At 70.9% G+C, this 56,431-nt stretch carries 51 protein-coding genes, 1 tRNA gene, 1 pseudogene and 1 riboswitch (2 of these 54 only partly in view); of the genes and pseudogenes, 30 read left to right on the top strand and 23 right to left on the bottom strand.

Annotated elements, in window-relative coordinates; genetic code table 11:
- The 3 genes in view from ACH4UM_RS03570 to ACH4UM_RS03580 are tightly spaced (at most 17 nt apart) and all read left to right on the top strand, a layout consistent with a single transcriptional unit that may run on beyond the window.
- A protein-coding gene (locus tag ACH4UM_RS03570; RefSeq protein WP_398173066.1) for a TerD family protein crosses the window boundary here: on the top strand, positions 1-1,557 show its 3' portion. 156 nt of this gene lie to the left of the window's left edge; 1,557 of the gene's 1,713 nt are visible here — the last part of the coding sequence; its start codon lies off the left edge, out of view; its stop codon occupies positions 1,555-1,557.
- Between the two features lie 12 nt (positions 1,558-1,569).
- Positions 1,570-2,250 carry an AIM24 family protein gene (locus tag ACH4UM_RS03575; RefSeq protein WP_398173068.1) on the top strand — a complete coding sequence of 227 codons (681 nt, stop codon included), beginning with the start codon at positions 1,570-1,572 and terminating at the stop codon, positions 2,248-2,250.
- A gap of 17 nt (positions 2,251-2,267) precedes the next feature.
- Positions 2,268-3,023, top strand: coding sequence for an AIM24 family protein (locus ACH4UM_RS03580; RefSeq protein ID WP_398173070.1), 756 nt, complete (start codon positions 2,268-2,270; stop codon positions 3,021-3,023).
- A 55-nt stretch (positions 3,024-3,078) separates the two neighbouring features.
- Here the strand turns inward: ACH4UM_RS03580 and ACH4UM_RS03585 are convergent, their stop codons facing one another.
- Both ACH4UM_RS03585 and ACH4UM_RS03590 read right to left on the bottom strand, forming a co-directional pair.
- Complete coding sequence (locus tag ACH4UM_RS03585) at positions 3,079-3,600, bottom strand: NUDIX hydrolase (protein WP_398173072.1); 522 nt, start codon at positions 3,598-3,600, stop codon at positions 3,079-3,081.
- Positions 3,597-5,036 (bottom strand): zinc-dependent metalloprotease, encoded by a 1,440-nt coding sequence (locus ACH4UM_RS03590; protein WP_398173074.1) that lies wholly within the window; start codon positions 5,034-5,036, stop codon positions 3,597-3,599. The genes ACH4UM_RS03585 and ACH4UM_RS03590 overlap by 4 nt, the downstream gene beginning before the upstream one ends.
- A gap of 192 nt (positions 5,037-5,228) precedes the next feature.
- Here ACH4UM_RS03590 and ACH4UM_RS03595 point away from each other — a divergent pair, with 192 nt between their 5' ends.
- The 4 genes from ACH4UM_RS03595 to ACH4UM_RS03610 all read left to right on the top strand — a co-directional run bounded on the left by ACH4UM_RS03595 (position 5,229) and on the right by ACH4UM_RS03610 (position 8,545).
- The gene (locus tag ACH4UM_RS03595; protein ID WP_398173076.1) at positions 5,229-6,341 is read left to right on the top strand and encodes an SDR family oxidoreductase; all 1,113 of its coding nucleotides are present in this window, start codon (positions 5,229-5,231) and stop codon (positions 6,339-6,341) included.
- Between the two features lie 118 nt (positions 6,342-6,459).
- On the top strand, positions 6,460-6,918 hold the full coding sequence (locus ACH4UM_RS03600) for a molybdenum cofactor biosynthesis protein MoaE (RefSeq protein ID WP_398173078.1): 459 nt from the start codon (positions 6,460-6,462) through the stop codon (positions 6,916-6,918).
- Between the two features lie 280 nt (positions 6,919-7,198).
- Positions 7,199-7,396: a hypothetical protein gene (locus ACH4UM_RS03605; protein ID WP_398173626.1), complete on the top strand. Its 198-nt coding sequence runs from the start codon at positions 7,199-7,201 to the stop codon at positions 7,394-7,396.
- 51 nt (positions 7,397-7,447) lie between these two features.
- Positions 7,448-8,545 (top strand): PDZ domain-containing protein, encoded by a 1,098-nt coding sequence (locus ACH4UM_RS03610; protein WP_398173080.1) that lies wholly within the window; start codon positions 7,448-7,450, stop codon positions 8,543-8,545.
- 83 nt (positions 8,546-8,628) lie between these two features.
- On the opposite strand, the gene ACH4UM_RS03615 is transcribed toward ACH4UM_RS03610, so the two are convergent.
- Complete coding sequence (locus tag ACH4UM_RS03615) at positions 8,629-9,171, bottom strand: PPA1309 family protein (protein ID WP_398173081.1); 543 nt, start codon at positions 9,169-9,171, stop codon at positions 8,629-8,631.
- A 176-nt stretch (positions 9,172-9,347) separates the two neighbouring features.
- On the opposite strand from ACH4UM_RS03615, the gene ACH4UM_RS03620 reads away from it, so the two are divergent.
- From ACH4UM_RS03620 to ACH4UM_RS03630, 3 genes are all read left to right on the top strand, one after another.
- Positions 9,348-12,248, top strand: a complete 2,901-nt coding sequence (locus tag ACH4UM_RS03620; protein ID WP_398173604.1) for a UPF0182 family protein — start codon at positions 9,348-9,350, stop codon at positions 12,246-12,248.
- 211 nt (positions 12,249-12,459) lie between these two features.
- Positions 12,460-14,445, top strand: a complete 1,986-nt coding sequence (locus ACH4UM_RS03625; RefSeq protein WP_398173082.1) for a tetratricopeptide repeat protein — start codon at positions 12,460-12,462, stop codon at positions 14,443-14,445.
- 77 nt (positions 14,446-14,522) lie between these two features.
- Positions 14,523-14,596: transfer RNA gene (locus ACH4UM_RS03630), tRNA-Met, on the top strand.
- Positions 14,597-14,821: 225 nt separating this feature from the next.
- Here the strand turns inward: ACH4UM_RS03630 and ACH4UM_RS03635 are convergent.
- Positions 14,822-15,238 (bottom strand): Fur family transcriptional regulator, encoded by a 417-nt coding sequence (locus ACH4UM_RS03635; protein WP_398173083.1) that lies wholly within the window; start codon positions 15,236-15,238, stop codon positions 14,822-14,824.
- Positions 15,239-15,381: 143 nt separating this feature from the next.
- Here ACH4UM_RS03635 and ACH4UM_RS03640 point away from each other — a divergent pair, with 143 nt between their 5' ends.
- Positions 15,382-16,833, top strand: coding sequence for a catalase (locus ACH4UM_RS03640; RefSeq protein WP_398173085.1), 1,452 nt, complete (start codon positions 15,382-15,384; stop codon positions 16,831-16,833).
- 135 nt (positions 16,834-16,968) lie between these two features.
- Here ACH4UM_RS03640 and ACH4UM_RS03645 read toward each other — a convergent pair whose 3' ends face one another.
- Together ACH4UM_RS03645 and hisN are read right to left on the bottom strand one after the other, a co-directional pair.
- A complete protein-coding gene (locus ACH4UM_RS03645) occupies positions 16,969-17,370 on the bottom strand; it encodes a cyclic nucleotide-binding/CBS domain-containing protein (RefSeq protein ID WP_398173087.1) in 402 nt (133 codons plus the stop codon).
- 148 nt (positions 17,371-17,518) lie between these two features.
- Complete coding sequence (gene hisN / locus ACH4UM_RS03650; RefSeq protein ID WP_398173089.1) at positions 17,519-18,319, bottom strand: histidinol-phosphatase; 801 nt, start codon at positions 18,317-18,319, stop codon at positions 17,519-17,521.
- A gap of 262 nt (positions 18,320-18,581) precedes the next feature.
- Here hisN and ACH4UM_RS03655 point away from each other — a divergent pair, with 262 nt between their 5' ends.
- Complete coding sequence (locus tag ACH4UM_RS03655; protein ID WP_398173091.1) at positions 18,582-19,190, top strand: TetR/AcrR family transcriptional regulator; 609 nt, start codon at positions 18,582-18,584, stop codon at positions 19,188-19,190.
- Positions 19,191-19,212: 22 nt separating this feature from the next.
- On the opposite strand, the gene ACH4UM_RS03660 is transcribed toward ACH4UM_RS03655, so the two are convergent.
- The 4 genes from ACH4UM_RS03660 to ACH4UM_RS03675 all read right to left on the bottom strand — a co-directional run bounded on the left by ACH4UM_RS03660 (position 19,213) and on the right by ACH4UM_RS03675 (position 22,794).
- Positions 19,213-19,536, bottom strand: a complete 324-nt coding sequence (locus ACH4UM_RS03660) for a DMT family transporter (protein WP_398173093.1) — start codon at positions 19,534-19,536, stop codon at positions 19,213-19,215.
- A 120-nt stretch (positions 19,537-19,656) separates the two neighbouring features.
- Positions 19,657-20,667, bottom strand: coding sequence for a ribosome small subunit-dependent GTPase A (rsgA, locus tag ACH4UM_RS03665; protein WP_398173095.1), 1,011 nt, complete (start codon positions 20,665-20,667; stop codon positions 19,657-19,659).
- Between the two features lie 18 nt (positions 20,668-20,685).
- Positions 20,686-22,014, bottom strand: coding sequence for a 3-phosphoshikimate 1-carboxyvinyltransferase (aroA, locus tag ACH4UM_RS03670; RefSeq protein WP_398173097.1), 1,329 nt, complete (start codon positions 22,012-22,014; stop codon positions 20,686-20,688).
- A gap of 57 nt (positions 22,015-22,071) precedes the next feature.
- Positions 22,072-22,794 (bottom strand): M50 family metallopeptidase, encoded by a 723-nt coding sequence (locus ACH4UM_RS03675; RefSeq protein ID WP_398173099.1) that lies wholly within the window; start codon positions 22,792-22,794, stop codon positions 22,072-22,074.
- A gap of 101 nt (positions 22,795-22,895) precedes the next feature.
- Here ACH4UM_RS03675 and ACH4UM_RS03680 point away from each other — a divergent pair, with 101 nt between their 5' ends.
- The 10 genes from ACH4UM_RS03680 (at position 22,896) to ACH4UM_RS03725 (ending at position 33,063) form a co-directional block, all read left to right on the top strand.
- Positions 22,896-23,711, top strand: a complete 816-nt coding sequence (locus ACH4UM_RS03680; protein WP_398173101.1) for an SOS response-associated peptidase — start codon at positions 22,896-22,898, stop codon at positions 23,709-23,711.
- Between the two features lie 73 nt (positions 23,712-23,784).
- Positions 23,785-24,411, top strand: a complete 627-nt coding sequence (locus tag ACH4UM_RS03685) for an alpha/beta family hydrolase (RefSeq protein WP_398173606.1) — start codon at positions 23,785-23,787, stop codon at positions 24,409-24,411.
- 330 nt (positions 24,412-24,741) lie between these two features.
- Positions 24,742-25,437, top strand: coding sequence for an RNA polymerase sigma factor SigR (gene sigR, locus ACH4UM_RS03690; protein ID WP_398173103.1), 696 nt, complete (start codon positions 24,742-24,744; stop codon positions 25,435-25,437).
- Positions 25,434-25,745: a mycothiol system anti-sigma-R factor gene (gene rsrA / locus ACH4UM_RS03695; RefSeq protein ID WP_398173105.1), complete on the top strand. Its 312-nt coding sequence runs from the start codon at positions 25,434-25,436 to the stop codon at positions 25,743-25,745. Before sigR ends, rsrA begins: the two co-directional genes overlap by 4 nt.
- 220 nt (positions 25,746-25,965) lie before the next feature.
- Entirely contained in the window at positions 25,966-27,273 is a 1,308-nt protein-coding gene (locus tag ACH4UM_RS03700; RefSeq protein ID WP_398173107.1) for an HD-GYP domain-containing protein, read from the top strand.
- On the top strand, positions 27,270-28,508 hold the full coding sequence (locus ACH4UM_RS03705; RefSeq protein WP_398173109.1) for an HD-GYP domain-containing protein: 1,239 nt from the start codon (positions 27,270-27,272) through the stop codon (positions 28,506-28,508). Before ACH4UM_RS03700 ends, ACH4UM_RS03705 begins: the two co-directional genes overlap by 4 nt.
- Before the next feature lie 105 nt (positions 28,509-28,613).
- On the top strand, positions 28,614-29,594 hold the full coding sequence (locus tag ACH4UM_RS03710; RefSeq protein WP_398173608.1) for a tetratricopeptide repeat protein: 981 nt from the start codon (positions 28,614-28,616) through the stop codon (positions 29,592-29,594).
- Between the two features lie 59 nt (positions 29,595-29,653).
- Complete coding sequence (gene def, locus ACH4UM_RS03715) at positions 29,654-30,304, top strand: peptide deformylase (protein ID WP_398173111.1); 651 nt, start codon at positions 29,654-29,656, stop codon at positions 30,302-30,304.
- Between the two features lie 294 nt (positions 30,305-30,598).
- Entirely contained in the window at positions 30,599-31,690 is a 1,092-nt protein-coding gene (gene cyc1 / locus ACH4UM_RS03720) for an epi-isozizaene synthase (RefSeq protein ID WP_398173113.1), read from the top strand.
- Positions 31,687-33,063, top strand: coding sequence for a cytochrome P450 (locus ACH4UM_RS03725; protein ID WP_398173115.1), 1,377 nt, complete (start codon positions 31,687-31,689; stop codon positions 33,061-33,063). Before cyc1 ends, ACH4UM_RS03725 begins: the two co-directional genes overlap by 4 nt.
- 30 nt (positions 33,064-33,093) lie before the next feature.
- Here the strand turns inward: ACH4UM_RS03725 and ACH4UM_RS03730 are convergent.
- The 7 genes and pseudogenes from ACH4UM_RS03730 to ACH4UM_RS03760 all read right to left on the bottom strand — a co-directional run.
- A pseudogene (locus ACH4UM_RS03730) lies at positions 33,094-33,893 on the bottom strand (helix-turn-helix domain-containing protein); the annotation flags it as partial.
- A gap of 227 nt (positions 33,894-34,120) precedes the next feature.
- On the bottom strand, positions 34,121-35,128 hold the full coding sequence (locus ACH4UM_RS03735; protein ID WP_398173117.1) for a ribonucleotide-diphosphate reductase subunit beta: 1,008 nt from the start codon (positions 35,126-35,128) through the stop codon (positions 34,121-34,123).
- 56 nt (positions 35,129-35,184) lie between these two features.
- Positions 35,185-37,539, bottom strand: coding sequence for a ribonucleoside-diphosphate reductase subunit alpha (locus ACH4UM_RS03740; protein ID WP_398173119.1), 2,355 nt, complete (start codon positions 37,537-37,539; stop codon positions 35,185-35,187).
- Positions 37,540-37,681: 142 nt separating this feature from the next.
- A riboswitch (cobalamin riboswitch) is annotated at positions 37,682-37,775 on the bottom strand.
- 87 nt (positions 37,776-37,862) lie between these two features.
- On the bottom strand, positions 37,863-38,369 hold the full coding sequence (locus tag ACH4UM_RS03745) for a GNAT family N-acetyltransferase (protein ID WP_398173121.1): 507 nt from the start codon (positions 38,367-38,369) through the stop codon (positions 37,863-37,865).
- 112 nt (positions 38,370-38,481) lie between these two features.
- Complete coding sequence (gene mctP, locus ACH4UM_RS03750) at positions 38,482-40,110, bottom strand: monocarboxylate uptake permease MctP (RefSeq protein ID WP_398173123.1); 1,629 nt, start codon at positions 40,108-40,110, stop codon at positions 38,482-38,484.
- On the bottom strand, positions 40,107-40,376 hold the full coding sequence (locus ACH4UM_RS03755) for a DUF3311 domain-containing protein (protein ID WP_398173125.1): 270 nt from the start codon (positions 40,374-40,376) through the stop codon (positions 40,107-40,109). Before ACH4UM_RS03755 ends, mctP begins: the two co-directional genes overlap by 4 nt.
- Before the next feature lie 110 nt (positions 40,377-40,486).
- The gene (locus tag ACH4UM_RS03760) at positions 40,487-41,251 is read right to left on the bottom strand and encodes a GntR family transcriptional regulator (protein ID WP_398173127.1); all 765 of its coding nucleotides are present in this window, start codon (positions 41,249-41,251) and stop codon (positions 40,487-40,489) included.
- 455 nt (positions 41,252-41,706) lie between these two features.
- Between ACH4UM_RS03760 and ACH4UM_RS03765 the strand changes: the two genes are divergently transcribed.
- The 4 genes from ACH4UM_RS03765 (at position 41,707) to ACH4UM_RS03780 (ending at position 46,491) form a co-directional block, all read left to right on the top strand.
- On the top strand, positions 41,707-42,990 hold the full coding sequence (locus ACH4UM_RS03765; RefSeq protein ID WP_398173129.1) for an extracellular solute-binding protein: 1,284 nt from the start codon (positions 41,707-41,709) through the stop codon (positions 42,988-42,990).
- Between the two features lie 145 nt (positions 42,991-43,135).
- Positions 43,136-44,122, top strand: a complete 987-nt coding sequence (locus ACH4UM_RS03770; protein WP_398173131.1) for a carbohydrate ABC transporter permease — start codon at positions 43,136-43,138, stop codon at positions 44,120-44,122.
- A 14-nt stretch (positions 44,123-44,136) separates the two neighbouring features.
- Positions 44,137-44,988, top strand: coding sequence for a carbohydrate ABC transporter permease (locus ACH4UM_RS03775; protein ID WP_398173133.1), 852 nt, complete (start codon positions 44,137-44,139; stop codon positions 44,986-44,988).
- Positions 44,989-44,997: 9 nt separating this feature from the next.
- Positions 44,998-46,491, top strand: a complete 1,494-nt coding sequence (locus ACH4UM_RS03780) for a glycoside hydrolase family 3 protein (protein WP_398173135.1) — start codon at positions 44,998-45,000, stop codon at positions 46,489-46,491.
- A gap of 238 nt (positions 46,492-46,729) precedes the next feature.
- On the opposite strand, the gene nagB is transcribed toward ACH4UM_RS03780, so the two are convergent.
- Positions 46,730-47,515: a glucosamine-6-phosphate deaminase gene (nagB, locus tag ACH4UM_RS03785; protein WP_398173137.1), complete on the bottom strand. Its 786-nt coding sequence runs from the start codon at positions 47,513-47,515 to the stop codon at positions 46,730-46,732.
- A gap of 214 nt (positions 47,516-47,729) precedes the next feature.
- Here nagB and ACH4UM_RS03790 point away from each other — a divergent pair, with 214 nt between their 5' ends.
- On the top strand, positions 47,730-48,377 hold the full coding sequence (locus tag ACH4UM_RS03790) for a TetR/AcrR family transcriptional regulator (protein WP_398173139.1): 648 nt from the start codon (positions 47,730-47,732) through the stop codon (positions 48,375-48,377).
- Positions 48,378-48,856: 479 nt separating this feature from the next.
- Positions 48,857-50,332: a sensor histidine kinase gene (locus ACH4UM_RS03795; RefSeq protein ID WP_398173141.1), complete on the top strand. Its 1,476-nt coding sequence runs from the start codon at positions 48,857-48,859 to the stop codon at positions 50,330-50,332.
- Positions 50,333-50,581: 249 nt separating this feature from the next.
- Here the strand turns inward: ACH4UM_RS03795 and ACH4UM_RS03800 are convergent, their stop codons facing one another.
- On the bottom strand, positions 50,582-50,839 hold the full coding sequence (locus tag ACH4UM_RS03800) for a WhiB family transcriptional regulator (protein ID WP_003992873.1): 258 nt from the start codon (positions 50,837-50,839) through the stop codon (positions 50,582-50,584).
- A gap of 321 nt (positions 50,840-51,160) precedes the next feature.
- Entirely contained in the window at positions 51,161-52,129 is a 969-nt protein-coding gene (locus ACH4UM_RS03805; RefSeq protein ID WP_398173143.1) for a diacylglycerol/lipid kinase family protein, read from the bottom strand.
- 116 nt (positions 52,130-52,245) lie between these two features.
- Between ACH4UM_RS03805 and ACH4UM_RS03810 the strand changes: the two genes are divergently transcribed.
- Positions 52,246-52,704: a hypothetical protein gene (locus tag ACH4UM_RS03810; protein WP_398173145.1), complete on the top strand. Its 459-nt coding sequence runs from the start codon at positions 52,246-52,248 to the stop codon at positions 52,702-52,704.
- 14 nt (positions 52,705-52,718) lie between these two features.
- On the opposite strand, the gene ACH4UM_RS03815 is transcribed toward ACH4UM_RS03810, so the two are convergent.
- The 3 genes from ACH4UM_RS03815 to ACH4UM_RS03825 form a co-directional block, all read right to left on the bottom strand.
- A complete protein-coding gene (locus ACH4UM_RS03815) occupies positions 52,719-53,918 on the bottom strand; it encodes a SigB/SigF/SigG family RNA polymerase sigma factor (protein WP_398173147.1) in 1,200 nt (399 codons plus the stop codon).
- Between the two features lie 17 nt (positions 53,919-53,935).
- Positions 53,936-54,352 (bottom strand): anti-sigma regulatory factor, encoded by a 417-nt coding sequence (locus ACH4UM_RS03820; protein WP_009190566.1) that lies wholly within the window; start codon positions 54,350-54,352, stop codon positions 53,936-53,938.
- Between the two features lie 250 nt (positions 54,353-54,602).
- Positions 54,603-54,863 carry a UBP-type zinc finger domain-containing protein gene (locus ACH4UM_RS03825; RefSeq protein WP_398173149.1) on the bottom strand — a complete coding sequence of 87 codons (261 nt, stop codon included), beginning with the start codon at positions 54,861-54,863 and terminating at the stop codon, positions 54,603-54,605.
- Positions 54,864-54,941: 78 nt separating this feature from the next.
- On the opposite strand from ACH4UM_RS03825, the gene ACH4UM_RS03830 reads away from it, so the two are divergent.
- Positions 54,942-56,431, top strand: partial view of a Na+/H+ antiporter gene (locus tag ACH4UM_RS03830; RefSeq protein WP_398173151.1) — the 5' portion only. The gene runs 106 nt beyond the window's last position; 1,490 of the gene's 1,596 nt are visible here — the first part of the coding sequence; its start codon is at positions 54,942-54,944; the stop codon falls past the right edge of the window.

Genomic DNA, 56,431 nt, shown 5'->3' on the forward strand with positions numbered 1-56,431 from the left:
TACTTCGTCTTCTTCAACCAGCCGAAGTCCCCGGAGGAGTCCATCCAGCTGCTGGGCGCCCAGGCGGGCGACACGGAGTCCTTCCGCGTCACGCTCGACCGGATTCCGCCGCAGATCCAGAAGCTGTCGTTCACTGCGACGGTCGACGGCACCGGGCAGATGTCGCAGATCAACCCCGGATACCTGCGCATCGTGGCGGGTGGCGAGGAGGTGGCCCGGTACGCGTTCAGCGGCTCGGAGTTCTCCACCGAACGGGCCGTGATGCTGGGCGACCTCTACCTCAAGGACGTGTGGCGGTTCGCCGCGGTCGGCCAGGGCTTCGACGGTGGCCTCGATGCGTTGCTGAAGAACTTCGGCGGCGAGGTCCTGGAGGAGGAGAGCCCCGCCCCGGGCCAGGCCCCTCAGCAGCCCCAGGCCGGTGGCGCTCCCAGCTTCGCCCCGCCCGCCTTCGGCGCCCCTTCAGGACCCGCCGGACCCGCCGCGCCCGCACCGGCCCCGGCCCCGGCCGCTCCCGCGCCACAGCCCGCCGCGCAGGGCTTCGCGCCGCCCCCCGGCGCCACCCCGCCGCCCTCACCCGCGGCGCCCATGCCCTCGGTGCACGCCGCGCCGACCATCATCGCGCCCATGACGCCGCCGGGTGGGACCGTGCCGCCGCCCGCCCCGGCCCCCGCGCCCTACGGCCAGCCCGGCCAGCAGCCGCCGTACGGCCAGGTGCCCGGCCCGGCCGCGCCCCCGCCCCCCGGCTACGCCCAGCCCCAAGCGCCCCAGGCCCCGGCCCCGCCGCCCGGTTACGGTCAGCCCACGCCGCCCCCCGGCTACGGTCAGCAGCCCTACGGTCAGGTCCCGGGTCAGCCCGCACCCGCGCCGTACGGGGCCCCGCAGGGCGCTCCCCAGGGCGCCGGTATGGCCGCCGCGCTGCAGAAGTTCAAGGAGGCGCCCACCGGCCAGCGCTGGACGCTGCAGAACAGCAAGCTGGTCCGCGCCGACCTCGGCATGGGCGGCCAGCCCGTGCTGGCGCGGCAGGGCAGCATGGTGCTCTACCAGGGCAAGGTCGACTTCAGCTACAAGGGCGCCGGCTTCGCCGGCCGCATCGTGGGCAGCGCCACCGGACAGGAGATGCAGCTGATGCGCTGCACCGGCCACGGCCAGGTGTTCTTCGCCGAGAACTCCACCCATCTGCACCCGGTGGAGCTCCAGGGCGACGCGATCTGCGTCTCCGCCGAGAACGTCCTCGCCTTCGACGAGAGCCTGCAGTACGAGGTCCGCCGCATCGAGGGACACGGCATCCCCGGCGGCGCCCTGTTCACCATGCAGTTCCAGGGCACCGGCACCATCGTGGTCAAGACGCACGGCACGCCCGTCGTCCTGCCGGTCACGCCGACGACGTTCGTCGACTCCAACGCGGTCGTCGCCTGGTCGGCCGCCGCGCAGGTGATCGTCTCCAGCCAGGTGCGCATGCGCCGCAACGCCTACCCGGGCCACACCGGAGAGGGCGTCAACCTGCAGTTCCGGGCCGCGCCCGGCAACTTCGTCGTCGTCCAGCCCTACGAGGTCTAGAGGGAGCCCGTCATGAACCAGCCGCTCGCGGGCTACGCCCCCGCACCCGTCACGGCCCGCATGGAGAACCACGGCAGCCACATGCTGAAGGTCGCCATGCAGACCGGGAACGACCTCCTCGCGCGCGTGGGGTCGATGGTCGCCTACGAGGGTTTCATCCAGTACGAGCCCAACCCGCCGGCCGTGCGCCAGATCGCGCGCGACTGGATCACCGGCGAGGGGGCGCCCCTGATGAAGTGCTCCGGAGACGGCCTGCTCTACCTCGCCGACTACGGTGCCAACGTCGTCGTCATCAACCTGGGCGGCGACGCCATCTCCGTCAACGCCACCAATCTGCTGGCCTTCGACGCCAGCCTCCAGTGGGGCGTCGAGCGGGTCAAGGGCCTGGCGAAGTTCGCCGGGCAGGGCCTGTGGAACACGAAGATCTCCGGGCAGGGCTGGGTCGCGCTGACCTCCCGGGGCACGCCGATCGTCGTCGACTGCGGCGGCGGCGAGGACGAGACCTACGTCGACCCGGACGCGCTCGTCGCCTGGTCCCCGAACCTCAAGGTCAAGGGCAAGCGCAGCTTCAAGGCGCAGTCCCTGATCGGCCGGGGCAGCGGCGAGGCCTACCAGATGGCCTTCTCGGGTACGGGCATCGTCGTCGTCCAGCCCAGCGAGGACAGCACCGACCGCCTCCGGTTCCGGGGCTGAGGGGGAGACAGGACACCATGCAGAGCCCGCTTTTCGCCTTCAACGACGCCCAGACCCAGGAACGCTGGAGCCTGCAGAACAAGCAGATGCTGCGCGTCACCCTGGAGGGCCATGACGACATCCTCGCCCGCAAGGGCACCATGGTCGCCTACCAGGGCCTGGTCGAGTTCGACGCCGAGTACCAGAGCAACAGCCACGCACGCGCGCGTGCGTACACGGGCGAGGGCCTGGACCTGATGCGCTGCCACGGGCAGGGCACGGTCTACCTCGCCAACCTCGGCCAGTACGTCCATGTCATGGACGTGGAGCAGGACGGCCTGACGGTCGACAGCAGCTATGTGCTGGCGATGGACTCCTCGCTGCACCACGAGGTCATCGCCGTCGACAGCATGTACGGCATCTCCGGCTCCGGGAAGTACCAGCTGAACATCACCGGCCGAGGCAAGGTCGCCCTGATGACCTCCGGGGCGCCGCTGCTGATGCAGGTGACACCCGACAAGTACGTCAACTGCGACGCCGACGCGATCGTCGCCTGGTCCACCGGGCTGCGCGTGCAGATGCAGGCCCAGACGCACTCCTCCGGAGTGTGGCGGCGCCGGGGCAGCACCGGTGAGGGCTGGGAGCTCAGCTTCATGGGCAGCGGCTTCGCGCTCGTCCAGCCCAGCGAGCTGCTGCCGCCGCAGAACGCGGTGATCGGGCAGGGCCTGGCCGCGCAGTTCGGCATGGGGCAGCAGGGGGCGCGGGGGCAGAACCAGGGCAACGTCTGGAGCTGAACCCGAAGCAGGGGGGTGACCACCGAGGCGGTCACCCCTCACCCGTTGGGCACCTTCAGATCCGGGCCCGCGTGGCCTCCAGCAGCCGGACGACCGACTCGTCGGCCACGCCGGACACCTCGCCGTAGCCGAACCAGCGCAGGTCCAGGGACTCGTCGCTGATCTCCTGGACCGCGCCGGGCGGGGCCAGGACGGCGTACTGGACGTCGAGGTGCCAGTGGCACGGCGGCGGGATCGGATGCCGGTCCAGCCGCACCGGTCCGCCGGGCAGCAGCGTGAGCCCCGCGATGCCCGACTCCTCCGTGGCCTCCCGCAGGGCGGCGGCCTCCAGTGTGGTGTCACCGGGCTCGCAGTGGCCGCCCATCTGCAGCCACATCCGCAGCTTGCGGTGCAGCGTGAGCAGCACCCGGTCGTGCGCGGGATCGATCACGAGGGCGCTCGCGGTGATGTGGCCCGCGCGGCAGGCCTTCCACATGCCGTCCGGATGCGTCTGCAGATGGTCCAGGTAGGCCTGGCGCAGCTCTTCCTGCTCCTCGTACGCCTTCAGTACGAGGACCGCGTCGTCGTACAGGCTCACTCGGCGTCGTCGCCCCTGTCGTCCTCGTCCTTCTTGTGCAGGTCGGGCTTCTGCGCGGAGCCGCCGGCCGCCTCGCCGAGCATCTTGTCCAGCTCGGAGAAGTCCAGATGCTCACGGTGCACGAAGCCGTCCGGGTCGTCCAGGTCGGCCGCCGTCGGCAGCATGTCCGGGTGGGACCACAGGGCGTCGCGGCCCTCGACCCCGCGCGCGTCCGTGAGCGAGGCCCACAGGCGGGAGGCGTCGCGCAGGCGGCGCGGGCGCAGCTCCAGGCCGATCAGCGTGGCGAACGTCTGCTCGGCCGGACCGCCCGAGGCCCGGCGGCGGCGCAGCGTCTCGCGCAGCGCGTCCGCGGACGACAGGCGCGGCTTGGCGGCCGCGTGCACCACCGCGTCCACCCAGCCCTCGACGAGCGCCAGGGCGGTCTCCAGACGGGCCAGGGCGGCCTTCTGCTCCGGCGTGTCCTCCGGCTGGAACATGCCCTGCTGGAGTGCGTCCTGCAGCTGCTCGGGGTTCTGCGGGTCGAACTGGCCGACCACGTCCTCCAGCTTGGCGGTGTCGACCTTGATCCCGCGCGCGTACCCTTCGACCGCGCCGAACAGGTGCGAGCGCAGCCACGGCACGTGCGCGAACAGGCGCTGGTGGGCCGCCTCGCGCAGCGCGAGGTACAGCCGCACCTCCTCCTGGGGCACGCCCAGGTCCTTGCCGAAGCTCTCGATGTTCACCGGCAGCAGCGCGGCCCGGCCGGCCGGGCCCAGCGGCAGGCCGATGTCGCTCGAACCGACGACCTCGCCGGCCAGCACGCCGACGGCCTGCCCGATCTGGGTACCGAACATGGCGCCGCCCATGGAGCGCATCATGCCGATCAGCGGGCCGGCCATGGCCTGCATCTCCTCCGGCAGCACGTCGCCCATGGCGGTGCCGACGCGCTCGGCGACCGGGTCGACGAGCTCCTGCCAGGCCGGCAGGGTCGCCTCGACCCACTCCGCGCGGGACCACGCCACCGCGGAGGCGGCGCCGGACGGCAGGGAGGTCACGTCGTCCAGCCAGTGGTCGGCGAGGCGGACGGCCTCCTGTACGGCGGAGCGCTCGGCGGGGCCGACGCTCGCGTCCTTGGTGCCGTCGGAGGTGCCCTGGGAGACCGTCTGGCGGGCGATCTGCTTGGCCATGTCCCAGTTCACCGGGCCGCCCTCGTAGGAGAGCATCTGGCCGAGCTGCTGGAAGGCGGCGCCCAGGTCGGTGGGGTTCAGCGAACCGAACATGGCTGCGAGCGGATTGTCGGCGCCGGGCCCGCCAAGGCCTCCGGCGCCGGGCAGCCCGAAACCGAACGGGTTGGCCGGTCCCTGGTCACCACCGCTCTGCTGGTCCTTCTTCTTGCCCTCGTCGCCGTCGTCCGGCTCCTCCGGCGGAAGGCCGAATCCGAATGGGGTGTCACTCACGGGGTTCCTCGGCTGGTAAGGCCACCGGTTCTCTCCGGCGGCGCGGCTGCCCGACAACACCACCCAGCCTAGACACCGCGGGCGGATCGGGCCTCGGTGCTTCGCCGACAGGACGCCTGCGGCAGGATGGATGCCACCTGGTACGTACGCGTCATTCGCGTACGTATGGAAGACAACCGCTGGAGACGCCCGGTGAGTTCCCCAGATCCACAGGTTCGCGCAGCGCGAAACCATGAGAGCACTCCCGCCGTGCGCGGGCCCGTCGTCGCGGTCACCGGAGCCGCGGGCGGGGTCGGTGCGCTGCTGACCGAGCGGCTGGCCGCGTCCGGCGAGGTCAGGCAGGTGATCGCCATCGACGAGCGGCGCGGGGAGTGTGCGGCGGCGCAGTGGCACATCCTGGACGTGCGGGATCCCGCGATCGCCGACAAGCTGCGCGGCGCCGACGTCGTGGTGCACCTGGCGCTCGACCTCGACCTGGAGACCGACCCCGCCGCCCGTACGGCCTACAACGTCCGGGGGACGCAGACCGTGCTGACCGCGGCCGCGGCGGCCGGTGTGCACCGGGTCGTGCTGTGCACCTCGGCGATGGTCTACGGGGCGCTGCCGGACAACGAGCTGCCGCTGTCGGAGGACGCGGAGCTGCGGGCGACCGCCGAGGCGACCGGCGTCGGGGACCTGCTGGAGATCGAACGGCTGGCGCGGCGCGCGCCGCGGGCACACCCCGGGCTGAACGTCACCGTCGTCCGGCCGGCGGTACTCGTCGGTGGCACCGACACCGCGCTGACCAGGTATTTCGAGTCGCCGAGGCTCCTTGTCGTGGCCGGGTCGCGGCCCGCGTGGCAGTTCTGCCACGTCGAGGACCTGTGCGGCGCGCTGGAGTACGCCGTGCTGGAGAAGGTCGACGGGGAGCTGGCCGTGGGGTGCGACGGGTGGCTGGAGCAGGAGGAGGTCGAGGAGCTCAGCGGGATCCGGCGGATGGAGCTGCCGTCGGCGGTCGCGCTGGGGGCAGCGGCCCGGCTGCACCGGATCGGGCTCACGCCGTCTCCGGCCGGGGACCTGGCGTACACGATGTACCCGTGGGTGGTGAGCGGCAGCAGGCTGCACGATGCCGGGTGGCGGCCCAGGTGGACCAACGAGGAGGTCCTCGCGGAACTGCTGGAGGAGGTCTCCGGGCGGCACACGGTGGCCGGGCGGCGGCTGGGGCGCAAGGACGCGACGGCGGCGGGGGCGGCCGGGGCGACGGTGGCGCTGCTGGGCGCGGCGGCGGTCGTACGGCGGGCCCGGAAGGCGCGGCGGCGCATCTGATGGGGGCGTTGCGGCCGGCCGGGGCCGGCGGGCCTGTGGGAGGCTCCAAAGCCCCACCCGCGCGTGCCGGGTGATAGCGCCATTTCCCGTGGTCCCGCGCGTGCGGCACGATTGAGTCATGGCACCCACCGATGACCACCCAGGCGAGCATGTCGCCGCCGACCCCATCAAGCTGATCGGCATCCGGGAGACCCCCCTCTCCCTGGACGAGGTCTTCCAGGCCGTCGGGGACGACGCCGCCGGCGGTACCGCCCTGTTCGTGGGGACCGTGCGGAACCATGACGGGGGTGCCGACGTCGACGGGCTCGGGTACTCCTGTCATCCCAGTGCCGAGGCCGAGATGCGGCGGATCGCCGAGAAGGTGGTCGCGGAGTACCCGGTGCGGGCGCTGGCGGCCGTGCACCGCGTGGGGGATCTCAGGATCGGGGACCTCGCCGTCGTCGTCGGCGTGTCGTGTCCGCACCGGGGGGAGGCCTTCGAGGCCTGCCGGAAGCTGATCGACGACCTCAAGCACGAGGTGCCGATCTGGAAGCACCAGAGGTTCTCCGACGGGACCGAGGAATGGGTCGGCGCGTAGCGCCGTCGTTGAGGGGTGGTGGCCGGGTGACGGGAGGGCGGGTCGGCGCGTAGCGCCGTCGTTGAGGGGTGGTGGCCGGGTGACGGGAGGGCGGGTCGGCGCGTAGCGCCGTCGTTGAGGGGTGGTGGCCGGGTGACGGGAGGGCGGGTCGGCGCGTAGCGCCGTCGTCGAGGGTGGTGTGTCCGGCCGAGCCTCCCAACTCCCCTGCAGTTCCGGTTGCGTAACCGGACCCCTGGCGTGAGCGTTGTCAGTGCGGACGGTTAGTCTGCTGATCAGTCGGTTGCGGTCGCTCAATTGGGGTTGGGAGGTCGGCATGGCGGTGCTCGCCTGGTTGCTGATTCCGCTGATGGCTGCGATAGGCGCCGGGCTCTGGGGGACCTGGGCGAACCGGACCCGCAAGGCGCGCAGCGACGGTCCCGAACTGGACGGGTACGCACGTTTCCGCGAGGCCATGGAGAGGTCCCACTCCAGCACGTGAGCAGGGCGGCCCTGACGGTGCGCTGACAGATGCGTCCCGTACTGTCGAGTCATGCCACGCCGCACCGCGACGATGCTCGCCTCCACCCTGATGCTGATCGCGCTCCTGTGCGCGGGAGTCTTCCTCCCCGTGCCGTACTCGGAGATGTCCCCGGGACCGACGGTCAACACCCTCGGTGAGCACGACGGCGAGCCGGTGCTGCAGATCTCCGGGCGCAAGACCTATCCGACGGACGGCCATCTCAACATGACCACCGTCCGGGTCACCAGCGCCGACTACCGGATGAACCTCGTAGAGGCGGTCTACGGCTGGCTGGCGCACGACGACAAGGTCGTCCCGCACGACACGCTCTACCCGGACGGCAAGACGGAGGAGCAGTCGACCCAGGAGAACGCCGAGGAGTTCAGCCAGTCCCAGGAGAGCGCCAAGGTCGCCGCCCTGAAGGAGCTCGGTGTCCCGGTGCGGTCCTGGGTGATTGTCTCCACGGTCGTCAAGGGCACCCCGGCCCAGGGCAGGCTGCATGCCGGTGACGTGATCAAGGCCGTCGACGGCACGACGGTCAAGCAGCCCGCCGACGTCGCCAAGCTGGTCACCAAGCACAAGCCGGGTCAGGACGTCGTCTTCACGATCGTGCCCGCCAAGGAGCAGGCCGCGGCCGAGAAGGCGCAGAAGCAGGCGACCACCACCAAGGACATCACCATCACGACGGTCCAGTCCGACGACACCGGCGTCAAGCGCGCCATCGTCGGGATCTCCGCCGGGACCGACCACACGTTCCCGTTCACGATCGACATCAAGCTCGCCGATGTCGGCGGTCCCAGCGCCGGTCTGATGTTCGCCCTCGGCATCTACGACAAGCTCACCCCGGGCAGCCTGACCGGCGGCAAGTTCGTGGCCGGCACCGGGACGATCGACGACGAGGGCAAGGTCGGCCCGATCGGCGGCGTGGAGATGAAGACCGTCGGCGCGCGCGACAGGGGCGCCCAGTACTTCCTGACGCCCGCCGACAACTGCGCGGCCGCCGCCAAGGACACCCCCTCGGGGCTCACCCTCGTGAAGGTGAACACCATCGGTGACGCGCTGGGTGCCCTGCAGGACATCCGCTCCGGGCAGACCGCGGACCTCCCCAAGTGCACGGCCAAGGGCTGAGAGGCGCTCGGTAGAGGGGGCGGGGGCGCCCTCTACGTCATGGGCGCCCCCGCCCCCTCTGCCGGAGAGCCGTGCGAGCGGCCTCAGTCCTCGAAGGTCGCCGCCAGGGCCTCCGCCAGACCCGGTACCAGGCCGGCGCCCGTGAGGACCTCCGTGGCGGAGTCCTTCTCGCGCAGGCGCAGGGCCGACTCACGGGCGCCGTCACGCAGGACCGCGACCGTCATACGGACCTCCTGGCGCTCGGGGTGCTCGGCCACCCACTTGGCCAGCTTGGCCCCGTCCAGCCCCTTGGGTACCTGGGCCTCGGCGGTGGGGGGCAGCATCAGACGCTCCACGGTCAGCGCGCATCCGGCCACCGCGTCGGGCCAGGCGATGGTGCCGAGGAACTCGTCGAGCGGCCGGTCCGCCGGGATCTCGTCCTGCTCGATCGGGGTGAGACCGGAGGTCTCCTGCTCGTCCTCCAGGCCGAGCTGGGCCGCGAGGGCGGGTTCCTGGGTCCGCAGCCGCGCGGTGTCTACGAGGGCGAAGAGGCGAGCGGGCTGGTCCCAGCCGAGGCCGGAGGCGTACTCGTCGATCTCGAGTACGGCCCGGGTGAGCGGGCTCGCTGCCATGGGAGTGTTGGACATGGTCACAATCCTGCCTCGTTCCCTCCCGGAATCGGGAACCGAGTAAACGGTGAGTAAGTTGCATAGGTGTGGGCCCGCGATCTCGGGGGCGCACCGTACGGTCCACGGACACCGGGGCCTGACGCAACGACAGCGAACCAACAGCGAACTTCGAGGTGCGCACCTTGGCTTTCCAGATGCCGGACCGCGGCGGAGGCCCGACGGGGCCGCGGATCAGAGTCGGCCGTCCGTCCCGGCGAGTCCGGACCCTGCTGATGACTCTGGGCGTCCTTGCCGTCCTCGGCATGGCGTTCACGATGTTCGCGGGCTTCTGGACGGACTGGCTGTGGTACCGGTCGGTGCACTACTCGTCCGTGTTCACCATCACGCTGTGGACGAAGATCGGGCTGTTCTTCGTCTTCGGTCTGCTGATGGCGGCCGCGGTCGGCTTCAACATCTGGCTCGCGCACCGGCTGCGGCCCCCGCTGAGCGCCATGTCGATGGAGCAGCAGAGCCTGGACCGCTACCGGATGGGCATCGCACCGTACAAGAGGTGGCTGCTGTGCGGCGTCACCGCGCTGGTCGGGCTGATCGCGGGTGCCTCCGCGTCGAGTCAGTGGCGGACCTGGCTGATGTGGGTCAACGGCGTGCAGTTCGGCCAGAAGGACCCGCAGTTCCATCTCGACGTCTCCTTCTACGCCTTCGACCTGCCCTGGTACCGCTTTCTGCTGGGCTTCGGCTTCGCCGCGACGATCCTGTCCCTGATCGCCGCCGCGCTCACCCACTACCTCTACGGCGGGCTGCGCGTCACCAGCCCCGGCGCCCGGGCCACGGCCGCGGCGACCGGGCACCTGTCGGTGCTGCTCGGCGTCTTCGTCGCCCTGAAGGCGGTCGCGTACTGGCTCGACCGGTACGGACTGGCTGTCAAGTCCAGCGACTTCAAGGCGACGGGCAACTGGACGGGCCTCAGGTACGTCGACGCCAACGCCTATCTGCCGGCCAAGACGATCCTCTTCTTCATCGCCGTCATCTGTGCGCTGCTGTTCTTCGCCACCCTGTGGCGGCGCACCTGGCAGCTGCCGGTGATCGGCTTCGGCCTGATGGTGCTCTCGGCGATCCTCATCGGCGGCCTGTACCCGGCGATCGTGCAGAAGTTCCAGGTCCAGCCCAACGAGCAGGCCAAGGAAGCCCCGTACGTCGCGAAGAACATCAAGGCCACGCGTGAGGCGTACGGCATCGACGACGCCAAGGTGTCGGAGTACGCGGGCACGAGCACCGCCAAGGACAAGTCGACGCTGCGCGACGACGTCGACAAGACCGCGAGCATCCGCATCCTGGACCCGAACATCGTCTCGCCGACGTTCCAGCAACTCCAGCAGATCCGGAACTACTACACGTTTCCGAACAATCTGGACGTCGACCGCTACACCAGGGACGGCAAGGTCCAGGACACGGTCCTCGGTCTGCGCGAGCTGAACCTCGCCGGTATCCCGAAGAAGAACTGGATCAACAACCACTTCCGCTACACCCACGGCTACGGCGTCGTCGCGGCCAAGGGCACCGAGGCGGACAGCAACGGCCAGCCCGTCTTCACCGAGTCCGACCTGCCGTCCACCGGTCAGCTGGGGACGTACCAGCAGCGGGTCTACTACGGCGAGAAGACCACCACGTACTCGATCGTCGGCGGTCCCCAGAAGGAGATCGACTACTCCGACAACGACGGTGAGAAGACCACCAGCTACCAGGCCAAGAGCGGGGTCAGCCTCTCCAGCCCGATCAACCGGGCTGCGTACGCGGTGGCGTTCGGCGAGCCGCAGATCCTCTACTCCGGCGCGATCGGGGAGGGCTCGCGGATCCTGTACAACCGCACGCCCAAGGAGCGCGTCGAGGCGGTGGCCCCCTGGCTGACCATCGACGGCGACGCCTACCCGGCGGTGGTGGACGGCCGCATCCAGTGGATCGTCGACGCCTACACGACCACGAACGGATACCCGTACGCCTCCCGTACGACCCTCGGCGACACCACGGCCGACTCGCTGACCGCGACGAACAACTCGCGCGCGGTGGTCGCCCAGCAGAACCAGGTCAACTACATCCGCAACTCGGTCAAGGCGACCGTCGACGCCTACACCGGCGAGGTCAAGCTCTACCAGTGGGACACCAAGGACCCCGTCCTGAAGACCTGGATGAAGGCCTTCCCCGGGACGGTCGAGCCGAAGACCGGCATCTCGCCGGATCTGATGGCCCATCTGCGTTACCCGCAGGACCTGTTCAAGGTCCAGCGTGAGCTGCTCACCCGCTACCACGTGCAGGACGCGCAGACGTTCCTCAGCGGCAGCGAGGTGTGGCAGGTGCCGGACGACCCGACCAACAAGTCGGGCAACGCGGTGCCGCCGTACTACCTGACCATGAAGATGCCCGACCAGGGCGCCCAGGCGTTCTCGCTGACGACGACGTTCACGCCGAACGGCCGGGACAACCTGAGCGCCTTCATGGCGGTCGACTCCCAGGCGGGCACGCCCGACTACGGCCAGATCAGAGTCCTGAAACTGCCGACCAGCACGACGGTCGGCGGCCCGAAGCAGGTGCAGAGCCAGTTCAACTCCAACTCCCAGCAGAACATCGCCGAGTTCGTCCGGCTCATCAGAGGCGGCGACTCCGAGATCGAGTACGGCAATCTGCTGACCGTCCCGCTCGACGGCGGACTGCTCTACGTGGAGCCGGTCTATGTGCGCGGCGGGCAGCTCAAGTACCCGCTGCTGCGCAAGGTGCTGGTGACCTACGGCGGCGCCACCGCGTTCGAGGACACCCTCGGCCAGGCCCTCGACAAGGTCTTCGGAACGTCGGGTGCGACGCCTCCGCCGTCGGACACCGGCACCGGCAATCCACCGGCGTCGGGCAACCCGACGGTCCAGCAGGCCCTGAAGGACGCCCAGAAGGCACTGGACGACAGCCAGGCCGCCCTGAAGAAGCCGCAGGTCGACTGGCAGGCGTACGGCAAGGCGCAGAAGGATCTGCAGGACGCGCTGAAGCGGGCCGAGGAGGCGCAGGCCAAGGCCGGTAAGCCCGGCGGCGGAAACGGCGGGAGCGGCGGCTGACCGCTCCTTGACCGAAGGCCCGGATCCCGCTGCGGATCCGGGCCTTCGTGGTGTGCGAACGCATGTGCCGACCTGTGGGACGGTCGTGCCGCCGCGGGGAGTTGGGCCATCTGTGTTTGACTTGTCTCTCTGTGGGCATGTCGACAAAACGCTGAAGTGACCTCACTGGCTGCGGTATACCAGGTGTACCCAGGTTGCAGGTGGTGCGACGATGGACGTTATGGGGGACAAGGTAACTCTGTTCGAGACAGGGCGATTTGTGCGGGCTTCGGATCCAGGGGAGTCCGCGGAGTCCAAGGCGTCCGCCGGGACCGGGGAGTTTCTGGAGACCGTCGAGTCGGTGGAGAGCGTGGAGGCCGTCGAGTCCGTGGAGTTCGTGGAGGCCGTCGAGTTGGTGGAGCCCGTGGACTCCGCGGGGGCGCTGGTGTCCGCGGAGATCGGGGACGGAACCCGGGACGAGACGGGCGCGGCGGCCGACGAGGTCGCCGAGCTGGCGCGCCGCCGGCTCGCCGCCGAGACGGGCGACGTCGAGGCGATGAGCGTCCTCGGCGCCATGCTGCTGCGCCGTGGCGATCTCGATGCGGCCGAGACCCATCTGCGGGCCGCCACCGCGGCCGGCGACCGCGCCGCCGCCAACAACCTGGGAGTCCTCCTCCACCAGCGTGGATACGCCGACGAGGCCGCCGGATGGTGGCGCATCGCCGCCGTGGCCGGCTCCGCGGCGGCCGCCCACGCGCTCGGACGGCACCACCGCGAGCGGGGCGACGAGCCCGCCGCGGAGTACTGGCTGCGCCAGGCGGCCGAGCAGGGGCACGTGCTCGGCTCGTACGCGCTCGCCGATCTGCTGGAGCACCGCGCGGACGCCGGGGCCGAGCGCTGGATGCGGGTCGCCGCCGAGCGGGGGCACCGGGAGGCGGCGTACCGGCTGGCGCGGGCACTGGACCGGCGGACCGCAGCCGACTGTGACGGTGACAACGGTGTCGGCGGGCTGGAGGAGGCCGAGCAGTGGTACCGGCAGGCCGCCGCGCGCGGCCACCGGCGGGCCGCGCTGCACCTCGGCGCGATCCTGGAGAAGCGGGGGGAGCTCAAGGAGGCCGGCCGCTGGTACCTGACCTCCGCCAAGGACGGCGAGGCGCGGGCCGCCTGCGCGCTGGGGTTCCTGCTGCGGGACGCCGGTGACAGCGAGAGTGCGGCCGTGTGGTGGCTGCGGGCCGCGCAGGACGGCGACGGCAACGCGGCCAACGCGCTGGGCGCGCTGCACGCCGAGCGCGGCGAGACCCAGACCGCCGAGCGCTGGTACCGGGCGGCGATGGACGCCGGCGACGTCAACGGCGCCTACAACCTCGGGCTGCTCTGCGCCGAGCAGGGCCGGACCACCCAGGCCGAGCAGTGGTACCGGCGCGCGGCCTACGCCGGGCACCGGGAGGCGGCGAACGCGCTGGCCATCCTGCTGCTGCAGGGCGGGGACGAGACCGGGGCCGAGCCGTGGTTCTCCAAGGCCGCCGAGGCCGGCAGCGTGGACGCCGCGTTCAACCTGGGCATCCTCTACGCCGGGCGGGGCCTGGAGGCCGAGGCCCTGCGGTGGTACGAGCGGGCGGCGGGCGCCGGGCACACGGAGGCGGCACTGCAGGTGGGGATCGCCCGGCTGCGTTCGGGCGACGAGCAGGAGGCCGAGCGGCATCTGCGGTGCGCGGCCGGGGGCGGCAGCACGGAGGCCGCGTACCGGCTGGCGACCGTGCTCGACGCGCGACGGCCGCCGGTGCCCGCGCACGAGCTCGGGGAGTCGACGGTCCACGAGAAGACCGAGTGCGAGGGGTGGTACGAGCGGGCGGCCTCCCAGGGGCACCGGCGCGCGCAGGTGCGGGTCGGCATGCTGGCCGCCGCCCGGGGCGACGTGGTCGAGGCCGCGCGGTGGTACCGGACGGCCGCGGAGGCCGGGTCCCGCAACGGCGCGTTCAATCTGGGGCTGCTGCTCGCCCGGGAGGGCAGTGAGCCGGAGGCGGCCGTGTGGTGGGCACGGGCCGCGGACGCCGGGCACGGACGGGCGGCGCTCCGGCTGGCTCTCGTCTACGCGCGTCGGGGCGAGCTGGCCGAGGGGCAGCGCTGGGCCGACCGGGCCGTGGCGCTCGGACCGGCTGAGGTCGCGGAGCGGGCGGCGCGGCTCCGGGACGCGCTGCGCGAGGAACTGTCGGCGTGACGCCGGGTCCACCGGAGCGGCTCCCCGGAAGCGATTTGCCTCTTCTCCCGTCGATCACGTAGTGTTCTATTCGTCGACGCGGGGTGGAGCAGCTCGGTAGCTCGCTGGGCTCATAACCCAGAGGTCGCAGGTTCAAATCCTGTCCCCGCTACTGAAGGCCGAGGGCCGGAATCCGATCAAGGATTCCGGCCCTCGGTGTTTGTCCCCCCCTGCCCCCTGCCCCCTTGCCTCCCTCGCCCTCAAGATTCGAGTGCGGCTGCCTCGTCGCCGCCCGAGTGCGGCGAGAACATCGCCCGTGTGCGACGAAACCCCGGCACCTCACTGGTGCCGGGGTTTTCGCGTAGGTCTCGTGCTCGGGCGCCGCCGCAGCCCGCGGTCAGGCCGCCGCGCAGTTCGGGCAGAGCCCGCGGTACGTCACCTCGACGTCCGAGACCGTGAAGCCGAAGCGCTCCGAGTCCGGGAGGTCGGCCAGCGGGTTGCCGCTCGGATGGACGTCGCGGATCGCGCCGCAGCCGGCGCAGACCAGGTGATGGTGCGGCTGGTGCGCGTTCGGGTCGTACCGCTTGGCGCGCCTGTCCGTGGTGACCTCGAGCACCTCGCCGAGCGTCACGAGCTCGCCCAGCGTGTTGTAGACGGTCGCCCGGGAGATCTCGGGCAGCTTGGCGACAGCCCGGGCGTGGACCTCGTCGGCCGTCAGATGGACGTGTTCGCCGTCGAGGACCTCGGCCACGACGCGCCGCTGCGCGGTCATCCGCCATCCGCGGCCGCGCAGCCGTTCCAGAAGGTCACTCATAGCCGCCAGCTTAACAGCAAGGGGAACAGTTTCCGAACGGGTGTGACTTTAGAGCTCAACTTGACTTGGATATTGTCCAATGTAGGATCGAGATCGGCTTTGGCCAAGGGACAGGAACAGACGCAAGTGGCGCAGGAGGCGACGTGACCCAGGGACCGCTCACGACGGAGGCCGGTGCTCCGGTGGCCGACAACCAGAACAGCGAGACCGCGGGCGCCGGCGGCCCCGTGCTCGTCCAGGACCAGCTCCTGCTGGAGAAGCTGGCCCACTTCAACCGTGAGCGCATCCCGGAGCGTGTGGTGCACGCCCGTGGCGCCGGGGCCTACGGCACCTTCACGGTCACGGCCGACGTGACGAGGTACACCCGGGCCAAGTTCCTCTCCGAGGTCGGCAAGCAGACGGAGACCTTCCTCCGTGTCTCCACCGTGGCCGGCAACCTCGGTGCCGCGGACGCGGTCCGCGACCCGCGCGGCTTCGCGCTGAAGTTCTACACGGAAGAGGGCAACTACGACCTCGTCGGCAACAACACCCCGGTGTTCTTCATCAAGGACGCCATCAAGTTCCCCGACTTCATCCACACGCAGAAGCGCGACCCCTACACGGGCTCGACGGAGATGGACAACGTCTGGGACTTCTGGAGCCTGTCGCCGGAGTCCACGCACCAGGTGACCTGGCTGTTCGGTGATCGCGGCATCCCGGCGTCCTACCGCCACATGGACGGCTTCGGATCGCACACCTACCAGTGGAACAACGAGGCCGGCGAGGTCTTCTGGGTCAAGTACCACTTCAAGACCGACCAGGGGATCAAGTGCCTCACCCAGGAGGAGGCCGACAGGCTCGCCGGTGAGGACCCCGACTCCCACCAGCGCGACCTGCGCGAGGCGATCGAGCGCGGCGAGTTCCCGTCCTGGACGGTCGGCGTGCAGATCATGCCCGCCGCCGATGCCGCCGGCTACCGCTTCAACCCGTTCGACCTGACCAAGGTGTGGCCGCACGCGGACCACCCGGTCATCGAGATCGGCAGGCTGGAGCTCAACCGCAATCCGGAGAACATCTTCGCCGAGGTCGAGCAGTCGATCTTCTCCCCGGCGCACTTCGTGCCCGGGATCGGCCCGTCCCCGGACAAGATGCTCCAGGGCCGTCTGTTCGCCTACGGCGACGCGCACCGCTACCGCGTCGGCATCAACGCCGACCACCTGCCGGTGAACCGCCCGCACGCCACCGAGGCGCGCACCAACTCCCGTGACGGCCATCTCTACGACGGCCGCCACAAGGGCGCGAAGAACTACGAGCCGAACAGCTTCGGCGGCCCGTTCCAGACGGACCGGCCGCTGTGGCAGCCGCTGCCGGTCTCCGGAGTCACCGGCGACCACGAGGCGCCGGTGCACGCCGAGGACAACGACTTCGTCCAGGCTGGCAACCTCTACCGGCTGATGACCGAAGAGGAGAAGGACCGTCTGATCGGCAACCTGGCGGGCGCCATCTCCCAGGTCTCGCGCGAGGACATCGTCGAGCGCGCGATCGGCAACTTCCGCCGGGCGGACGGCGACTTCGGCAAGCGGCTGGAGGCCGCGGTGCAGGCACTGCGGGGCTGAGCTCCAGCAACTGGACCGCTTGTCGTGGCCGGTGGGCCGGGTTTCTTCGGGGCCCGGCCCGCTCTCGTCGCGGACCGGCCCTCTCCTGTCGTTGTCCGGCCCGCTCTTGTCGCGGACCGGCGCGTAGGCGGGTGCTCAGGCGGGCACCTGCTCCGCGTGCTGCCGGGCCGGTGCCCAGCAGCGGATGATGTCGCGGACCGAGACGATGCCCGCCGGTTCGCCGCCGTCGAGGACGATGAGATGGCGGAAGCCGCCGTGCGCCATGGCGCGGGCCGCCTCCTCCAGCGTCCAGGACGGGGCGGCGAACACGACGTCGGTGGTGGTGTGGGCATGGGCGGGCTCCGCGTCCGGGTTCTGGCCCAGGCCTACGGAGTTGAGGATGTCGCGTTCGGTGAGGATGCCGATTCCGCCGGCGTCGGGGTCGTAGACCACGGCCGCGCCGACCCGGCGGGCGGACATCAGGGCTGCGGCCTGGCGGAGGGTATGGGCGGGGCCGATGGTGAGGACCACCGTGCTCATGGCGTCGCGGACGAGCATGGGATGGAGCCACCTCCTGAGGAATCCGAGCTAGTTCACGGATTCACAAGTTCACAAGTGGGGGGACTCTTAGAGTTGCAGGTAAAGCGGTAGTCAACAAGAGGGCGCGCGCGGCCGGTTGGGGGCGTGCGCAGGCGTCTCCCGTTTCTCAGTGGCGCCTGTTGAGATACCCCAGCATCTCGTCGTGCAGCAGTCCGTTCGACGCGGCCGCGTTGCCGCTGTGCGGGCCGGGACGGCCGTCCAGGCCGGTGAAGGTGCCGCCGGCCTCCGTGACGACGATCGCGTTCGCCGCCATGTCCCACAGCGACAGCTCGGGTTCGGCACACAGGTCGACCGAGCCCTCGGCGACCATCATGTAGGGCCAGAAGTCGCCGTAGGCGCGGGTGCGCCAGACCTCGCGGGTCAGATCCAGGAATCCGTTCAGGCGGCCCTGCTCCTCCCAGCCGCTCAGCGAGGAGTACGCGAAGGAGGCGTCCGCCAGGTTCGCGACCCGCGAGACCTGGAGCCTGGACGCCTTCGACAGGCTGCGGCCGCTGAACGCGCCGTGGCCCTTCGCGGCCCACCAGCGGCGGCCGAGGGCGGGAGCCGAGACCACGCCCACGACGGGCTGGTAGCCCCCTTCGCCCGCCTCCGTCAGGGAGATGAGCGTGGCCCAGACAGGGACGCCGCGGACGTAGTTCTTGGTGCCGTCGATCGGGTCGACGACCCAGCGGCGGGGGCCGGTGCCCTCGATCCCGTACTCCTCGCCGAGGACCGCGTCGCGGGGGCGGGCGCGTTGCAGCTGGCCGCGGATCAGTTCTTCCGCCGCCTTGTCCGCTTCACTGACCGGTGTCATGTCCGGCTTGGTGTCGACCTTGAGGTCGAGGGCCTTGAAGCGGTCCATGGTGGCGGCGTCGGCCGCGTCCGCGAGAACGTGGGCAAGGCGCAGGTCGTCGAGGTAGTCCGGCATGTAGGAACCGTATCCGTCCGGGGGGTAGGGGGCTACAGGGGGCCGGGACGGCGGGGAGGCGTGGCAGGGACGGCGGGGGACCGTGGCCGGGACGCCGGGACGCCGGGACGCCGGGACGGCGGGGAGCCGTGGCGGTGGGCGCGGGCGGCGCGGACCCGACGCAAGGTGGCCGACAAGCGCCCCCTCGGTGCCTTCACGAACCCTTGACAGTGCATCCGCACGCGTCAAATCTGGGCGCAGAGTCGCTCGCCCCAGGGAGGCGATGATGCCTGCAGCGCGGGAATCCCTGCTGGACGCCGCCTATTCGGCGCTGGCGCGCCGGCCGTGGTCCGCCGTGCGGATGGTGGACGTCGCCGCGGCGGCCGGAGTCTCCCGGCAGACGCTGTACAACGAGTTCGGCAGCAAGGAGGGGCTGGCCCGGGCGCTGGTCAGAAGGGAGGCGGACGGCTATCTGGCCGGGGCCGAGCGCGCGCTGGCCACCCCTAGTGATCCGCGCGAGAAGCTCACCGCCGCCGCCGAGTGGACCGCCTCGGCGGCCCGTGGGAACGCGCTGGTCAAAGCGATGCTCACCGGTTGCTGGAGCGAGCGGCTGCCCTCGCTCACGCTGTCGGCGGTGCCCTCCTCCTCCGCCGTGCCGGCGCAGCGCAGGGCGGACGGACCGCTGCCCTCGCCCGGCGACTTCGTGGCGATCGTCCGCGACCGTGCCGTGGCCCTGCTGGCACCGCCCGGCACACCCCGCGCGGACGGCGCGGACCTGGCCCGCACCTGCGAGCTCGTGGTCCGCCTCGCCCTGTCCTGCGTCGCCGCCCCGCCGGGCGAGGGAGGGGTGGCCGAACTCGTACGCGGGGTCCTCAGCCGCCAACCGGTCTGACGGCCAGCGGAGTTGTACCGCCTCAGTGCGCGGAACCGGACAGCTGCAGCCCGATCACGCCGATGATGACGAGGCTGATCGAGACGATCTTCAGCGTCGACACCAGGTCGCCCAGGAAGACCATGCCGTAGATGGCGGTGCCCGCCGCGCCGATGCCCGTCCACACCGCGTACGCCGGGCCCACGTCCAGCTTCCTCAGGGACAGGGTGAGCAGGCCGAAGCTGCCGAGGGCGAAGGAGCAGAAGGCGATGGTCGGCCAGAGTCTGGTGAAACCGTGGGACAGCTTCAGACACACGGCGAAGCCGGTCTCGAGCAACCCGGCCACAATGACCAGCAGCCACGCCATGTGCTGTCCTCCCGTGCGTTCGCGTGCCGTGACCGCTTCGTCATGCTTGGGGCAGGTCTGGATCCGACTCCGTGCGATTATGCACTTGCCGCACCGCGCCGCAGGCAAACAACGCGGAGGTCAGTCGCCTTCCGTCCGTTCCCGCGTGGCCAGCAGCCGGCGCAGCGAGTACAGCCGCGCCGGGTCCGCGTGCCCCTCGGCGACCCACTGGTCCAGCGCGCAGTCCGGCTCGTCGTGACTGCATGCGCGCGGGCAGCCCTCCGTGCCCGGCCCCAGGTCGGGGAAGGCATGGATGACACGGGAGGGATCGACGTGCGCGAGGCCGAACGACCGTACGCCAGGGGTGTCGACGACCCAGCCTCCGGCGCCGCCCAGCGGCAGCGCGAGCGCCGAGGTGGTGGTGTGCCGGCCGCGGCCCGTCACCGCGTTCACATGGCCCGTCACCCGCCGCAGGTCCTTTGGCACCAGCGCGTTGACGAGCGTCGTCTTGCCGACACCGGAGTGGCCGACGAACGCCGTGACCTTCCCGTTCAGCTGCTCGCGCACCCGGTCGGCGGCGTCGCCGTTCTCCAGTTCCTCGCGGCTGGTGACGACGTAGGGGATGTCCAACGCCCCGTACAGTTCGAGGAGTTGGTCCGGTGGGGCCAGGTCCGACTTCGTCATGACCAGGAGCGGCGTCAGGCCGCCGTCGAACGCCGCCACCAGGCAGCGGTCGATCAGGCGGGGGCGCGGCTCGGGGTCGGCGAGCGCGGTGACGATGGCCAGCTGGTCGGCGTTGGCCACGACCACGCGCTCGTAGGGGTCGTCGTCGTCCGCCGTGCGGCGCAGTACCGAGGTGCGCTCCTCGATGCGGACGATGCGGGCGAGGGTGTCCTTCTTCCCGGACAGATCGCCGACCAGGGCGACCTGGTCGCCCACGACCGCCGCCTTGCGTCCCAGCTCGCGGGCCTTCATCGCGAAGACCGTACGGCCCTCGACGAGGCACGTCAGCCGCCCCCGGTCGACCGTGAGCACCATGCCCTCGGCGGCGTCCTCGTGCTTGGGCCGGATGTGGGTGCGCGGCCGGTTGCCCCGCCGGTTGGGGCGGGAGCGGATGTCGTCCTCGTCGGTGTGCTTGCCGTAGCGGCGCATGACCTGGTCCTCGCGTCCCTACGACCCGAGCATCCCGGTCCACAGCTCGGGGAAGTCCGGCAGGGTCTTCGCCGTCGTCGCCACGTTCTCGATCTGCACACCCTCGACCGCCAGGCCGATGATCGCACCGGCGGTCGCCATGCGGTGGTCCTCGTAGGTGTGGAAGATCCCGCCGTGCAGCCGGCGCGGGCGGATGTGCAGTCCGTCGGCCGTCTCGGTCACATCACCGCCGAGCTCGTTGATCTCCTTGGTCAGCGCGGCCAGCCGGTCCGTCTCGTGCAGCCGCAGATGGGCCACGCCCCGCAGGGTCGAGGGCGAGTCCGCCAGCGCCGCGACGGCCGCGATGCCCGGCGTCAGCTCGCCGACCTCGCCCAGGTCGACGTCGATGCCGTGCACGGACCCCGAACCGGTGAACACCAGGCCGGACTCGGTGAGTTCGCAGGAACCACCCATCTCGGTGAAGATCTGCCGCAGCCGGTCACCCGGCTGGGTCGTCCGGGCCGGCCAGTCCGGGACGATCACCTTGCCGCCGGTGACCAGCGCCGCCGCCAGGAACGGCTGGGCGTTGGACAGGTCGGGCTCCACGGTCAGGTCCCGGCCGAGCAGGGCGCCCGGCGTGACCCGCCAGACGTTCGGCTCGCCGCCCGACTCCGGGGTGTCCACCTGGGCGCCCACCGCGCGCAGCATGTCGACCGTCATCCGGATGTGCGGCATCGACGGCAGGGTCGAGCCGACGTGCCGGACCTCGACGCCCTGGTTGAAGCGCGGGCCGGACAGCAGCAGGGCGCTGACGAACTGGGACGAGGACGAGGCGTCGATCTCGACGGTCCCGCCGTCCAGCGCCCCGCCGCCGTGCACCGTCAGCGGCAGCGCGCCGCGGCCGCCGTCGTCGATCCGGGCGCCGAGGGCGCGCAGCGCGTCGATGACACCGTGCAGCGGGCGCTCGTAGGACCGGGGGTCGCCGTCGAAGCGGATGGGACCGTCGGCCAGCGCGGCGACCGGCGGCAGGAAGCGCATCACCGTGCCCGCGTTGCCGACGTCGACCGTGGCCGGGCCGTGCAGGCCCGCGGGGATCACCCGCCACGCCTCGCCGGAGCCCCCCGCACCGGAGGCGGAGGACACCGTCTCCTCGATGCCGACACCCATCGCGCGCAGGGCGCCCGCCATCAGCAGTGTGTCGCGGGAGCGCAGCGGGCGGCGCAGCCAGCCCGGCTCGGAGGCGAGGGCGGCGAGCACCAGGGCGCGGTTGGTGACCGACTTGGACCCGGGCACGTGGACCGTCGCGTCGACGGCTCCGCTCGCGTGCGGGGCGGGCCAGAGGGCGGTGTGTGCGTTGTTCGGGGCCATGGGCCCACTTTATAAGGAGGTGGTTGCACGGGCCGTCGTCCGGGCGCGGCGCCCGGATCACATCCCCAGCAGCCACCGCCCGCCGCCCATCAGCGAGCACAGTGACACCGCGTGGAACAGGAAAAGCCACATTCCGGCGGGCACGTGCGTCAGCCGGGACAGCTGGTCCGCGTCGGAGTCCCCGGCGTCCCCGTGCGACCGCTTGGACTGGAGCTCGAAGGCCGGGCGCACCCCGCCGAGCAGCAGGAACCACACCACCGCGTACGCGAACGCCGCCTGCACCTGGGAGCCGGCCAGCCACGACACCAGCAGGAACGCGCCGCCCGTGAGGATCACCGTCACCGCCCCGTAGGCGTTGCGGATCATCACCAGCATCGCCACCAGCAGCGCCGTGGCCACCCACAGCAGCAGTGTGATGTGACCGCCCGCGAGCAGCGCCGCGCCGCCCAGGCCCAGCAGCGGGGGAGCGGTGTAGCCGGCGGCCGCGGTGAGGATCATGCCGATGCCGTACGGCTTGCCGCGGCTGACGGTGAGGCCGCTGGTGTCCGAGTGCAGCCGTATGCCGGTCAGGGTGCGGCCGGTGAGCAGTGCCACCAGGCCGTGGCCGCCCTCGTGGGCGATGGTGATCGCGTTGCGGGACAGACGCCACAGGCTGTGCGGGACGACGACGGCGAGCGCGGCGAGCGCGGTGCCGATCACCACCCACAGGTCGGGGTCGGGCTGGGTGCCGATGAGCCGGTCCCAGAGGTCGGGCAGCGCAGAGGCGGCGGTGCTGTCCATGTTTCCCGGTGGCTCCCTGTGCTCGGATCGATGGGGGTCGGCGCGCGGCGCCGTCGCCGGGTGGTGGCCGGGCGACGGTCGGGCCTGGCAGTGTTGCACGTATGTGCGGACGGTATGCAGCGAGTCGCGGACCCGAGGATCTCGCAGGAATCTTTGAGATCGAGAAGTGGGAGCACGAGGAGTCCCTCGCGCCCGACTACAACGTGGCCCCGACCAAGGAGGTCCACGTCGTCCTGGACCGCCCTGTGAAGGACGCCGGGGACCAGCGGCCGGTTCGGCAGCTGCGCAGGCTCAAGTGGGGGCTCGTGCCGTCCTGGGCCAAGACCCCCGAGGGCGGCGCCCGGATGATCAACGCGCGCGCGGAGACGGTGCACGAGAAGCCGTCGTACCGCCGCGCCTTCGCGGCCCGCCGCTGCGTCGTGCCCGCCGACGGCTACTACGAATGGGTCACCGGCACCCAGGAACGGGACCTGGAGGTCGAGGGGAGGCGGAAGCGGCCGCGGAAGCAGCCGTACTTCGTGACTCCGGCGGACGGGTCGGTTTTCGCCATGGCGGGGCTCTACGAGTTCTGGCGGGACCGCACGCTGCCCGACGACCACCCGCAGGCCTGGTGGGCGACCTGCTCGGTGATCACCACGGAGGCGGAGCGGACCCCGCTGGCGGTGGCGCCGGCCGAGGGGCCGCGGTCGCTGGCCGACATCCACCCCCGGATGCCGCTGATGCTGACGCCGGACCGCTGGGACGCCTGGCTGGACCCGGCCCGGACGGACGTGGACGACCTGCGCGGGCTGCTGGCACCCCCGCCGCCCGGGCTGATGCGCGCCCATCCCGTCTCGACGGCGGTGAGCAACGTGCGCAACAACGGCCCGGAGCTGCTGAAGGAGCTGCCCGCCCCGGAAGAGGGCACACTCTTCTGACGTGAGCGAGAACGCCCGGACCGCAGAGACCGCAGAGACCGCAGAGACCGCAGAGATCGCCGAGATCGCCGAGATCGCCGAGACCGTCGAGACGGAGGCGGGCGCGGCCCGCATCACCTGGCACAGGGCCGAGAAGGCGCGGCTCGTCCTCGCCGTGAGTCACGGCGTCGGCGGTGGTGTCGAGGCCCGCGACCTCCAGGCCCTCGCCCGGACCCTCCCCGGGCAGGGCGTGACCGTCGCCCTCGTCGAGCAGCCCTGGCGGGTGGCCGGCAGGAAGATGGCTCCCGCGCCGAAGACGCTGGACGCCGGCTGGCGGGGCATCTGGCCCGCGCTCGCCGGGCCGGGGCTGCCGGTCGTCTCCGGCGGCCGGAGCGCGGGCGCGCGCGTGGCCTGCCGCACGGCGGCCGGGCTGGGCGCGCACGCCGTACTCGCCCTGAGTTTCCCGCTGCACCCGCCGGGCCGGCCGGAGAAGTCCCGCGCCGAGGAGCTGCTCGGGGCCGGGGTGCCCACGCTCGTCGTCCAGGGCGGCAACGACCCGTTCGGCAGGCCCGCGGAGTTCCCGGAGGGCTCGTACGAGCTGATCGAGGTCCCGTACGGCGATCACGGATTCGCCGTCCCGAAGCGGGCGGAGATCACGCAGGAGGAGGCCCTCGGCGTCCTCACCGGCGGCGTCGCCCAGTGGGCCGCGTCACTGGGGTGACGGCTGGGAATGCCGGACGGTCCACCGCTGTTGAGGGCGACGTAAGTGCTGGTCGTCGGCACCGACGTCATAGGAGAGGAAGTCCGCCGCATGGGTTCGACCTTCTGCCCGCCTGCCTCCCGCCACCACCCCGTGGACGGGCTGCGCCCGGCAGAGCCCGATTCGAGCCGCAGCAGCCGCGCTGACCTGGACTGGACAGTGCTGCACGCGGCGAGGACCGCCTCACTTCGGGCGGCGGGCGGACCGGATCGGCAAGCGCCCCCGGCCGCTGGTCGTCTATCCTCCGATTCCAGTGGGACTTCTTTCGGTCTCGCGACATCGTTTGAGGAGGTGGGTCCGGTTCCCGGTACCGACGCAGGGACCGACAACGGCCAGGCGGAGCTGCCCGAGGGCCAGGGCACGGGCGTGGACGCGTCCGCGGAGTCGACCGCCGAGCGCAGTGCGCGCTTCGAGCGGGACGCGCTCGAATTCCTCGACCAGATGTACTCGGCCGCGCTGCGCATGACGCGCAACCCGGCCGACGCCGAGGACCTGGTGCAGGAGACGTACGCCAAGGCGTACGCGTCGTTCCACCAGTTCCGCGAGGGCACCAACCTCAAGGCGTGGCTGTACCGGATCCTGACCAACACCTTCATCAACTCCTACCGCAAGAAGCAGCGCGAACCCCAGCGCAGTGCGGCCGAGGAGATCGAGGACTGGCAGCTCGCCCGTGCCGAGTCGCACATGTCGACGGGCTTGCGCTCCGCGGAGTCGCAGGCGCTCGACCACCTGCCCGACTCGGACGTGAAGGAAGCGCTCCAGGCGATCCCCGAGGAGTTCCGCATCGCCGTCTACCTCGCGGACGTGGAGGGCTTTGCCTACAAGGAGATCGCGGACATCATGGGGACACCCATCGGTACGGTGATGTCCCGGCTGCACCGGGGCCGCCGTCAACTGCGCGGCATGCTCGAGGACTACGCCCGCGAGCGCGGGCTGGTCCCGGCCGGTGCCGGAGAGTCGAACGAAGCGAAAGGCTCGGGCTCATGAGCTGCGGAGAGCCGCACGAGACGGACTGCAGTGAGGTACTCGATCATTTGTACGAGTTCCTCGACAGTGAGATGCCGGAAGTCGATCGCACCAAGTTCGAGCACCACTTCGAGGAGTGCTCACCGTGCCTGGAGAAGTACGGTCTCGAACAGGCCGTGAAGAAGCTGGTCAAGCGGTGCTGCGGGCATGACGACGTGCCCTCCGACCTGCGCGCCAAGGTCATGGGGCGGATCGAGCTGATCCGCTCCGGCCAGCCCGTCTCCGACCGTGACGTGACCGCGGCGCCGGTGACTCCCCAGGAGTCCTGACCCGCCGTCACCCGGGAGTTCCGACCGCCCGCACCCCGGACCGCCCGTCCCGGTCCCGGCCAGTGTGGCCGGGACCGACCCACCTTCACCGCACCACTCCATCTTCACCCGTACGTGCTAATGCGCGGGTTATCGGCCCGCGCACTCCGCCTGCCCGTCCTAGGCTCGCTGCCGCGCACAGGCGCCAACGGGCGTGACCGGGGAGGCGGGGAGGGACGTCATGGAGGCGGTTCCACCACAGGCCCGTGCGTACGTCGCCGGTGTCGTCCTCGCCGCCCTGCTCTGTCTGCTGCCGCTGTCCGTGACGCACACGCCCTGGTGGGTGGTCGGCCTGCTCGCCACGGTGTACGCGGGCTGCAAACGGCTCGCCGGACGGCGCGCCGTCGGCCCCTTCTACCCGGTGCTGCTCGCCGCGGCCTTTCTGCTGCCTCCGCCCGCCGCCGCGCTGGTCCCGCTGCCGGCCGCCCTGCTCGTGCCGGCCGGACAGCGCCCCGAGGGGCTGCGCCGGATCTGGCGGGCGGCCCAGCTGGCCCTGGCGGTGTGGGCAGCCGCCCGGACGCACTGGGCGCTGGGCGGCCGGGACGCCGTCGTCGGCTCCGACTTCCCCTACGCCCTGGTCCCGGCCGGGGCCGCCGTGGCGGCGTTCTGCCTGGTACTGACCGCGCTGGACGGCGGGATCCTCGCGCTGGCCGAGCGCGTTCCGGTGCGGCGCGCCTGGCAGGGACTGTTCACCCGGTCGCTGGCGCCGATCGCGGTGCACGGTCTCGCGGGACTGATGATGGCCGTGCTGTGGCGCAGTCCGTACGGGCCGGTCGCCGCGCTCCTGGTGCTGCTGCCGATGTGCGTGTCCTGGTGGGTGTACGCGCAGTACCACCGCGAGCGGGCCGCCCACCAGGCGACGATCCGGGCGCTGGTGCAGGCCGTCGACATCAAGGACGGGTACACCCGCGGCCACAGCGAGCGGGTCGGGCACGCCTCGATGATGATCGCGCGCGAGCTCGGCATGGACGACGACCGCGTCGAGGTGCTCCGGTTCGCCGGCATCCTGCATGACGTGGGAAAGCTCGGCGTCCCCACCCGGTTGCTGCGCAAGGACGGGCCGCTGACCCCCGAGGAGCGGCGGGTGATCGAGCTGCACCCCGAGTACGGGCACGAGATGGTGCGCGGGATCTCCTTCCTCGGCGAGGCCCGGTCGGCGATCCTGCACCACCACGAACGGCTGGACGGCAGCGGATACCCCTACGGGCTGAGCGGGTGCCAGATCCCGGAGTGCGCCCGCGTGGTGGCCGTCGCCGACGCGTTCGACGCGATGACCTCCACCCGGTCCTACCGGCGGGCCCGGCCGGTCGGGGCCGCCCTGGCGGAGCTGGAGCGCTGTGCGGGCGCGCAGTTCGACCCCCGGATGGTCACCGCGCTGGTGCGTGCCCTGGACCGGTACGGCTGGCGCCCGGCCGTCACCGCCGAGGACGGCACCCGCGTCCTTGCGCCGGAACCGCCCGTGCCCGGCCACCAGGAAGCGCGCCGATGAGCCGGGCCTTCCTGCTGGTCCTCATCCGCGGCTCCGCCCTCCTCGTCGCCGTGCTCTGCCTCGGCGCCACCCTGCGGTCCGGTCTCCACGAGCGCGGGGCCGCCCTCGCCTTCGGGGTGCTCGTGCTGGTCGGGGAGCTCACCCGGTGGACCGGGCCCGACGTCCGCGAGGCCGCGCCGCTCGGGGCCGCCGGGGCGCTGTCGTACGCCCTGCTGGGCGAGGACGCCGGACGGCCCAGCCACCACGGCGCCTGCCAGGTCGTGGCCGTGGTGCTCGCCGCGGCGCTGCTCGGCAGCGTGCCGCACATCGCGCGCGGGCGCGGCCCGACCCTCGACCACCTCGCGCGGCGCCTGCTCACCGTCGCCTTCGCGGCCGTGTGCTTCCAACCCCTGTACGGCAGGGGGGTGTTCAGGGGGTGGGGCGGACCCGCCCACGCCCTGCTGCTGCTCGCCCTGCTGGTGCTCACCGCCCTGTGCGGCGCCGTGCTGGCCGCCGTGCCGGCGCACTGCCGTACCCGCTGGCCGTTCGGACCGCTGCTGCGGGAGGAACTGCGGGGCCTGCTCGGGATCGGCCCGGCGGTGTGCGCGACGGGCGCGGTGATGGCCCTGGCGGTGGCCGTCGTGGGGCTGTGGGCGCTGCCCGTGTTCTCGCTGCCGCTGCTGCTCACCCAGTTCTCCCTGCGCCGGTACGCGGCCGTGCGGACCACCTACCGGCAAACCATCGCCTCCCTGGCCCGGGCCACGGAGGTGGCCGGCTGCACCCCGGCCGGGCACGCCCGGCGCGTCGCCGCGCTCAGCAGGGCCGTGGGGCGGGAGATGGGCCTGGCGGAGCCGGAGCTGACCGTGCTGGAGCACGCGGCCCTGATGCACGACATCGGCCAGCTCAGCCTGGTCGACCCGGTGCCCGCGGGGGCCACGGCCGGCCTGCCCGCCGAGGAGCAGCGGCGTATCGCGCTGCTCGGCGGCGCCGTCGTAAGGCAGACCGGGGTCGACGCGCAGGTCGCGGTGGTGGTGGAGCGGCAGGCCGACCCCTGTAGGGAGCAGCCGCTGTCCGCGCGGATCGTGCGGGCCGTCAACGCCTACGAGGAGAAGGCGCGCGACGCCGGGCCCGGCGGGCCGCTCAAGGCGCTGGAGGAGCTGCGGCTGGCCACCGCGGGCGACTACGCCCCCGAGGTGGTGGAGTCCCTGGCCCGGGTGCTCTCCCGCGATTGTCTGACCTCGCCTCCTGTGGGGTAACCCATGGGTAATGAGCGACCTTCCAGCCGTACGTGGTTGGATGCGAAGGAGAGCGTGTCCGGGGGCATGAGCCAGCCCACTGAACGGAACTGGCAGGCAGGAATCGTGAGGATCTTCGGCAAGGGACGGCACCGGCCCTCCGCCTCCTGGCGGCAGGCCACCGACCGTGCGTTCACCCTGATCGGTGACGGCCGGTACGAGGACGCGGGCGCGCTGCTGACACGCGCCGCGGATCTGGAGCCCTGGCTGTCCGAGTCCTGGTTCAACCTCGCCCTGCTGCACAAGTTCCGGCACGACTGGGAGCAGGCCAGGGCGGCGGGTCTGAGGGCCGTGGCCCTGCTGGAGAAGGAGACCGGGGCGCCCGACTGGTGGAACGTCGGCATCGCCGCCACCGCCCTGCAGGACTGGCCGCTGGCCCGGCGGGCCTGGCAGGCCTACGGCCTGAGGGTGCCCGGGGGAGCGGCCGCGGCCGGGGAACCGGTGGGCATGGAGCTGGGCAGCGCGGCCGTCCGGCTGTCCCCGGAGGGCGAGGCCGAGGTGGTCTGGGGCCGGCGTCTCGACCCGGCCCGGATCGAGGTCCTGTCCATTCCGCTGCCCTCCTCCGGGCGGCGCTGGGGCGAGGTCGTACTGCACGACGGCGTGCCGCACGGGGAGCGGACCACCGCCGCGGGGCACACCTACCCCGTCTTCGACGAGATCGAGCTGTGGGCGCCCTCGCCGGTGCCCACCTGGGTGGTCCTCCTGGAGGCCGCCACCGAGGCCGACCGGGACGCCCTGGAGCAGCTCGCCGCCGACGCCGGCTTCGCCGCCGAGGACTGGTCGTCCTCCGTACGGCTGCTGTGCCGGATGTGCTCGGAGTCCCGGATGCCGTCCGACGAGGGCGACGGCGTGCACCTGGACCCGCACGACCACAGTGAGCCGGGGCACCCCGGGCCGCTCGGTCACCGCACCGACGGACAGCTGTGGGTGCCGGAGCGGGAGTGCGGGGTGGCCGCGCCGGCCGCACTGGTGCGCGGGCTGCTGGACGGCTGGGTGGCGGACAGCCCGGACTCGCGGGACTGGCGGGACCTGGAAGAGGTCTGCTGAGCAGTCGCCGTACTCTTTATCAGCATCAGTCATTCCAGGAAGGCAGGCACAGGTCGGTCATGGCTCAGCAGGACACCGGTCAGCAGCACGCGGGCGTACTCCCCGTCGACGACGAGGGCTACGTCGTCGACACGGAGAACTGCGAGGAGCGCGAGACGGCCTGGCGCGAGCGCGGCACCTCACGGCCGATCACGGTCGTCGGCAACCCCGTGCTGCACAAGGAGTGCAAGGACGTCACCGAGTTCGGCGAGGAGCTCCAGCAGCTGGTGGCGGACATGTTCGCCAGCCAGCGCACCGCCGAGGGCGTGGGCCTGGCCGCCAACCAGATCGGCGTGGACCTGAAGGTCTTCGTCTACGACTGCCCGGACGACGAGGGCGTCCGGCACGTCGGCGTGGTCTGCAACCCCAGGCTGGTCGAGCTGCCCGCCGACCGGCGCCGGCTGGACGACAGCAACGAGGGCTGCCTGTCGGTGCCCACCGCCTACGCGCCGCTCGCCCGCCCCGACTACGCCGAGGTCACCGGGCAGGACGAGAAGGGCAACCCGGTCAAGGTGCGCGGCACCGGTTACTTCGCCCGGTGTTTGCAGCACGAGACGGACCACCTCTACGGCTATCTGTACATCGACCGGCTCTCCAAGCGGGAGCGCAAGGACGCGCTGCGTCAGATGGCCGAGAACGAGCCGCGCTACCCCGTGGTCGCCAACGACTGAGCCGGCCATGGCGGTTGGGTCCCGAGTGGCCCGTACGCACGGCGCCCGACCGGAAGTCGAACCGGTCCGGCGCCGTTCATGTGTTCATCGCACATTCGATCCTTTGTGCTCTTCTATCGATTCATAATCAGCCACACAAGGGGATATTCTCGGCACCCCGGCACGGTCGGTGAGGCAAATCCGTTCCCAGAACGGTCAGTTGTGGTGCTGAATGGGAGAGCGGGGATACGCGACGGCGTGCGCCCGGCACGGCGGAAGGGGCGTGCGCAACTGGCGGCTGAGAGGGGTTTGTTCGTGCAAGCTTTCCCGTACAGCACCACATCGGCATCGACCTCGACGACGATCGCAGTCCCACCATCGCTCGCTCTCCCGATGATCGAGGCCGCGTTTCCCAGGCAACTGCACGCCTATTGGCCAAGGCTCCAGGAGAAGACCCGCTGCTGGCTACTGGAAAAACGGCTCATGCCTGCGGACAAGGTGGAGGAACATGCCGACGGCCTGCGCTACACCGATCTCATGGCGGGGTACTACCTGGGTGCCCCGGACGAGGTGCTCCAGGCGATAGCGGACTACAGCGCCTGGTTCTTCGTCTGGGACGACCGTCACGACCGCGACATCGTGCACGGCCGCCCGGTCGCCTGGCGGCGGCTGCGGCGCGCGCTGCACGCGGCTCTGGACTCCCCCCAGGACCACCTGCACCACAAGGACTCCCTGGTCGCGGGCTTCGCGGACAGTGTGCTGCGGCTGTACTCGTTCCTGTCGGCGCGCTGGAACGCCCGGTTCGCCCGGCACTTCCACGCGGTGATCGACGCGTACGACCGGGAATTCCGCAACCGCACCGAGGGCGTGGTCCCCACGGTCGAGGAATACCTGGCGCTGCGCCGGCTCACCTTCGCGCACTGGATATGGACCGATCTGCTGGAGCCGAGCGCGGGTTGTGAACTTCCGGACGTGGTCCGGAAACACCCCGCATACCGGCGCCCGGCACTGCTCAGCCAGGAATTCGCCGCCTGGTACAACGATCTGTGTTCGCTGCCCAAGGAAATCGCGGGCGACGAGGTACACAATCTTGGGATCAGTCTTGTCAAACATGACGGACTGACGCTCGAAGCGGCGGTCACGGAAATCCGGCGGCGCGTCGAGGAATGCATCTCCAAATTCCTTGTCGCGGAACAGGAGGCATTACGCTTCGCCGACGGCCTCGCGGACGGCACGGTGCGGGGAAAGGAACTCGGTGTCGCCGTGCGAACCTGTGTCGGCAATATGCGGAACTGGTTCAGTTCCGTCTACTGGTTCCACCACGAGTCCGGCCGGTACATGGTCGACAGCTGGGACGACCGGTCCACGCCCCCGTATGTCAACAACGAAGCGGCAGGTGAGAAATGACCGTCGAGTCGGTGAAGCCCGAAACCCCGCCGGGGACGGCCCAGGACCCGAGCGAGCCGCCCGTGGCCGGAGGCGCGATCCCCTTCCTCGGCCACGGCCTGAAACTGGTCCGCGACCCGCTGGCCTTCATGGCCCAGCTGCGCGACCACGGCGACGTCGTGCGTCTCAAACTCGGCCCGAAGACGGTGTACGCCGTCACCACGCCGACCCTCACCGGGGCGGTGGCACTCAGCCCCGACTACATCATCTCCGGCCCGCTGTGGGAGTCTCTGGAGAGCCTGCTCGGCAAGGAGGGCGTGGCCACGGCCAACGGCGCGCTGCACCGCCGCCAGCGCCGCACCATCCAGCCCGCCTTCCGGCTTGACGCCATCCCCGCCTACGGGCCGATCATGGAGGAGGAGGCGCACGCGCTGACCGGGCGCTGGCGGCCGGGCGAGACCGTCGACTGCACCTCGGAGTCCTTCCGGATCGCCGTGCGCATCGCGGCCCGCTGCCTGCTGCGCGGCCAGTTCATGGACGAGCGGGCCGAGCGCCTGTGCGTGGCGCTCGCCACGGTCTTCCACGGCATGTACCGGCGGATGGTGGTCCCGCTCGGGCCGCTGTACCGGCTGCCGCTGCCGGGCATCCGGGAATTCAACCGGGCATTGGCCGATTTGCATCTTCTGGTGGACGAGATCGTCGCCGAGCGCCGCGCGTCCGGTCAAAAGCCGGACGATTTGCTGACGGCATTGCTGGAGGCGAAGGACGACAATGGCGAGCCCATCGGGGAACAGGAGATCCACGACCAGGTGGTCGCGATACTCACCCCCGGCAGTGAAACGATCGCGTCCACGATCATGTGGCTGCTGCGGGTGCTCGCGAACCATCCGGAACACGCGGACCGGATCCGTGCGGAGGTCGAAACCGTGACCGGTGGTCGGCCCGTCGGATTCGACGACGTCCACAGGCTCACACACACCAACAATGTCATCGTCGAGGCGATGCGCTTGCGGCCCGCCGTATGGATATTGACGCGGCGGGCGGTTGCCGACACCGAACTCGGTGGCTATCGCATTCCGGCCGGGGCGGACATCATCTACAGTCCGTACGCCATCCAGCGCGATCCGCGATCGTACCCGGACAACCTGGAGTTCGATCCCGACCGATGGATTCCGGAACGGGTGAAGGACGTACCGAAATACGCCATGAGTCCGTTCAGCGTGGGCAATCGCAAGTGCCCCAGCGACCACTTCTCCATGGCGCTGCTGACGCTGGTGACGGCGGCGGTGGCGACGAAGTTCCGCCTGGAGCAGGCCGCCGGGTCCAACGACGCGGTCCGGGTCGGCATCACACTGCGCCCGAACAAGCTGCTGGTGCGGCCGACTCCGCGGTGAGAGGCGGCCGGTGGCGCCCGCGGCGCGCGGTCAGGCGGCCTCGGGTCCCCGGAACGCGTGCCGATAGGCGTTCGGGGTGGTGCCCAGCGCCCGGACGAACTGGTGCCGCAGCGCGGCGGCCGTCCCGAACCCGGTACGGTCCGCGATCGAGTCCATGGTCTCGTCCGTCGCCTCCAGCAACTCCTGCGCCGGCAGCACGCGCTGGCGCAGGATCCAGCGGTACGGAGTCGTGCCCGTCTCCTGCTGGAAGCGGCGGGCGAAGGTGCGCGGGGCCATATGGGCGCGGGCGGCCAACTGCTCGACGGTGACCTCCTGTTCGAGGTGCTGCTCCATCCACACCAGCACCTCTCCGACCGTGTCGCAGGGCTTCGGCAGCGGCCCCTCGATGTACTGGGCCTGCCCGCCGTCGCGGTGCGGCGGCACCACCATCCGCCGGGCGATCTTGTTGGCGACCTCCGGGCCCTGCTCCTTGCGCACGATGCGCAGACAGGCGTCGATGCCGGCGGCGGTCCCGGCCGAGGTGATCACCGGGTCCTCGTCCACGTACAGGACGTCGGGTTCGACGGCCGCGCTCGGATACTGCCGTGCCAGCTCGGCCGCATGGTGCCAGTGCACCGCGCAGCGCCGCCCGTCCAGCAGCCCGGCGGCACCCAGGACGAAGACGCCCGAGCAGACGCTCAGCACCCGGGCGCCCCGGCCCACGGCCGCCGCAGGGCGTCCAGCAACTCGGGCGGGTACGCGCGGTGCGCGAACTCGTTCCCGGCCGGTACGGCGATCAGGTCGGCCTCCTCCAGCCGCTCGAGCCCGTACGGCGTGGTGACGCTCAGGCCGGATACAAGCCCTGATCGGAATTGCTGGTGACCCTCGGACTCCTGGTCCTGATGGCCCTCCCCTCGTTGATCGGCATCGTGCGCGACAAGCGCGTCGACCGGCAGATCAGCGAGGCCCGGAAGGCCCGCGAGGTCCAGGAGTCCCACGCGGACCGGGAGCCCCGCGAGGTCCAGGAGTCCCACGCGGACCACGAGTCCCGCGAGGTCCCGAAGGAACGGGAGGAGGCTCAGAAGTCCTCGTCCAGGTCGACGGTTCCCTCCACCGCGACCTGGTACGCCGACGGGCGCCGCTCGAAGAAGTTGGTCAGCTCCTGAACACCCTGGAGCTCCATGAAGGAGAAGGGGTTCTCGGAGCCGTACACCGGGGCGAAGCCGAGGCGCGTCAGGCGCTGGTCGGCCACGCACTCCAGGTACTGCCGCATCGAGTCGATGTTCATCCCCGGGAGGCCGTCACCGCACAGGTCGCGCGCGAACTGCAGCTCGGCCTCGACGGCCTCCCGCAGCATGTCGGTGACCTCCCGGCGCAGTTCGTCGTCGAAGAGCTCCGGCTCCTCCTTGCGGACGGTGTCCACCACGTCGAAGGCGAACGACATGTGCATCGTCTCGTCGCGGAACACCCAGTTCGTGCCGGTGGCCAGGCCGTGCAGCAGGCCCCGGCCGCGGAACCAGTAGACGTAGGCGAAGGCGCCGTAGAAGAACAGGCCCTCGATGCACGCGGCGAAGCAGACGAGGTTGAGGAGGAAGCGGCGGCGGTCGGCCCTGGTCTCCAGGCGGTCCAGCTTGTCGACCGAGTCCATCCACTTGAAGCAGAACCCGGCCTTCTCACGGATGGACGGGATGTTCTCAACGGCCGCGAAGGCCGCCGCGCGGTCGTCCGGGTCGGGGAGGTAGGTGTCCAGCAGCGTCAGGTAGAACTGGACGTGCACGGCCTCCTCGAACAGCTGGCGCGACAGGTACAGGCGCGCCTCCGGGGAGTTGATGTGCTTGTAGAGGGTCAGCACCAGGTTGTTCGCCACGATCGAGTCGCCGGTCGCGAAGAAGGCCACCAGACGGCCGATGAGGTGCTGCTCGCCGGGAGTCAGCCTGGCGAGGTCGGCGACGTCGGAGTGGAGGTCGACCTCCTCCACGGTCCAGGTGTTCTTGATGGCGTCCCGGTAGCGCTCGTAGAAGTCGGGGTAGCGCATCGGGCGGAGAGTCAGCTCGAATCCGGGGTCGAGCAGGTTCTGGTCAGTCATGACAGCCGGCGCGAAGCGCCGTCCTCCAGGGGTGGTGGTCGGGTGGCGGGCGGGAACTACTGGCAGGCCTCGCAGGACTCGGGGTTCTCGAGGGAGCAGGCGACCGCTTCGGGGTCCGGGACGGGCTGCTGCACGGGGACGGTGGCGCGCGCCGCGCGAGCGATGCGTGTCGCCGGGCGGGAGCGCAGGTAGTACGTCGTCTTCAGGCCCTGCTTCCAGGCGTAGACGTACATCGAGGAGAGCTTGCCGATGGTCGGCGTCTCCATGAACAGGTTGAGCGACTGGGCCTGGTCCAGGAACGGGGTGCGGGCCGCCGCCATGTCGATCAGGCCGCGCTGCGGGATCTCCCACGCCGTGCGGTACAGCCGCCGTACGTCCTCGGGGATCCACGCGAAGTCCTGCACCGAGCCGTTCGCCTCGCGCAGCGCCTCACGGGTGCGGGCGTCCCAGACGCCGAGCTCCTTCAGGTCCTCGACCAGATAGGTGTTCACCTGGAGGAACTCACCGGACAGCGTCTCACGCTTGAACAGGTTGGAGACCTGCGGCTCGATGCACTCGTACGCGCCCGCGATCGACGCGATCGTGGCCGTCGGCGCGATGGCCAGCAGCAGGGAGTTGCGCATCCCGACGGCGGCGATGCGCTCGCGCAGGGCGGCCCAGCGCTCCGGCCAGGTGAGCACGGCGTCGTAGTGGTCGGGGTGCAGTACGCCCCGGGCGGCGCGGGTCTTCTCCCAGGCCGGCAACGGGCCGCTCCGTTCGGCGAGGTCGGCGGAGGCCTCGTACGCGGCGAGCATGATCCGCTCGGCGATACGGGTGGAGAGGGCCTTCGCCTCCGGCGAGTCGAAGGGCAGGCGCAGCTTGAAGAAGACGTCCTGCAGGCCCATCGCGCCCAGGCCGACCGGACGCCAGCGGGCATTGGAACGGCCCGCCTGCTCGGTCGGGTAGAAGTTGATGTCGACCACGCGGTCGAGGAAGGTGACGGCGGTGCGGACCGTCTCGTCCAGCCGCTCCCAGTCGATGTCCCCGCGGTCCACGAACGCGCCGAGGTTCACCGACCCCAGGTTGCAGACCGCCGTCTCCCCGTCGTCGGTCACCTCCAGGATCTCCGTGCAGAGGTTGGAGGAGTGGATGACGTGGCCCGGCTCGGCCGTCTGGTTGGCGGTGCGGTTGGCGGCGTCCTTGAAGGTCATCCAGCCGTTGCCGGTCTGCGCCAGGGTGCGCATCATGCGGCCGTACAGGTCGCGTGCCGGCATCGTCCTCCTGGCCAGCCCCGCTGCCTCCGCCGCCCGGTACGCCGCGTCGAACTCCTCGCCCCACAGGTCGGTCAGCCCCGGCACGTCCGAGGGCGAGAACAGCGACCACTGCGCGTCGGCGTCGACCCGGCGCATGAACTCGTCCGGGACCCAGTGCGCGAGGTTCAGGTTGTGCGTACGGCGCGCGTCCTCGCCGGTGTTGTCGCGCAGCTCCAGGAACTCCTCGAGGTCCGAGTGCCAGGTCTCCAGGTAGACCGCGGCCGCGCCCTTGCGCCGGCCGCCCTGGTTCACGGCGGCCACCGAGGCGTCCAGGGTCTTCAGGAACGGCACGATGCCGTTGGAGTGCCCGTTGGTGCCGCGGATCAGCGAACCGCGCGAGCGGATGCGGGAGTAGGAGATGCCGATGCCGCCGGCGTGCTTGGAGAGGCGGGCGACCTGGTGGTAGCGGTCGTAGATGCTGTCCAGCTCGTCCTTGGGGGAGTCGAGCAGGTAGCAGGAGGACATCTGGGGGTGCCGCGTGCCGGAGTTGAACAGCGTGGGGGAGGAGGGGAGGTACTCCAGGCGGCTCATGAGCCGGTAGAGAGCCGCGACCTCGTCGAGCGCGCGGACGGTGTCGTCCTCCGCCAGTCCGGCGGCGACCCGCAGCATGAAGTGCTGCGGGGTCTCGATCACCTTGCGGGTGATCGGGTGCCGGAGCAGATAGCGGCTGTGCAGGGTGCGCAGTCCGAAGTAGCCGAAGCGGTCGTCGGCGGCCGGGTCGGCCAGCGCGTCCAGGCGCTCGGCGTGCAGGCGCACGAACTCGGCGGTCCGTTCGGCGATGAGCCCCTCCCGGTGGCCGACGGCCACGGACCCGGTGAAGGAGGTGGCGCCCTGGGAGGCGGCCTCGGCACGGATGCCGACGGTCAGCAGCCGGGCGGCGAGCTGGGAGTAGGCGGGGTCCTCGGAGATGAGCCCGGCGGCCGCCTCGGTGGCCAGCTCACGCAGTTCCGCCTGGTCGGCATGCGCCGAACGGCCGCGCAGCGCGGCGGCGGCGACCCGGCCGGGGTCGGTGCCGGGGAGGTCGGCGGTCAGCTCGGTCAGGGTCCGCAGCAGCGCGGCACCGGGACCGTCGTTGTCCACCGAAGTCGCTGAAACCGGATCGGCTGGCGCGATGGTCACGTGGGGCTCTCCCTCGCTCGGCGGGGCCTTACCGGGGGCAGGGGGCGGCACACGAGCGCACGCGGCGTCGCGTCCACCGGCCCATTCCACGAGACCCGGACGTCAGGGCACCCGGACCGGACGGCCGGGCGCACTGTCGGCAGGTCCTCGGACTGACGCGGGTACGGGCCCGCCCCGGGGGCGGACACGCACAAGTACACCGTTGCGGGACAGTTCCGGATTCGCACCGGATTCCCCTGCGGCGACAGCGAGCATGAGCATACATCTTGTGCCGGGTGAGGAAGACACCCCCATATGTTGTGTCGTGTCGACTCCGGAGCGTGTCAGAGTGTCAACTCGTAGGTGAGCAGCAGAATGTCGTCGAGGTCCGGGACCGGGTTCCAGTCGCGCTCGGGGGTGCGCACGAAGCCCAGACGCTCGTAGATGCGGTGGGCGGCGTGCATGGTGTGCTGCGTCGACAGGACCACACGGACGCAGCCGGGGGTGGACCGGGCACGGTCGACACAGGCCCGTACGAGGGCGTCCCCGGTGCCCCGGCCGCGCGCCGCGTGCGCCACCGCGAGCATCCGTATCTCGGCCTCTCCCGCTCCGGCGATGTCGGCCAGGGGCCCGCCGGACGGCACGAGGGTCACCCCGCCGAGCACGCGCCCGCTCTCCACCGCGACCAGCACTTCGGCGGCGGCCGCCCGCTTGGCCACGTCCTTCAGTTCGCCGAGGTACCCGTCGCTCTCGCCGAAGTCGAGCAGGCCGTCCAGCAGGTAGGCCTGGGCGGTGATCTCGCCGAGGAGGACGTGCTCGTCCTCCCGCACCTGCCTGATCACGGTGTCCATGGAGCCGAGTGTGCCCGAGGGGCACGACAACGGGCTGCCGGATTTCGCCGGCGGCCCGTGACGTTCGGACGGCCCGTCACCTTCCCGGACGGCCCGTTCGCCGCGACGGGGCTCAGTGCGCGGTATCCGCCGTGGCCGGCGGCAGCTCCACCTCGACGCCCGGGTCGCCCGAGTCCGCCGTGTAGTCCTCGGGCCTGGTCTCGTCCACGCCCTCCGGCGCCTTGACCGCCTTGAGGACGAACGTCAGGACCACCGTGACGGCCGCGTTGAGCACGAACGCCGTCAGACCGATGTAGCCGATCTCGCCGATGCCCGGGATCTCCCTGGCCGAGCCGCCGAAGTGCTTCTGCGTGGGCGAGGCGACCCCGTAGGCCGCGAGCGTGCCGTAGACCATGCCGACCGCCCAGCCCGCGAGCAGCGCCCAGCGGTGGAACCAGCGCGTGAACAGGCCGCCGACCAGGGCCGGGAAGGTCTGCAGGATCCAGATGCCGCCGAGCAGCTGGAAGTTGATGGCGACCGTCTTGTCCATGGTGAGGACGAAGACCAGCGCACCCACCTTCACCAGCAGCGACACGATCTTGGAGACCCGGGTCTCCTCCTTCGCGGTCGCGTCGGGCTTGATGAAGTCCTTGTAGATGTTGCGGGTGAACAGGTTGGCGGCCGCGATGGACATGATCGCCGCCGGTACCAGCGCGCCGATGCCGATGGCCGCGAACGCCACGCCCGCGAACCAGTCCGGGAACATGTTCTCGAACAGCTGCGGGATGGCCAGCTGACCGTTGGTCACCTTCACACCCGCCGCGATCGCCATGAAGCCCAGCAGCGCGAGCAGGCCCAGCATCAGCGAGTACAGCGGCAGGATGGTGGTGTTGCGGCGGATCACCTCACGGCTGCGCGAGGACAGCGTCGCGGTGACCGAGTGCGGGTACATGAACAGCGCCAGCGCGGAGCCCAGGGCCAGCGTGGCGTACGTCCACTGCCCCGCCTCGGCCGGCACGACCGCGCCACGCGGCTTGCCCGTGGCCGGGTTGGTCTGGCTGAAGGCGGCGGCGGCCTTCGCGAAGATGTCGTCGAACCCGCCCAGCTTGATCGGGATGTAGATGATCGCCACCGCGATGACGATGTAGATCAGCGCGTCCTTGACGAACGCGATCAGCGCGGGCGCGCGCAGCCCCGACGAGTAGGTGTACGCGGCCAGTACGCCGAAGGCGATCAGCAGGGGCAGGTCCTTCACGAACCAGTTGGTGTTGTCGCCGCCGCCGACGCCCATCACGTCCAGCACCGCCTGGATGCCGACGAGCTGGAGCGCGATGTACGGCATCGTGGCGAGGATGCCGGTGACCGCCACCGCCAGGGACAGGCCCTTGGAGCCGAACCGTCCGCGTACGAAGTCCGAGGTCGTGACGTACCCGTGCCGGTGGGACACCGACCACAGCCGCGGCAGGAAGGTGAAGATCAGCGGGTACACCAGGATGGTGTACGGCACCGCGAAGAAGCCGGCCGCGCCCGTCGCGTAGACCGCCGCCGGCACGGCCACGAAGGTGTAGGCCGTGTACAGGTCGCCGCCGAGCAGGAACCACGTGATCCAGGTGCCGAACGACCGCCCGCCCAGGCCCCATTCGTCGAGGCTGTGCTCGTTCTCGGCCCGTCGCCAGCGCGCCGCCAGGAAGCCCATGACGGTGACGAGCAGGAAGAAGAAGATGCAGACGCCGAGCGCGACGCCGTTGACGCCGTCCTTCACTCCGACTCGCCCCCGTCCGTCGGCCGGGCGGCGCGGCCGCGCTGGTCACGCTGCCACAGCTGGTAGGCGGTCAACGTCAGGGCGGTCGACACCAGCACCCACAGCATCTGGTACCAGTAGAAGAACGGGACACCGATGAACGCGGGACCGGCCTTGGCGTACGAACCGACCCACAGCATGGCCACGAACGGTGCGACGAGGCAGAGGCCGATGACCACCCGCACGGGCGTCACCACCGCTCTGGCGACTTCTGGGGCATCTGACATGTGCGGTTCCGTCCCCTCGCTGGTCCCTTGTAATGCGCAGGCAATCTAGGTCACGGCGTCGAGGGAACGGAACCCCTTGTTCGAAGAACGGGCCGGGATCGAACCCCGGGTCAGTCCGCGGGCCGCTTGAGCCGTGCCACGAACTTGTAGCGGTCCCCGCGGTAGACCGACCGCACCCACTCCACCGGCCGCCCCTCGCGGTCCAGGGAGTGCCGGGAGAGCAGCAGCATCGGCAGGCCCACGTCCGTGCCGAGCAGGCCCGCCTCGCGCGGGGTGGCCAGCGAGGTCTCGATGGTCTCCTCGGCCTCGGCGAGGTGGACGTCGTAGACCTCGGCCAGGGCGGTGTAGAGGGAGGTGTACTTGACCAGTGAACGGCGCAGCGCCGGGAAGCGCTTGGCCGACAGGTGCGTGGTCTCGATGGCCATGGGCTCGCCGTTGGCCATGCGCAGCCGCTCGATGCGCAGCACGCGTCCGCCGGCCGTGATGTCGAGCAGCTCGGCGAGCCGGTCGTCGGCGGTGATGTAGCCGAGGTCCAGCAGCTGCGAGGTGGGCTCCAGGCCCTGGGCACGCATGTCCTCGGTGTAGGAGGTCAGTTGCAGTGCCTGGGAGACCTTCGGCTTGGCGACGAAGGTGCCCTTGCCCTGGATGCGCTCCAGCCGGCCCTCGACGACCAGTTCCTGCAGCGCCTGGCGCACGGTGGTGCGAGAGGTGTCGAACTCGGCCGCCAGTGTGCGCTCGGGCGGGACCGGCGTTCCGGGCGCCTGGGTCTCCGTCATGTCCAGAAGGTGCTTCTTGAGGCGGTAGTACTTGGGCACGCGCGCGGTACGGACGGTCGCCCCACCCTCGTTCTCCGCACTGCCGACGTCGGTGCTCATGCTCTGCCTTCCCGGCTCCAGGTGCCGATGCGACCGACATCCCCATCGGCCACGGCTCACATCGTGGCACGGCTTCGTGCGCCGGGTGGTCACCCGCACGCTCCGTGATCTCCTCTGTATACCGTCGTGACCCTCGCTGGTCTAGTCCATCACCCCGCTCGGGGGCAGTGGTCCAGGCGGGCGGACGTGCCGAGGGCGGGGGGTGACGGCCGGTGGTCCAGTGGAGCGGGCGCGTCCGTTTGGCCGGTTGAGCAATGAAAGGTCCCTGCATATCGCGGTCCCGTAACGGACGTCTGGCGCGCGCCTGCACACCCTTGACAGCCCTATTGGTCTGGGCCAAGCTCCCCGTACTGGTCTACACCATTGGTCCAGGTCCCGGCCCCACGGGCGGTATGCGTTCACGCTTGAGCCGCGGGGAGGCAGGGGGGTTTTGTGGCATCCCTGAGGAGGGTGGCGTGAAGCGGAAGCTGGCAGCCGCGATCGGTATCGCGGGCATGATGGTCTCCATCGCGGCGTGCGGGAGTGACAACGGCGGGGGGTCCGGCAAGGGCGGCGCGGACGCGAAGGAGCTGACCGTCTGGCTCACCGTGGACGCGCAGAACAACTGGCCCGAGCTGGTGAAGGCCGCCGACGCGGCGGTGCAGAAGAAGCACCCCGGCGTGAAGATCAAGCACGAGTACTACGGCTGGCCGGACAAGAACACCAAGCTGGACGCGGTGCTCGCCACCGACAAGGTCCCCGACGTGGTCGAGATGGGCAACAGCGAGATGCTGGGCTACATGGTCAAGGGCGCCTTCGCCCCGGTCGACCCGGCGAAGTTCGAGAACTCCTCCGCCTGGCTCGACGGGCTGAAGACCTCGGTGACCTACGAGGGCAAGACCTACGGCGTGCCGTACTACGCGGGCGGCCGGGTGGCCACCTGGCGCAAGGACGTCCTCGCCGCGGCCGGCGTCAAGGCGGTGCCGAAGACGTACCAGGAGCTCACCGCCGACCTGGACAAGGTGCAGAAGAAACAGGGCGACAAGTTCAGCGCCTGGTACCAGCCCACGCGCGACTGGTACGCGGCCATGTCCTTCGTCTACGACGCCGGCGGCTCCATCGCCAAGGAGGAGGGCGGCCAGTGGAAGGCCGACCTCTCCTCGCCCGAGTCCCTCAAGGGCCTGACCGAATTCAAGAACGTCGTCGACAAGTACATGCACGGCGACAAGACCAAGGACGAGGCCGACCGGCCCATCGTCTACGGCCAGGGCAGGTCCGCCATGATGTTCGCGGCCGCCTGGGAGGGCGGAACCGCGGCCGACCCCAAGAACGACAAGACCGGCAAGCTCAAGGACAACCTCGAGAACTTCGTGATGCCCGGCCCGTCCGGCAGGAACATGCCGGTCTTCCTGGGCGGCAGCGACCTCGCCGTCCCGGTGAAGTCCAAGGCGCAGGCGCTCGCCGCCGAGTGGATCAACGCCTTCACCGGCCCCTCCGGCCAGAAGGGCCTGATGGCCAAGGGCAACCTGCCCAACGACAAGACCGACCTCGCGACCCTGAAGAACGACCCCGCCACGGTCGTCCCGGCCACCGCTGCCGAGTCCAACTGGTTCGTCCCGATGGCCCCGGGCTGGGGCCAGGTGGAGAAGGCCCAGATCCTGCAGGCCATGCTGCAGAACATCGGCACCGGCAAGAAGTCGGTCGAGGCCGCCGCCAAGGAGGCGGACGCCGCGATCGACAAGGTCATCAACACCAAGTGACCCGAGCGCAGGGCCCTGCCACCGGGCGGGGCCCTGCTTCTCGTACGACCGTGACCGTGCGGGGGTTCGCGCTGCCTGCGCCCGCGCGGGGCCGCGCCGTCGTACGAGTCTCGTACGACCTCGAGGGACCGCTGAGGAGCACGCGATGAGTGCCGCAGACACGACCACCCCTGCCAAGGTGCCGCCGCCGCGGCAGGCGCCGCCACCGCCCCCTGCCGAGCGGCGCCGCGGGCAGCGGACTCCGGGCGGTGCCGCGACCCCCTGGCTGCTGCTCGCTCCCTGCCTGCTGATCCTGGCCCTGGTGATGGCCTATCCGCTGGCGCGTCTGGTCACCCTGTCCTTCCAGAAGTTCGGCCAGGCGCAGCTGTGGGGCTTCCAGCCGGCCGAGTGGACCGGGCTCGCCAACTTCACCGAGGTGCTGGGCGACGGCGAGTTCTGGGCGGTCGTCGTGCGCACGATCGTCTTCGCCGGCGGCTCCGTGGTCTTCACCATGGTCGCCGGCATGGCGATCGCGCTCCTGCTGCAGCGGGTCTCCGGCTGGGTGAAGAACCTGATCAACATTGTGCTGGTGGCCAGCTGGGGCATGCCCGTCATCGTGGCCACCACCGTCTTCAAGTGGCTCTTCGACTCCGACTACGGCGTCTTCAACGCACTGCTCAGCAAGCTGCCCGGGGTGCGGATGATCGGCCACAACTGGTTCGCCAGCGGCCCCGAGGGCCTGGCCGTGATCATGCTGCTGGTGGTGTGGGGCGCCGTGCCCTTCGTGGTCATCACGCTCAGCGCGGGCCTGACCCAGGTGCCCGGGGAGCTGGAGGAGGCCGCACGGCTGGACGGCGCGGGCGCGTGGGGCGTCTTCCGCTACGTCACCCTGCCGATCCTCAAGCCGATCATCGTGATGCTCACGACCCTGTCGGTGATCTGGGACATGGGCGTCTTCCCGCAGGTGTTCGTCATGCGGGGCGGGCACCCCGAGGCGGAGTTCCAGGTTCTCAACACCTATTCCTACGACCGCGCCTTCGTGGTCAACGACTACGCGCAGGGCTCGGCGATCGCCCTGATCACCGTGTTGCTGCTGCTCGGTGTGGTCGCCGTCTACATGCGCCAGATGCTGAAGATCGGAGACGTCGAATGAGCAGCATGAGCAGCATGAGCAGAACCAGCACGCTCGCGCCCGGGGCGCGCCGCCGGGCGAGGCTCGGCTGGAACCTCCTCGGCCTGCTCGTCTTCACCGTCGCCGGCTTCCCCCTGTACTGGATGCTCAACACGGCGTTCAAACCGGCCAGGGACGCCATCGATCCGGACCCGAGCCTGCTGCCGACCGGCATCACGCTCGCCAACTTCCGCCGCGCGCTGGACATCGCCGACTTCTGGGGGCCGGTCGGCCGCAGCCTGGCGGTGTCACTGTCGGTGGTGGTGATCGGCATGGTCGTCGGCATGCTGGCGGCACTCGCCATCTCCCGTTTCGCCTTCCGCGGCCGCAAGATCGTGATCGTCGGCATCCTCGCGGTGCAGATGGTGCCGCTGGTCGCCATGATCATCCCGGTCTTCCTGCTGCTGAACGACCTGGAGCAGTACGACAGGCTCACCGGCCTGATCATCACCTACCTGACCTTCATCCTCCCCTTCACGGTGTGGACGCTGCGCGGCTTCATCGTCAACATCCCCCGGGAGCTGGAGGAGGCGGCCATGGTCGACGGCTGCTCCCGCACGGGTGCCTTCATCCGGGTGGTCTTCCCGCTGCTGGCCCCCGGCATGGTCGCCACCTCGGTCTACGGCTTCATCCAGGCCTGGAACGAGTACCTGTACGCCCTGATGCTGATGAGCCAGGAGCACCAGACCGCGACCGTCTGGCTCGGCAACTTCACCACCAAGCACGGCACCGAGTACGCCCCGATGATGGCCGGAGCCACGATGATGGCCGTGCCGATCGTCGTCCTGTTCCTCCTCGTCCAGCGCAAGATGGCCGCGGGCCTGACCGCGGGCGCCGTGAAGGGATAACGCCACCTGATGACGACATTCGCCAGCGGTACCGACACCATCACCCGCGACGCGCTGACGGTCCTCCAGCCCGGCTTCACCGGAACCACGGCGCCCGACTGGCTGCTGCGCCGCCTCGGCGAGGGCCTGGCCTCGGTCGGCCTGTTCGGCCGCAACATCACCTCGCCCGAACAACTGGCCGCCCTGACCACCCAGTTGCGCACCGAGCGGGACGACGTCCTGGTTGCCATCGACGAGGAGGGCGGTGACGTCACGCGCCTCGAGGTGCGCACGGGCTCCAGCTTTCCCGGCAACCACGCACTCGGCGCCGTGGACGACGTGGAGCTGACGCGCGAGGTGGCCCTCGAACTCGGCCGCCGCCTCGCGGCCTGCGGCGTCAACCTCAACTGGGCCCCCTCCGCGGACGTCAACTCCAACCCCGGCAACCCCGTCATCGGTGTCCGCTCCTTCGGCGGCGACACCGGGCTGGTCGCCCGGCACACCGCCGCCTATGTCACCGGACTGCAGGCCGCGGGCGTCGCCGCCTGCACCAAGCACTTCCCCGGGCACGGCGACACCGCGGTCGACTCCCACCATGCGCTGCCCCGGATCGACGTGGACACCTCGGTGCTCCACACACGCGAACTGGCCCCGTTCCGCGCGGCGATCGCCGCGGGCACCAAGGCCGTGATGAGCGCGCACATCCTGGTCCCCGTCCTGGACCCGGACCGCCCGGCCACCCTCTCCCACGGGGTGCTGACCGATCTGCTGCGCGGCGAGCTCGGCTACGACGGCCTGATCGTCACCGACGGCATGGAGATGCAGGCCATCGCGGGCACCTACGGCATCGAGCGGGGCAGCGTCCTCGCCATCGCGGCCGGCGCCGACGCGATCTGCGTGGGCGGCGGCCTCGCGGACGACGAGACGGTACGGCGCCTGCGTGACGCCCTGGTCGCCGCGGTCCGGGCCGGCGAACTGCCCGAGGAGCGGCTCGCGGACGCTGCGGAACGCGTGCGCGTGCTCGCCCGCTGGACGGCGACCTCGGCCACCACGGCCGCCGGAGCGCGCGGCGCCGCCGGCGAGGAGGTCGGGCTGCGGGCGGCCCGGCGCGCTCTGCGGATCACCGGCGGCGAGACCTTCACCCCGCTCACCGAACCGCCCTACGTCGCCGCCCTCACCCCCGTCGCCAACATCGCGGTCGGCGACGAGACCCCCTGGGGCGTGGCCGCGGAGCTCCTGCGCCGGCTGCCCGGCACGCAGACGGGCAGCTTCGCCGGCGAGGACGCGGGCCACGCGATCATGGCGGCGGCCGGAGACCGCCGCGTGGTCGCCGTGGTCCGCGACGAGCACCGCCACCCGTGGATGGCGGCCGCCCTCGGCACCCTGCTCACCGGCCGCCCCGACACGATCGTCATCGAGATGGGCGTCCCCCAGGCCCCCCCGCGGGGCGCCCTGCACATCGCCACCCACGGCGCGGCCCGCGTCTGCGGACGGGCGGCCGCGGAGGTCGTCGCGGGGTCCTAGTGCTGCGACCGGATAGGTTCACCGGCTCGCGGCGTCCGGCACGGCACCTCGCCGCGTTGTCGCATCACTGGAGTACGTCCAGTACGCGGTGCGGTGCTTCGCCTTGCGACGCACCGCACCGGACGCCGCGGGCTTTCCGGCAAGCCCCTCCGGCCACGGCACCAGCCGGGACGGCAAGAGCGCCGGTCACCCCACTCCGGGGCGGCCGGCACCTTCCGGTGCACCGGCGCCCCGGGGGCTATATCCCCTGCCAGTCCGGCTTGTTGGCGTAGGTGTGGCGGAAGTAGTCGGCCAGCTTCAGCTTGGCGGCGGCGGGCTCGTCGACGACGACCGTGGCGTGCGGGTGCAGTTGCAGCGCGGACGCCGGGCAGACGGCGGCGACCGGTCCCTCGACGGTGGCGGCGACCGCGTCCGCCTTGCCCTCGCCCGTGGCCAGCAGCACCAGGTGCCGCGCCTCCAGGATGGTGCCGATGCCCTGCGTGATGACGTGGTGCGGCACCTGCTCGACGTCGCCCTCGAAGAAGCGCGCGTTGTCGACACGGGTCTGCTCGGTCAGCGTCTTGATCCGCGTGCGCGAGGCGAGCGAGGAGCACGGCTCGTTGAACCCGATGTGCCCGTCGGTCCCGATGCCGAGCAACTGCAGGTCCACCCCGCCGGCCCCGGCCAGCGCCCGGTCATACGCCTCGCACGCCGCCTGCACGTCCTCGGCGGTGCCGTCCGGCCCGAGGAACGCGTCCATCTTGATCCCGAGCGGCTCCAGCACCTCCCTCCGCAGCACCGAGCGGTAGGACTCCGGATGGTCGGCGGGCAGCCCCACGTACTCGTCGAGCTGGGCTATTCGTGCCCGCGAGGTGTCAACGGCGCCGGAGCCCACCTTGGCCGCCAGCGCCTCGTAGATGGGCAGCGGGGTCGAGCCCGTGGCCACGCCCAGCAGGGCGTCGGGCTTTCGCCTCAGCAACTGCGCCATGGCCTCGGCGATGAGCTCGCCGCCCGCTCGGGCGTCCGGAACGATGACAACTTCCACGCTGGGCCTGCCGATCTGAGGGGATCTGTCTGAGGGGATCCGGGGGAGGGGCCGGGGCTGGTCACGAGGGGCATGTGGTTTAGACCAATCTAACAGAAATGGCCGATGTGGTTGCGGTGCGGGGCGGGATCCCGCTTTTCCATAACGACTGCTACAGAAAAGACGTTACTACGGCCCGCTGACATTTCTCTAGCGCCCGCTATAAAATCACCCCATGGTGTTCAGCGAGGAGACGAAACCGCAGGTGGAGGGCGTGGACCGGGCCGCCGCGGCCAGGCGCCGCGGCCGTCCCCGCTCCTTCGACCGTGCGACCGCGCTGGAGAAGGCGCTCCTGGCCTTCTGGGAGCACGGATACGAGGCCACCTCCGTCTCCGACCTCACCCGCGTCATGGGCATCGGCGCCCCGAGCCTGTACGCGGCCTTCGGTGACAAGCAGGCGCTCTTCGCCGAGGTCGTGCATGAGTACGGCGAGCGCTACGGCTCCTTCGGCGACCGGGCCCTGGACGAGGAGCCGACCGCCCGGGCCGCCGTCGAGCGCACCCTGCGCGAGGCGGCGGTCGCGTACACCGCCCCCGGTCGCCCGCACGGATGTCTCCTCGTCCACGCGGCGACCAACTGCACGACCCCTCGGGTCGAGGAGTCGCTGCGTGAGCGGCGCAACGCCGGCATCGCCGCTTTCGAGAGTCGTATGAAAGAGGGCGTCGCCGCGGGGGAGCTGCCCACGGACACCGACGCGGGCGCGCTCGCCCGGTATGTCGCGGCGATGCTCCAGGGCATGTCGCAGCAGGCGCGCGACGGCGCGAGCCGCGAGGAACTGGAGGCACTCGCGAAAATTGCCATGGCCGTCTGGCCCCGTATGTGAGCCGGGCGGGCTAGGCTGCGGGGTGGACGCTGGGGCGTCCGGCCAATCGGCCGAGTCGGGTCATACCGGCGCAGCCGATCGGCGAAGAAACAACAACGAACGTCCTCCCGCACATGGACAGGCCAAGTGGTCTAGTCCACAATGCGGGGAGAAGCCTCGAACAGCGAACGCATGCGGCGTCGTCCGCCACAACATGTGAACGCACGAGCCTCCGTCTTCCCCGCACAGGAAGGCGGACCGAGGAACCGGAGCTCTCTGCCCTGACTGCCCCGGCTCCTCACCCTTCGGCCGACCGGGACCGCACACCCCACGGCCGATACTGCTCCGGGCTGCGGTGCCGGGAGGGTTGAGGGTCCCTCTCAGGCGCCGCGGCCCGCGGGTGTCTCCGGGCCTTGCTCCGCCCGTACGGAGCCCGCCCGCCCGGGGTCCGGCCACGGCCGTTTCGAACGGCGGCCAAATGCCCGGGTACGCTCGCAGACGTGCCCTCCATGAACGAACTCGTACGCCAGCACACCGCCCTCGACGACTCCGACCTCGAGTGGCTCCATCTGCTGGTCTCGGAGTGGCAGCTGCTCTCCGACCTCTCCTTCGCCGACCTGGTCCTGTGGGTCCCCACCCTCGACGGCACCCGCTATGTCTCCGTCGCCCAGATGCGGCCCAACACCGGCCCGACCTCCTACCAGGACGACATGGTCGGCCACCTCGTCCCGCGGGGCCGCCGCCCCATGCTGGACGCCGCGCTGGACGAGGGCCGGATCGTGCGCGAGGGCGACCCGGAGTGGCGCGAGGAGGTCCCGGTCCGCGTCGAGTCGATTCCCGTACGGCGCGAGGGGCGGGTACTCGGCGTCATCGCGCGCAACACCAATCTGCTGACCGTGCGCACCCCGAGCCGGCTGGAGCTGACCTACCTCCAGAGCGCCTCCGACCTGGCGCAGATGATCGCGGCCGGCTCCTTCCCGTTCCCGGACCAGCAGGTCGACATGGACGCCTCACCGCGCGTCGGCGACGGGCTCATCCGGCTGGACGCGGACGGCATCGTGCAGTACGCCTCCCCGAACGCGCTGTCCGCCTTCCACCGCCTCGGCCTGGCCGCCGACCTCGTCGGCCACCACCTCGGCCGGACCACCGCCGAACTCGCCCCCACCGTCGGCCCGGTGGACGAGGCCCTGGTGAAGCTGGCCAGCGGTTGGGCACCCCGCGAGTTCGAGATCGAGGCGAACGACGGGGTGATCCAGTTCCGGGCCATCCCGCTCAAGCCCAAGGGCACCCGCATCGGTTCGCTGGTGCTGCTGCGCGACGTCACCGAACTTCGCAGGCGTGAACGGGAGTTGATCACCAAGGACGCCACCATCCGGGAGATCCACCACCGGGTGAAGAACAATCTCCAGACGGTGGCGGCGCTGCTCAGGCTGCAGGCACGGCGCATCGACTCCGAGCGCGGCCGGGAAGCCCTGGAGGAGGCGGTCCGGCGGGTCGGCTCGATCGCGATCGTGCACGAGACGCTGTCTCAGAACCTCGACGAGCGCGTGGAGTTCGACGAGATCGCCGACCGGGTGCTGGCGATGGTCGCAGAGATCTCGCCCGGCAAGGTGACCGGCCGGCGCAGCGGACGCTTCGGCATCCTGGACGCCGAGGTCGCCACGCCGCTGTCGATGGTGCTGACCGAGATCCTGCAGAACGCCCTGGAACACGGCTTCCGTGAGGGCGACACGGGGACCGTGGAGGTCTCCGCGGTCCGGGGCGGCACCTCGCGCGAGACCCGGTTGCTCGTCACCGTCCAGGACGACGGCGTGGGTCTGCCCGAGGGCTTCGACCCGCACCGCTCAGGCAACCTCGGTCTGCAGATCGTGCGCACCCTGGTCGAGGGGGAGTTGGGCGGCACCTTCGACATGGTCCCGGCTCCCGGGCGCGGCACGCGCGTGATCCTCGACATCCCGGTGCGGGCGAACAAGTAGCAGGCACCCGGGGTGATGCCGAGCGTCCCTGGTCTGTCCGGACCTTCCCGGACCTCCCCGCTTATTGCCGGATTTCCCGGATTTCCCGGATTTCCCGGACCTTCCCGGTTCCGGCACAGCAAAGAGCCCCGGACCTTGATCGGTCCGAGGCTAGTCGCTCGTTGATACTGCGCGCTGCGGCTCGGGGGCGGGAGATGCGTACTCGCTGTACGCGCCGCCAAGCTCAGGCTGTCAGCGGGGTGGGTGTTGTCAGGCGGAGGCCTGACGGGCCCGGTTGCGGGCGGCGCGACGCTTCATGGCACGGCGCTCGTCCTCGCTGAGACCACCCCAGACGCCGGAGTCCTGACCGGACTCGAGCGCCCACTGCAGGCACTGCTCGATAACCGGGCAGCGACGGCAGACGGCCTTGGCTTCCTCGATCTGCAGCAGCGCAGGACCGGTGTTGCCGATGGGGAAGAAGAGCTCGGGGTCTTCCTCGCGGCAAACGGCGTTGTGACGCCAGTCCATGGCTGCTACCTCTCCTTGGTATTACATGCAGATTGCTTGTGAATGTGAACGCTTTCACGAATCCCTCGACAAGGGAAGGGCCGACAGTCAGGTTTCCCTGACGTGGTCCTGTGGGTTTGAAGAGGGGTTCCGGTGATCTCTGGGGCCCGATGTTGTGGGCCGCCCCGATCGCCACGTAGAGACTCGCAAACCTCAGCGGCGGATACAACCCCTTCCGGAAAGTTTTTTTTGATTCCTCGGTGTCGACTAGGTCACAGCCGTACTTCCATGGGGTGGATCCTGGCCTAAACGTTCGAGTGAAAGGACTTTGGGCCCTTCCGCTCACACAATCACACGCAGTGCACGGCGTACGCCTGTGAACGTCACGCTTGTACGCAGCCCCAGGTGGTCACCGTCCATCTGAAGGGGGAGCGGCACCTTCGAATGCAAGGTGAAGCGGGTCAGGTCGTGCAACGAGAGAGCATGCCTGCCATGGGGTCCCTGCTCGGGGGACGAAGTGAGCAACTGGGTGCCATACCGGGCAACCGCGGCGGTGGACAGACGGCTGAGACCGAGTACGTCGAGCCCTGTGTCGAACGAGGCCTTGGGTGATGTGTACATCGGTCGATTGCCGAGATACGTCCACGGTGAGGTGTTCGACACTATGGCCACCACCAGATCGGCGAGCGGGTCCTCGCCCTCCCGCTCCAGCGTGATCGCGCCGTGCCGGCGGTGCTCCTCGCCGAGGAACTGGCGGACCACCTGCCGTACGTACAGGGCGTGCGTGGACTTCCTGCCGCGCTCCCGCTGCTGCTCCACCCGCCCGACCACGCCCGCGTCGAAGCCCAGACCGGCGTTGAAGGTGAACCAGCGCTCCGGGACCGCCGCGTCCCCGGTGCCCGGCGTTCCGGAGGCCAGGCCCAGGCCGACCGTGCGCTCGCTGCCGTCGCGCAGCGCGTCGAGGATCGCGCCGGTGGCCTCCACGGCGTCGTTCGGCAGGCCCAGGGCGCGGGCGAAGACGTTGGTGGAGCCGCCGGGGACCACGGCGAGGCGGGGCAGCCGCTCGGGGGCCGGGCCCCGGTGCAGCAGGCCGTTGACGACCTCGTTGACCGTGCCGTCGCCGCCGAGGGCCACGACCAGGTCGACGTCGTCGCTGTCCGCGGCCTGGCGGCCCAGGTCGCGGGCGTGGCCTCGGTACTGGGTGGTCACCGCGTCCAGTTTCATCTCACTGGCGAGCGCGTGGATCAGTACATCGCGCGTACGTGCGCTTGTGGTGGTTGCCGCCGGATTGACCACGAGAAGTGCACGCATGGGGTGCAGCGTACCTACTGGGTAGTACTCGGCCCAGACCGAGGTAGGGATCCGGTAAGAGACGCGGTCGTGAGCCTGGGCCTGGGGTGCCGTGCCGCGAGGGCTACCCTTCTGGGGTGAGCAGTGAGCAGAACCCCACCCACGAGACCACGGACGACGCCGGCCCGCGCCCGCGGCGCCTGACCTGTGCGGCGGCGCTGTCCGCACTGGAGGGGCTGGCGCTGCTCGTCGGCGGGATCTGGATGCTCGTCCTCGGCGCCACGGGCGACGGGGGTGACCGGCAGCAGGCCGTCACCGGCGGGGTGACCGTGCTCGTGCTCGCGCTGCTGCCGCTGCTGGCCGCCCGGGGGCTGCTGCTGCGGCGCAGCTGGAGCCGGGGGCCGGCGGTCATCACCCAGATCATGGCGCTGCCCGTCGCCTACAACCTGCTCCAGGCCGACAGCCTGGCCATCCCGGCCGGCATCGCGCTCGCGGTGGTGGCCTTGGCGGCGCTGGTGCTGCTCGTCAACCCGGCGACGACCCAGGCCCTCGGCATCAAGGGACCGGGCCGCGCCCAGGAGACCAAGCAGCAGTAGCCACAGGACGCCGGTTATTCCTCCACCAGCAGCTTCTCCCGCAGCTGTGCCAGGGTGCGGGCCAGCAGCCGGGAGACGTGCATCTGCGAGATGCCGACCTCCTGCGCGATCTGCGACTGGGTCATGTTGCCGAAGAAGCGCAGCAGCAGGATGCGCTTCTCGCGCGGCGGGAGGTCCTCCAGCAGCGGCTTCAGCGACTCGCGGTACTCCACTCCCTCCAGCGCCTCGTCCTCCGCGCCGAGGGTGTCGGCGACCGCCGGGGACTCGTCGTCGGTGTCGGGGACGTCCAGGGACAGCGTGGAGTAGGCGTTGGCCGACTCCAGGCCCTCCAGGACCTCCTCCTCGGAGATGGCGAGCTTCTCGGCGAGCTCGTGCACCGTGGGGGAGCGGCCGTGCAGCTGGGACAGCTCGGCCGTCGCCGTGGTGAGCGCGAGCCGGAGCTCCTGCAGCCGGCGCGGCACGCGCACCGCCCAGCCCTTGTCGCGGAAGTGCCGCTTGATCTCGCCGACGACCGTCGGAGTCGCGTAGGTCGAGAACTCGACACCGCGGTCCGGATCGAACCGGTCGACCGACTTGATCAGGCCGATGGTGGCGACCTGGGTGAGGTCGTCCAACGGCTCCCCGCGGTTGCGGAAACGGCGCGCGAGGTGCTCGACGAGTGGCAGGTGCATACGGACCAGCTGGTTGCGCAGCTCCGCGTACTGCGGGCTGCCCTCCTTCAACGTGCGCAGCTCGACGAACATCGCGCGTGCGCCACTGCGGTCCTGAGGGCCGTGCGGCGTGCCGTGCACGCTCGGCACGCTCTGCGCGTCGTCCTCGGAGTTTCGCTCGTGCTCGCTCATCGTCCCGCCCGTTGCCCTTCCCCGAGCCCTCGCCTCCTCCCCCACTCTCGGCCTTGCTCGAGTGGGAGAGCCCCCAGGACCGGCGGAGATCCCGCTCAGCGCCGGTGGAGGCGTGCCCTGCGGCGTGCCCTGCGCGGCACCGTCCTGGTCGGCCGCCCGCTGTCCCTCGCCCGGCAGGCCGGAACCCAGGGGGTCGTCGTCCTCCGGGTGCGGCCTGGCCTGCTCGGGGATGCCGTCGATACCGCCCGCCGTGCACCGCGAGGCGGCCGGCCCTGCCGAGCCGCCCCCGTCCAGGCTCCCGGCCCCGTCCGCGCGGGGAGGCATCCCGCCCTCGGCGGGCAGCTCCCGTGTGCCGCGCTCTTCGTCCCGCACCGGCCCGTCCCCGTTCCTCACGCCGGCCCGGGTCCCGCGCCGCGCTGTTTGTAGAGGCTGATCGAAACGGTCTTGTCCTCGTCCACGGCGGAGGAGACCTTGCCCGCGAGGGCGGACAGCACGGTCCAGGCGAAGGTGTCCCGCGAGGGGGCGTGACCGTCCGTGGTCGGGGCCGAGACGGTGACTTCGAGCGAGTCGTCGACGAGCCGGAAGACACAGCTGAGCACCGAGCCGGGCACGGCCTGCTGGAGCAGGATCGCGCAGGCCTCGTCCACCGCGATGCGCAGGTCCTCGATCTCGTCGAGGGTGAAGTCCAAACGGGCCGCGAGGCCGGCCGTGGCCGTCCGCAGCACCGACAGGTAGGCACCCGCAGCCGGCAGCCGGACCTCCACGAAGTCCTGGTTCGCCGCGGGCTCGCCTGCGATCTGGGACACCCTCACCTCCAAGGTGGTACAAGCATTCTCAGGGCCGAGGGTCGCCCCCCGGGGTAACGCACTACGTGGTTCAGCGGTGACGCTACCGCGCTCGTGACATTCCTGTCCCGGGGACCCGGGCCCTTGCCGTCACTCATAGTAAAGCTGTGAACACGCTCCGTGGCTAGAGGTTCTGCGAGCCCAAATGGGAACAGCGTGCGCCGGGTTGACGTACCCAGACGTCAGACGGTCGAACCGTCCGGAACCCTGGTCACACGAGCACGTGATCCACAAAGCACCAACGCCAGTCCTCGCCGGGCTCGAAGGTCCGCATCACCGGGTGGCCGGTGTCCTTGTGGTGCTTCGTGGCGTGCTGCCCCGGCGAGGAGTCGCAGCATCCGACGTGGCCACAGGACAGGCACAGCCGCAGCTGCACCGGGTGGGTGCCGTCCACCAGGCACTCCGGACACGTCTCGCTCTGGGGCTCCGGCTCCGGATGCGGCAGCGTGCCGGCGTGCGTGCACTGTTTCATGATTGCCAGATTACGACGGGCGTGCGGGTGACCGCGCGGAAAAAGCGCGTGGGCTAGGACGATGGGTGGGCGAGGACGATGGATGTGATGCCGCTGCTGTTGCTGGTGGCCGGCAGTGCCGCGGTGGCGGGGGCGGCCCGGCGGACCCCGGTGCCGGCACCGCTGCTGCTGGTCGCCGCCGGGCTGGCGGCCTCCTACGTCCCCGGGGTGCCCGACTACACCCTCGACCCCGGGGTGGTCCTGCCGCTGCTGCTGCCCCCGCTGCTGTACACGTCGGCGGTCGACAGCTCCTACCTCGACCTGCGCGCGCAACTGCGGCCCGTGGCGCTGCTCTCGGTCGGCTACGTGCTGTTCGCGACCCTGGTGGTCGGCTGGGCCGTGCACATGATCGTGCCGGGACTGCCGCTGACGGCGGCGCTGGTGCTGGGCGCGGTGGTGGCGCCACCGGACGCGGTCGCGGCGACCGCCGTGGCGCGCCGGGTCGGACTGCCCTCACGGATCACCACGATCCTGCAGGGGGAGTCCCTGCTCAACGACGCCACCGCGATCACCGCCTACAAGGTGGCGCTGGCCGCCGCGGTCGGCGAGGGCGCGACCTGGGCGGGGGGAGCGAAGGAGTTCCTGATCGCGGCGGTCGGCGGCGTCGGTGTCGGACTGGTGCTGATGGCCCCGCTGCACTGGCTGCGCACGCACCTGAGGGAGGCGCTGCTGCAGAACACGCTCTCCCTGCTGATCCCGTTCGTCGCCTACGGCGTCGCCGAGCAGCTGCGTGCCTCCGGCGTCCTCGCGGTCGTCACGGTCGCCCTCTACCTCGGGCACCGTGCGTGGGAGGTCGACTTCGCCACCCGGCTGCAGGAGGAGGCGGTGTGGAAGATGGTCGCGTTCGTCCTGGAGTCGGCGGTGTTCGCGCTCATCGGCCTGCAACTGCAGTTCGTCCTGAAGGGGCTCGGGAAGTACACCGGCGCGGCCGCCGCCTGGTACGCGGTCGCCGTCTTCCTGGTCGTCGTCGCCACCCGGTTCGTGTGGGTGTACCCGGCGGCGTTCGTGCCCCGGCTCCTGTTGCGGCGGATCCGCGAGCGGGAGGAGAACCCCACCTGGAGAGGCGCGATGGTCACCGCGTGGGCCGGTATGCGCGGCGTGGTCTCGCTGGCCATCGCCTTCTCGATCCCGATGAAGCTGCACGACGGGGCCCCCTTCCCGCAGCGCAACCTGCTGCTCTTCCTGACCTTCACGACAGTCATCGGGACACTGGTCGTGCAGGGCCTGACCCTGCCGCCGCTGATCCGCCTGCTGAAGTTCCCCGGCCGCGACCCGCAGGCCGCCACACTCGCCGAGGCGAACGCCCAGGCACAGGCGTCCCGGGCCGCCGAGCGGCGCCTGGAGGAACTCCTCGCCGACGAGCGCAACGCCCTGCCCCCACCGCTCGCCGACCGGCTCCGCTCGGTCCTGGAGCGCCGCCGCAACGCCGTGTGGGAACGTCTCGGCCAGACCAACCCCATCACCGGCGAATCGGTCGACGACACCTACCGCAGGCTGTCCAGGGACATGATCGGCGCCGAGCGCGCGGT

The organism is Streptomyces sp. NPDC020801 (assembly GCF_044334385.1).
Taxonomy (GTDB): Bacteria; Actinomycetota; Actinomycetes; order Streptomycetales; family Streptomycetaceae; genus Streptomyces.

Coding starts and splice junctions, on each gene's coding strand:
- ACH4UM_RS03725 (WP_398173115.1), top strand. CDS start 31,687: ATGACCGTCGAGTCGGTGAAGCCCGAAACCCCGCCGGGGACGGCCCAG.
- ACH4UM_RS03580 (WP_398173070.1), top strand. CDS start 2,268: ATGCAGAGCCCGCTTTTCGCCTTCAACGACGCCCAGACCCAGGAACGC.
- ACH4UM_RS03615 (WP_398173081.1), bottom strand. CDS start 9,171: ATGTCCAACACTCCCATGGCAGCGAGCCCGCTCACCCGGGCCGTACTC.
- ACH4UM_RS03620 (WP_398173604.1), top strand. CDS start 9,348: ATGCCGGACCGCGGCGGAGGCCCGACGGGGCCGCGGATCAGAGTCGGC.
- ACH4UM_RS03600 (WP_398173078.1), top strand. CDS start 6,460: ATGGCACCCACCGATGACCACCCAGGCGAGCATGTCGCCGCCGACCCC.
- ACH4UM_RS03655 (WP_398173091.1), top strand. CDS start 18,582: ATGATGCCTGCAGCGCGGGAATCCCTGCTGGACGCCGCCTATTCGGCG.
- ACH4UM_RS03825 (WP_398173149.1), bottom strand. CDS start 54,863: ATGAAACAGTGCACGCACGCCGGCACGCTGCCGCATCCGGAGCCGGAG.
- ACH4UM_RS03610 (WP_398173080.1), top strand. CDS start 7,448: ATGCCACGCCGCACCGCGACGATGCTCGCCTCCACCCTGATGCTGATC.
- ACH4UM_RS03675 (WP_398173099.1), bottom strand. CDS start 22,794: ATGGACAGCACCGCCGCCTCTGCGCTGCCCGACCTCTGGGACCGGCTC.
- ACH4UM_RS03780 (WP_398173135.1), top strand. CDS start 44,998: ATGACGACATTCGCCAGCGGTACCGACACCATCACCCGCGACGCGCTG.
- ACH4UM_RS03705 (WP_398173109.1), top strand. CDS start 27,270: ATGAGCCGGGCCTTCCTGCTGGTCCTCATCCGCGGCTCCGCCCTCCTC.
- ACH4UM_RS03645 (WP_398173087.1), bottom strand. CDS start 17,370: ATGCTCGTCCGCGACGCCATGAGCACGGTGGTCCTCACCATCGGCCCC.
- ACH4UM_RS03775 (WP_398173133.1), top strand. CDS start 44,137: ATGAGCAGAACCAGCACGCTCGCGCCCGGGGCGCGCCGCCGGGCGAGG.
- ACH4UM_RS03575 (WP_398173068.1), top strand. CDS start 1,570: ATGAACCAGCCGCTCGCGGGCTACGCCCCCGCACCCGTCACGGCCCGC.
- ACH4UM_RS03760 (WP_398173127.1), bottom strand. CDS start 41,251: ATGAGCACCGACGTCGGCAGTGCGGAGAACGAGGGTGGGGCGACCGTC.
- aroA (WP_398173097.1), bottom strand. CDS start 22,014: ATGGCCCCGAACAACGCACACACCGCCCTCTGGCCCGCCCCGCACGCG.
- rsrA (WP_398173105.1), top strand. CDS start 25,434: ATGAGCTGCGGAGAGCCGCACGAGACGGACTGCAGTGAGGTACTCGAT.
- ACH4UM_RS03660 (WP_398173093.1), bottom strand. CDS start 19,536: ATGGCGTGGCTGCTGGTCATTGTGGCCGGGTTGCTCGAGACCGGCTTC.
- ACH4UM_RS03735 (WP_398173117.1), bottom strand. CDS start 35,128: ATGACTGACCAGAACCTGCTCGACCCCGGATTCGAGCTGACTCTCCGC.
- ACH4UM_RS03805 (WP_398173143.1), bottom strand. CDS start 52,129: ATGCGTGCACTTCTCGTGGTCAATCCGGCGGCAACCACCACAAGCGCA.
- ACH4UM_RS03680 (WP_398173101.1), top strand. CDS start 22,896: ATGTGCGGACGGTATGCAGCGAGTCGCGGACCCGAGGATCTCGCAGGA.
- ACH4UM_RS03790 (WP_398173139.1), top strand. CDS start 47,730: ATGGTGTTCAGCGAGGAGACGAAACCGCAGGTGGAGGGCGTGGACCGG.
- ACH4UM_RS03635 (WP_398173083.1), bottom strand. CDS start 15,238: ATGAGTGACCTTCTGGAACGGCTGCGCGGCCGCGGATGGCGGATGACC.
- ACH4UM_RS03745 (WP_398173121.1), bottom strand. CDS start 38,369: ATGGACACCGTGATCAGGCAGGTGCGGGAGGACGAGCACGTCCTCCTC.
- rsgA (WP_398173095.1), bottom strand. CDS start 20,667: ATGCGCCGCTACGGCAAGCACACCGACGAGGACGACATCCGCTCCCGC.
- ACH4UM_RS03770 (WP_398173131.1), top strand. CDS start 43,136: ATGAGTGCCGCAGACACGACCACCCCTGCCAAGGTGCCGCCGCCGCGG.
- hisN (WP_398173089.1), bottom strand. CDS start 18,319: ATGCCGGACTACCTCGACGACCTGCGCCTTGCCCACGTTCTCGCGGAC.
- ACH4UM_RS03755 (WP_398173125.1), bottom strand. CDS start 40,376: ATGTCAGATGCCCCAGAAGTCGCCAGAGCGGTGGTGACGCCCGTGCGG.
- def (WP_398173111.1), top strand. CDS start 29,654: ATGGCTCAGCAGGACACCGGTCAGCAGCACGCGGGCGTACTCCCCGTC.
- ACH4UM_RS03800 (WP_003992873.1), bottom strand. CDS start 50,839: ATGGACTGGCGTCACAACGCCGTTTGCCGCGAGGAAGACCCCGAGCTC.
- ACH4UM_RS03625 (WP_398173082.1), top strand. CDS start 12,460: ATGGACGTTATGGGGGACAAGGTAACTCTGTTCGAGACAGGGCGATTT.
- ACH4UM_RS03700 (WP_398173107.1), top strand. CDS start 25,966: ATGGAGGCGGTTCCACCACAGGCCCGTGCGTACGTCGCCGGTGTCGTC.